This window comes from Delftia sp. DT-2, from assembly GCF_028401915.1.
Taxonomy (GTDB): Bacteria; Pseudomonadota; Gammaproteobacteria; order Burkholderiales; family Burkholderiaceae_C; genus Comamonas; species Comamonas tsuruhatensis.
This window is the reverse complement of sequence record NZ_JAQOTI010000011.1, coordinates 54,771-109,763: the sequence shown is the minus strand read 5'-3', so window position 1 is coordinate 109,763 and position 54,993 is coordinate 54,771. Positions and strand designations below refer to the sequence as shown.

At 66.6% G+C, this 54,993-nt stretch carries 57 protein-coding genes and 2 tRNA genes (2 of these 59 running past the window's edge); 26 read left to right on the top strand and 33 right to left on the bottom strand.

All coding sequences use genetic code 11. The annotated features are described in order from the left end of the window. The 5 genes in view from PO605_RS20630 to PO605_RS20610 are tightly spaced (at most 40 nt apart) and all read right to left on the bottom strand, a layout consistent with a single transcriptional unit that may run on beyond the window. Positions 1–1,350: the 5' portion of a sulfate adenylyltransferase subunit 1 gene (locus tag PO605_RS20630; protein ID WP_047472561.1), read on the bottom strand. Its footprint begins 18 nt before the window's first position; the window shows 1,350 of its 1,368 coding nt (coding positions 1–1,350); it begins with the start codon at positions 1,348–1,350; its stop codon lies off the left edge, out of view. Continuing rightward, positions 1,350–2,282, bottom strand: a complete 933-nt coding sequence (cysD, locus tag PO605_RS20625; protein WP_016448348.1) for a sulfate adenylyltransferase subunit CysD — start codon at positions 2,280–2,282, stop codon at positions 1,350–1,352. The genes PO605_RS20630 and cysD overlap by 1 nt, the downstream gene beginning before the upstream one ends. Positions 2,283–2,322: 40 nt before the next feature. Next, entirely contained in the window at positions 2,323–3,081 is a 759-nt protein-coding gene (locus tag PO605_RS20620) for a phosphoadenylyl-sulfate reductase (RefSeq protein ID WP_047472562.1), read from the bottom strand. A gap of 1 nt (position 3,082) precedes the next feature. After that, complete coding sequence (locus PO605_RS20615; protein WP_016448346.1) at positions 3,083–3,466, bottom strand: DUF934 domain-containing protein; 384 nt, start codon at positions 3,464–3,466, stop codon at positions 3,083–3,085. Positions 3,467–3,494: 28 nt separating this feature from the next. Continuing rightward, positions 3,495–5,327, bottom strand: coding sequence for a nitrite/sulfite reductase (locus PO605_RS20610; protein WP_047472563.1), 1,833 nt, complete (start codon positions 5,325–5,327; stop codon positions 3,495–3,497). A 381-nt stretch (positions 5,328–5,708) separates the two neighbouring features. On the opposite strand from PO605_RS20610, the gene PO605_RS20605 reads away from it, so the two are divergent. Beyond that, the gene (locus PO605_RS20605; protein ID WP_231574446.1) at positions 5,709–6,626 is read left to right on the top strand and encodes a hypothetical protein; all 918 of its coding nucleotides are present in this window, start codon (positions 5,709–5,711) and stop codon (positions 6,624–6,626) included. Here the strand turns inward: PO605_RS20605 and PO605_RS20600 are convergent. From PO605_RS20600 to PO605_RS20565, 8 genes are all read right to left on the bottom strand, one after another. Continuing rightward, positions 6,562–7,395, bottom strand: coding sequence for an ABC transporter ATP-binding protein (locus tag PO605_RS20600; protein WP_047472565.1), 834 nt, complete (start codon positions 7,393–7,395; stop codon positions 6,562–6,564). The genes PO605_RS20605 and PO605_RS20600 overlap by 65 nt on opposite strands. Beyond that, positions 7,388–8,401: a FecCD family ABC transporter permease gene (locus PO605_RS20595; protein ID WP_047472566.1), complete on the bottom strand. Its 1,014-nt coding sequence runs from the start codon at positions 8,399–8,401 to the stop codon at positions 7,388–7,390. The genes PO605_RS20600 and PO605_RS20595 overlap by 8 nt, the downstream gene beginning before the upstream one ends. Beyond that, the gene (locus tag PO605_RS20590; protein WP_047472567.1) at positions 8,401–9,462 is read right to left on the bottom strand and encodes an iron ABC transporter substrate-binding protein; all 1,062 of its coding nucleotides are present in this window, start codon (positions 9,460–9,462) and stop codon (positions 8,401–8,403) included. The genes PO605_RS20595 and PO605_RS20590 overlap by 1 nt, the downstream gene beginning before the upstream one ends. Before the next feature lie 5 nt (positions 9,463–9,467). Further along, the gene (locus PO605_RS20585) at positions 9,468–10,019 is read right to left on the bottom strand and encodes a DUF2478 domain-containing protein (protein WP_016448340.1); all 552 of its coding nucleotides are present in this window, start codon (positions 10,017–10,019) and stop codon (positions 9,468–9,470) included. 132 nt (positions 10,020–10,151) lie between these two features. Next, complete coding sequence (locus PO605_RS20580; protein ID WP_047472568.1) at positions 10,152–12,233, bottom strand: TonB-dependent receptor plug domain-containing protein; 2,082 nt, start codon at positions 12,231–12,233, stop codon at positions 10,152–10,154. Positions 12,234–12,424: 191 nt separating this feature from the next. Next, positions 12,425–14,365, bottom strand: a complete 1,941-nt coding sequence (mnmC, locus tag PO605_RS20575; RefSeq protein WP_047472569.1) for an FAD-dependent 5-carboxymethylaminomethyl-2-thiouridine(34) oxidoreductase MnmC — start codon at positions 14,363–14,365, stop codon at positions 12,425–12,427. Between the two features lie 15 nt (positions 14,366–14,380). Beyond that, on the bottom strand, positions 14,381–15,049 hold the full coding sequence (locus PO605_RS20570; RefSeq protein ID WP_016453307.1) for a trimeric intracellular cation channel family protein: 669 nt from the start codon (positions 15,047–15,049) through the stop codon (positions 14,381–14,383). A 172-nt stretch (positions 15,050–15,221) separates the two neighbouring features. Continuing rightward, positions 15,222–15,494, bottom strand: a complete 273-nt coding sequence (locus PO605_RS20565) for an oxidative damage protection protein (protein WP_012206441.1) — start codon at positions 15,492–15,494, stop codon at positions 15,222–15,224. Positions 15,495–15,638: 144 nt separating this feature from the next. Here PO605_RS20565 and PO605_RS20560 point away from each other — a divergent pair, with 144 nt between their 5' ends. From PO605_RS20560 to PO605_RS20525, 8 genes are all read left to right on the top strand, one after another. Then, on the top strand, positions 15,639–16,661 hold the full coding sequence (locus PO605_RS20560; protein ID WP_272206802.1) for a sulfate ABC transporter substrate-binding protein: 1,023 nt from the start codon (positions 15,639–15,641) through the stop codon (positions 16,659–16,661). A gap of 80 nt (positions 16,662–16,741) precedes the next feature. Beyond that, positions 16,742–16,873 (top strand): hypothetical protein, encoded by a 132-nt coding sequence (locus PO605_RS20555; RefSeq protein WP_272206801.1) that lies wholly within the window; start codon positions 16,742–16,744, stop codon positions 16,871–16,873. A gap of 159 nt (positions 16,874–17,032) precedes the next feature. Beyond that, complete coding sequence (locus PO605_RS20550; protein WP_197065125.1) at positions 17,033–18,034, top strand: sulfonate ABC transporter substrate-binding protein; 1,002 nt, start codon at positions 17,033–17,035, stop codon at positions 18,032–18,034. Between the two features lie 23 nt (positions 18,035–18,057). Continuing rightward, on the top strand, positions 18,058–19,113 hold the full coding sequence (locus PO605_RS20545) for an aliphatic sulfonate ABC transporter substrate-binding protein (RefSeq protein ID WP_047471257.1): 1,056 nt from the start codon (positions 18,058–18,060) through the stop codon (positions 19,111–19,113). Positions 19,114–19,151: 38 nt separating this feature from the next. Then, a complete protein-coding gene (ssuD, locus tag PO605_RS20540; RefSeq protein ID WP_012206437.1) occupies positions 19,152–20,312 on the top strand; it encodes an FMNH2-dependent alkanesulfonate monooxygenase in 1,161 nt (386 codons plus the stop codon). An 11-nt stretch (positions 20,313–20,323) separates the two neighbouring features. Next, a complete protein-coding gene (ssuC, locus tag PO605_RS20535; RefSeq protein ID WP_012206436.1) occupies positions 20,324–21,175 on the top strand; it encodes an aliphatic sulfonate ABC transporter permease SsuC in 852 nt (283 codons plus the stop codon). A 15-nt stretch (positions 21,176–21,190) separates the two neighbouring features. Beyond that, positions 21,191–22,171, top strand: coding sequence for an ATP-binding cassette domain-containing protein (locus PO605_RS20530; protein ID WP_016448333.1), 981 nt, complete (start codon positions 21,191–21,193; stop codon positions 22,169–22,171). Between the two features lie 54 nt (positions 22,172–22,225). After that, positions 22,226–22,441: a TOBE domain-containing protein gene (locus PO605_RS20525; RefSeq protein ID WP_012206434.1), complete on the top strand. Its 216-nt coding sequence runs from the start codon at positions 22,226–22,228 to the stop codon at positions 22,439–22,441. Between the two features lie 54 nt (positions 22,442–22,495). On the opposite strand, the gene PO605_RS20520 is transcribed toward PO605_RS20525, so the two are convergent. The 4 genes from PO605_RS20520 to PO605_RS20505 are packed head-to-tail and all read right to left on the bottom strand — an operon-like array spanning position 22,496 to position 24,831. Then, a complete protein-coding gene (locus tag PO605_RS20520; RefSeq protein ID WP_047473929.1) occupies positions 22,496–22,975 on the bottom strand; it encodes a DUF2269 family protein in 480 nt (159 codons plus the stop codon). Further along, positions 22,972–23,376, bottom strand: a complete 405-nt coding sequence (locus PO605_RS20515; protein ID WP_047473930.1) for a DoxX-like family protein — start codon at positions 23,374–23,376, stop codon at positions 22,972–22,974. Before PO605_RS20515 ends, PO605_RS20520 begins: the two co-directional genes overlap by 4 nt. After that, positions 23,369–24,238, bottom strand: coding sequence for an NAD-dependent epimerase/dehydratase family protein (locus PO605_RS20510; RefSeq protein ID WP_047473931.1), 870 nt, complete (start codon positions 24,236–24,238; stop codon positions 23,369–23,371). Before PO605_RS20510 ends, PO605_RS20515 begins: the two co-directional genes overlap by 8 nt. A gap of 38 nt (positions 24,239–24,276) precedes the next feature. Next, positions 24,277–24,831 carry a GbsR/MarR family transcriptional regulator gene (locus PO605_RS20505; RefSeq protein ID WP_034364559.1) on the bottom strand — a complete coding sequence of 185 codons (555 nt, stop codon included), beginning with the start codon at positions 24,829–24,831 and terminating at the stop codon, positions 24,277–24,279. Positions 24,832–25,018: 187 nt separating this feature from the next. Between PO605_RS20505 and PO605_RS20500 the strand changes: the two genes are divergently transcribed. Both PO605_RS20500 and rlmD read left to right on the top strand, forming a co-directional pair. Beyond that, positions 25,019–25,336 (top strand): hypothetical protein, encoded by a 318-nt coding sequence (locus PO605_RS20500; protein WP_013801667.1) that lies wholly within the window; start codon positions 25,019–25,021, stop codon positions 25,334–25,336. 76 nt (positions 25,337–25,412) lie between these two features. Beyond that, on the top strand, positions 25,413–26,885 hold the full coding sequence (rlmD, locus tag PO605_RS20495) for a 23S rRNA (uracil(1939)-C(5))-methyltransferase RlmD (RefSeq protein ID WP_046240686.1): 1,473 nt from the start codon (positions 25,413–25,415) through the stop codon (positions 26,883–26,885). A gap of 88 nt (positions 26,886–26,973) precedes the next feature. Here the strand turns inward: rlmD and PO605_RS20490 are convergent, their stop codons facing one another. Together PO605_RS20490 and PO605_RS20485 are read right to left on the bottom strand one after the other, a co-directional pair. Next, the gene (locus PO605_RS20490; protein WP_016448327.1) at positions 26,974–27,402 is read right to left on the bottom strand and encodes a hypothetical protein; all 429 of its coding nucleotides are present in this window, start codon (positions 27,400–27,402) and stop codon (positions 26,974–26,976) included. A 68-nt stretch (positions 27,403–27,470) separates the two neighbouring features. Then, positions 27,471–28,163: a Bax inhibitor-1/YccA family protein gene (locus PO605_RS20485; RefSeq protein ID WP_012206426.1), complete on the bottom strand. Its 693-nt coding sequence runs from the start codon at positions 28,161–28,163 to the stop codon at positions 27,471–27,473. Between the two features lie 190 nt (positions 28,164–28,353). On the opposite strand from PO605_RS20485, the gene PO605_RS20480 reads away from it, so the two are divergent. After that, positions 28,354–28,761, top strand: a complete 408-nt coding sequence (locus PO605_RS20480) for a GlcG/HbpS family heme-binding protein (protein ID WP_017405970.1) — start codon at positions 28,354–28,356, stop codon at positions 28,759–28,761. Between the two features lie 265 nt (positions 28,762–29,026). Here the strand turns inward: PO605_RS20480 and PO605_RS20475 are convergent, their stop codons facing one another. The 8 genes from PO605_RS20475 to PO605_RS20440 all read right to left on the bottom strand — a co-directional run bounded on the left by PO605_RS20475 (position 29,027) and on the right by PO605_RS20440 (position 34,499). Next, positions 29,027–29,248 (bottom strand): hemin uptake protein HemP, encoded by a 222-nt coding sequence (locus tag PO605_RS20475; RefSeq protein WP_016448325.1) that lies wholly within the window; start codon positions 29,246–29,248, stop codon positions 29,027–29,029. Between the two features lie 213 nt (positions 29,249–29,461). Then, positions 29,462–29,875: an ExbD/TolR family protein gene (locus PO605_RS20470; protein WP_016448324.1), complete on the bottom strand. Its 414-nt coding sequence runs from the start codon at positions 29,873–29,875 to the stop codon at positions 29,462–29,464. Between the two features lie 3 nt (positions 29,876–29,878). Further along, positions 29,879–30,601, bottom strand: coding sequence for a MotA/TolQ/ExbB proton channel family protein (locus PO605_RS20465; RefSeq protein WP_016448323.1), 723 nt, complete (start codon positions 30,599–30,601; stop codon positions 29,879–29,881). A gap of 15 nt (positions 30,602–30,616) precedes the next feature. Then, positions 30,617–31,321: an energy transducer TonB gene (locus PO605_RS20460; RefSeq protein WP_047473932.1), complete on the bottom strand. Its 705-nt coding sequence runs from the start codon at positions 31,319–31,321 to the stop codon at positions 30,617–30,619. A 101-nt stretch (positions 31,322–31,422) separates the two neighbouring features. Beyond that, the gene (locus PO605_RS20455) at positions 31,423–31,695 is read right to left on the bottom strand and encodes a (2Fe-2S)-binding protein (protein ID WP_016448321.1); all 273 of its coding nucleotides are present in this window, start codon (positions 31,693–31,695) and stop codon (positions 31,423–31,425) included. A gap of 106 nt (positions 31,696–31,801) precedes the next feature. Further along, entirely contained in the window at positions 31,802–32,929 is a 1,128-nt protein-coding gene (locus PO605_RS20450) for an alpha-hydroxy acid oxidase (RefSeq protein ID WP_047473942.1), read from the bottom strand. 102 nt (positions 32,930–33,031) lie between these two features. After that, a complete protein-coding gene (locus PO605_RS20445; protein WP_012206418.1) occupies positions 33,032–33,331 on the bottom strand; it encodes an SWIB/MDM2 domain-containing protein in 300 nt (99 codons plus the stop codon). Between the two features lie 217 nt (positions 33,332–33,548). Next, on the bottom strand, positions 33,549–34,499 hold the full coding sequence (locus PO605_RS20440; protein ID WP_047473933.1) for a DMT family transporter: 951 nt from the start codon (positions 34,497–34,499) through the stop codon (positions 33,549–33,551). Positions 34,500–34,861: 362 nt separating this feature from the next. Here PO605_RS20440 and aceA point away from each other — a divergent pair, with 362 nt between their 5' ends. The 10 genes from aceA (at position 34,862) to PO605_RS20390 (ending at position 44,809) form a co-directional block, all read left to right on the top strand. Next, complete coding sequence (aceA, locus tag PO605_RS20435) at positions 34,862–36,193, top strand: isocitrate lyase (protein ID WP_016448318.1); 1,332 nt, start codon at positions 34,862–34,864, stop codon at positions 36,191–36,193. Between the two features lie 301 nt (positions 36,194–36,494). Next, a complete protein-coding gene (thrS, locus tag PO605_RS20430; RefSeq protein ID WP_016448317.1) occupies positions 36,495–38,426 on the top strand; it encodes a threonine--tRNA ligase in 1,932 nt (643 codons plus the stop codon). A gap of 81 nt (positions 38,427–38,507) precedes the next feature. Further along, positions 38,508–39,128, top strand: coding sequence for a translation initiation factor IF-3 (infC, locus tag PO605_RS20425; protein ID WP_074923479.1), 621 nt, complete (start codon positions 38,508–38,510; stop codon positions 39,126–39,128). A gap of 203 nt (positions 39,129–39,331) precedes the next feature. Then, positions 39,332–39,535 (top strand): 50S ribosomal protein L35, encoded by a 204-nt coding sequence (gene rpmI / locus PO605_RS20420; protein WP_046240115.1) that lies wholly within the window; start codon positions 39,332–39,334, stop codon positions 39,533–39,535. Between the two features lie 26 nt (positions 39,536–39,561). Further along, a complete protein-coding gene (gene rplT, locus PO605_RS20415; RefSeq protein WP_012206412.1) occupies positions 39,562–39,921 on the top strand; it encodes a 50S ribosomal protein L20 in 360 nt (119 codons plus the stop codon). Positions 39,922–40,031: 110 nt separating this feature from the next. Then, a complete protein-coding gene (gene pheS, locus PO605_RS20410; protein ID WP_012206411.1) occupies positions 40,032–41,084 on the top strand; it encodes a phenylalanine--tRNA ligase subunit alpha in 1,053 nt (350 codons plus the stop codon). A 212-nt stretch (positions 41,085–41,296) separates the two neighbouring features. Beyond that, positions 41,297–43,744: a phenylalanine--tRNA ligase subunit beta gene (pheT, locus tag PO605_RS20405; RefSeq protein ID WP_047473934.1), complete on the top strand. Its 2,448-nt coding sequence runs from the start codon at positions 41,297–41,299 to the stop codon at positions 43,742–43,744. Between the two features lie 33 nt (positions 43,745–43,777). Continuing rightward, positions 43,778–44,110 carry an integration host factor subunit alpha gene (locus PO605_RS20400; protein ID WP_016448314.1) on the top strand — a complete coding sequence of 111 codons (333 nt, stop codon included), beginning with the start codon at positions 43,778–43,780 and terminating at the stop codon, positions 44,108–44,110. 181 nt (positions 44,111–44,291) lie between these two features. Next, a complete protein-coding gene (locus tag PO605_RS20395) occupies positions 44,292–44,702 on the top strand; it encodes a MerR family transcriptional regulator (protein ID WP_047473935.1) in 411 nt (136 codons plus the stop codon). A gap of 30 nt (positions 44,703–44,732) precedes the next feature. Beyond that, positions 44,733–44,809, top strand: a tRNA-Pro gene (locus PO605_RS20390). A 110-nt stretch (positions 44,810–44,919) separates the two neighbouring features. Here PO605_RS20390 and PO605_RS20385 read toward each other — a convergent pair. Continuing rightward, a complete protein-coding gene (locus PO605_RS20385) occupies positions 44,920–45,918 on the bottom strand; it encodes a LysR substrate-binding domain-containing protein (protein WP_082001616.1) in 999 nt (332 codons plus the stop codon). Between the two features lie 53 nt (positions 45,919–45,971). Here PO605_RS20385 and ydiJ point away from each other — a divergent pair, with 53 nt between their 5' ends. The 4 genes from ydiJ to PO605_RS20365 all read left to right on the top strand — a co-directional run bounded on the left by ydiJ (position 45,972) and on the right by PO605_RS20365 (position 50,721). Further along, positions 45,972–49,031 (top strand): D-2-hydroxyglutarate dehydrogenase YdiJ, encoded by a 3,060-nt coding sequence (gene ydiJ, locus PO605_RS20380; protein WP_047473936.1) that lies wholly within the window; start codon positions 45,972–45,974, stop codon positions 49,029–49,031. Between the two features lie 108 nt (positions 49,032–49,139). Further along, positions 49,140–49,216 (top strand) — tRNA-Pro (locus tag PO605_RS20375). Positions 49,217–49,417: 201 nt separating this feature from the next. Then, complete coding sequence (locus PO605_RS20370; protein WP_012206405.1) at positions 49,418–49,768, top strand: single-stranded DNA-binding protein; 351 nt, start codon at positions 49,418–49,420, stop codon at positions 49,766–49,768. 134 nt (positions 49,769–49,902) lie between these two features. Beyond that, positions 49,903–50,721 carry a MetQ/NlpA family ABC transporter substrate-binding protein gene (locus PO605_RS20365; RefSeq protein ID WP_016448274.1) on the top strand — a complete coding sequence of 273 codons (819 nt, stop codon included), beginning with the start codon at positions 49,903–49,905 and terminating at the stop codon, positions 50,719–50,721. Positions 50,722–50,909: 188 nt separating this feature from the next. On the opposite strand, the gene PO605_RS20360 is transcribed toward PO605_RS20365, so the two are convergent. The 5 genes from PO605_RS20360 to PO605_RS20340 form a co-directional block, all read right to left on the bottom strand. Further along, a complete protein-coding gene (locus PO605_RS20360) occupies positions 50,910–51,635 on the bottom strand; it encodes a nitroreductase (protein ID WP_047473938.1) in 726 nt (241 codons plus the stop codon). Between the two features lie 4 nt (positions 51,636–51,639). Next, a complete protein-coding gene (locus PO605_RS20355; protein WP_047473939.1) occupies positions 51,640–52,839 on the bottom strand; it encodes a thiolase family protein in 1,200 nt (399 codons plus the stop codon). Continuing rightward, positions 52,836–54,344, bottom strand: a complete 1,509-nt coding sequence (locus PO605_RS20350) for an AMP-binding protein (protein ID WP_047473940.1) — start codon at positions 54,342–54,344, stop codon at positions 52,836–52,838. Before PO605_RS20350 ends, PO605_RS20355 begins: the two co-directional genes overlap by 4 nt. Beyond that, positions 54,337–54,930: a biotin transporter BioY gene (locus PO605_RS20345; RefSeq protein WP_016448270.1), complete on the bottom strand. Its 594-nt coding sequence runs from the start codon at positions 54,928–54,930 to the stop codon at positions 54,337–54,339. Before PO605_RS20345 ends, PO605_RS20350 begins: the two co-directional genes overlap by 8 nt. 61 nt (positions 54,931–54,991) lie before the next feature. Then, positions 54,992–54,993 carry a 2-nt sliver of an energy-coupling factor transporter transmembrane component T family protein gene (locus PO605_RS20340; RefSeq protein WP_017406442.1) on the bottom strand. The gene runs 592 nt beyond the window's last position, so just 2 of its 594 coding nucleotides fall inside the window; the start codon falls outside the window, past its right edge — the gene reads right to left on this strand; the stop codon is cut by the window's right edge — 2 of its three bases fall inside, at positions 54,992–54,993.

The window sequence follows — 54,993 nt, the reverse complement described above, 5'->3', positions numbered from 1 at the left end:
GCCTGCGGTAGCGTGGCTGGCCGTGTCCACGAGGATCAGCGCACCCAGCTGGCGGGCCTGGGCGAAGGGCGCCGCGGGAATGCTTTCCTGTAGCAGCAGCTCCACGCGGCCGATGGCGTTGGGCTCCAGCTGGGTGGCCTCTTCCTGGGCCAGCGTGTGGATGTTCAGGCGGTGCACCACGCGGCGGGCCTTGGCCTTGATCCAGCGGTGGCCGTGCAGCGCCAGGTAGGTGCGGCCGGGGACCAGCGGCTGCTCGTCCATCCAGGCCACGGTGGCGGTCAGCTCGCGCTGGCTGGGCCATGCCGGCTGTGTCCCGGGGGCATCGAAGTCGTCGTCTGCCACTGCTGCCGCAGCCACCGGGGCGGCGACGATCCAGTCGCCGCGCGAGACATCGACCTCGCGGTCCAGCGTGATGCCGGCCGACAGGCCCGCGTCGATGGAGCCGGGAACGCGGGCATGGTCCAGCACCTGGGCAATCACGGCCTGCTGGCCGCTGGGCAGGATCTGCACGGCGTCGCCCACGCGTGCGCGGCCTGCGGCCACGCGGCCCCAGAACACGCGGCGGCCCTGGCTGGTATCGGCCGAGGACGAGAATTTCTCCACCCACTGCACGGGGAAGGCCAGCGCCAGGCCGGTGTCGGTCGGCGTGTTGGGCAACTGCTCCAGCAGTTGCAGCAGGCTGGGACCGTCGTAGCCGGCCCAGCCGGGCTCGGCGTTGACCACATTGAAGCCCTTGAGGGCCGAAACGGGCACGGTGGCCGCGGAGGCGATGCCGGCCTCGGCCGTGAAGCGCTCCAGCGCGCCGCGGATGTGGACGAAGGCCTGTTGCGGGTCTTCGACGGCGTCGAGCTTGTTGACGGCAAACACCAGCGAATGCACGCGCAGCAGGTGGGCCAGCAGGCTGTGGCGGCGCGTCTGCGGCAGCAGGGTGAGCTGCGGGTTCTTCCAGTCGAGCTTGGTGGCATCGACCAGCACCACGGCGGCGTCGGCGCTGCTGGCGGCGGTGACCATGTTGCGCGTGTACTGCTCATGGCCCGGCGCGTCGCCGATGATGAACTTGCGGCTTTCGGTGGCGAAGTAGCGGTAGGCCACGTCGATGGTGATGCCCTGCTCGCGCTCGGCCGACAGGCCGTCGGTCAGCAGCGCCAGGTCGGTCTCGCCGCTCTTGGTGACGCCGGCGAGCTGGTCCTGGAGCACGGCACGCGTGTCCACCAGCAGGCGGCCTATCAGCGTGCTCTTGCCGTCGTCGACGGAGCCGCAGGTGATGAAGCGCAGGGCCGAGGCGTTGGAGGCCTCGGTGGCGGGGGAATCCGCAACGGCTGCGCCGGCGGCAATGCTTGCGGTGGTCATCAGAAATATCCGTCCTTCTTGCGCTTTTCCATGGAGGCTTCGCTGGTCTTGTCGTCCATGCGTGTGGCGCCGCGCTCGCTGACATCGGCGGCCAGGGTTTCGAGCACGATGTCGGCCGCCGTGGCGGCATCGCTTTCCACGGGGCAGGTGCAGGTGATGTCGCCCACGGTGCGAAAGCGCACGTCGCGCACCACGACTTCCTCGCCGTCGCGCGGCGGTGTGAGTTCGGTCACGGGCACCAGCAGGCCGCGGCGTTCCACCACTTCGCGCTTGTGCGTGTAGTAGATGCTGGGCAGGGCGATCTGCTCGCGCTCGATGTATTGCCACACGTCGAGTTCGGTCCAGTTGCTGATGGGGAACACGCGGAAGTGCTCGCCCGGCGCCAGACGCGTGTTGAACAGCGTCCACAGTTCGGGGCGCTGTGCCTTGGGCTGCCATTGGCCGAAGCTGTCGCGGTGGCTGAAGATGCGTTCCTTGGCGCGGGCCTTTTCCTCGTCGCGGCGCGCGCCGCCGATCAGAGCGTCGAAGCGGAATTCATCGATGGCCTCCAGCAGCGTCACCGACTGGTGCACGTTGCGGCTTTCGCCCGGATGGGCCAGGCGCACGGTGCCGCGTGCCATGGAGTCCTCGACGCTGCGCACGATGAGTTCGGCGCCGAGTTCCTTGGCGCGCAGGTCGCGGAAATCGGTCACTTCCGGGAAGTTGTGGCCGGTGTCGATCATCAGCAGCGGGTAGGGGATGCGACCCTTGCCGAAGGCCTTTTCGGCGCAGCGCAGCATGACCAGCGAGTCCTTGCCGCCCGAAAACAGCAGGGCGGGGCGCTCGAAGGCGGCGGCCACTTCGCGCAGCACGAAGATGGTTTCCTCTTCAAGGGCGTCGAGGTGGCGGTTGCTGAGATGGCTCAGCACGGAGGTGTCCACACGGGCGTTCATTTCTTGGTTTCCAATCAAATCGGTGTCAAACGCTGTCGTTTCACTTCTTGGCGTGCAGCCCGCATTCCTTGGCCGCTTCATCCTCCCACCACCAGCGGCCGGCGCGGAAGTCTTCGCCAAGGCTGACGGCGCGCGTGCAGGGTGCGCAGCCGATGCTGGGATAGAACTGGTCGTGCAGCGGGTTGTAGTCCACGCCATGGCTGGCGATGTAGTGCCAGACATCGCCCTGGGTCCAGTCGGTCAGCGGGTTGAACTTGGTCAGGCCCTTGGTCTCGACCTCGCTGCGGTCCACGGCGGGCACGTCGGCGCGGGCATTGGACTGCTCGCGGCGCAAACCCGTGATCCAGGCGCTCTTGCCGGCCAGCGCACGCGCCAGCGGCTCCATCTTGCGCACGCCGCAGCAGGCCTTGCGCAGCTCGATGCTGCGGTACATGGCGTCCTGGCCGTTGTCGCGGATGAAGTGGATCACCGATTCGAGCTGCGGCCGGTAGACCTTGACGCTCAGGCCGGGCAGCGACTGGGTGCGCTCCAGCAGGGCCAGGGTCTCGGTGTGCAGCGCGCCGGTGTCCAGCACGAAGACGGGGATGTCCAGGCCCAGGCGGTGGATGATGTCGGTGATCACCACATCCTCGGCGCCCAGGCTGGAGGCCTGCGTCACGGCCTCGGCGCCCAGCGCCGCTGCCTCGCGCAGCAAGGCCTCGGTGGCGGCCAGCTTGTCGGCAAAGCCGCTGCTGGCACGGCCGTTGACCTCGGTGGCCTTGGCCGATTCCTGTCGCGACAGAAAGCTTTGCGCACCCATGTCAGGCCGCCTTGACGAAGTGGGGCTCGGGATGGACTGCATCACCCTGGTAGAAGCCGTGGAAGCGGTCCAGCTGGCGCTGGGCATCGGAGATGTCCACGCCTTCGCGCAGCACGGCCACGTCGAAGCCGCAGCGCTGCATCTGCACCAACTGGTCGATCAGCACGTCGCCCGTGGCGCGGATTTCGCCCTGGAAGCCCAGGCGCTTGCGCAGCAGGCGGGCCTGGCTGAAGGCGCGGCCGTCGGTGAACTTGGGAAAGTGCAGGTCGATGCGCTGCACGCCGGTCAGGTCCAGCGTGAAGGGGTCGGCGTCATTGGCCGGGGCGATGACAGTCTGCTGGCCTTCGGCCGGGCTTTGGTGCTCGTGGGCGGCGATGATTTTCATGGGGATCTCCTGCGGCTCTCACCTGGGGTCAGGCGGCCGCTTCCTCGGTGTGCTTGGCGGGGTGGCGGGCTGCATTGCCGGCGGCCTTGAACGGTTCGATGCCCACGCGGCGCACGGTGGCGATGAAGGTCTCGAAACGGCCGCCTTCGCTTTGGCGCTGTTCGCGGTAGGTGGCCAGCAGGGCCTCGATCACGCCGGGCACTTCGGCGGCGCTGAACGAGGGGCCGATGATCTTGCCGGGCGTGGCCGGGCCGGACAGGTGGGAGCCGTCGGCGCCGCCCAGCGTGATCTGGTACCACTCCTTGCCGTCCTTGTCCACGCCCAGGATGCCGATGTGGCCGCTGTGGTGGTGGCCGCAGCTGTTGATGCAGCCGCTGATGTGCAGGTCGATCTCGCCCAGGTCCCACAGCTCGTCCAGGTCCTGGTAGCGCTCGGTGATGGCCTCGGCAATGGGCAGGGAGCGTGCATTGGCCAGCGAGCAGAAGTCGCCGCCGGGGCAGGCGATCATGTCGGTCAGCAGGCCGATGTTGGGCTTGGCCAGGCCCAGGGCCTTGGCCGCCTTGTACAGCTGGGGCAGCTGGTCGCGGCGCACCCAGGGCAGCAGCAGGTTCTGCTCGTGGGTGACGCGCATCTCGCCGGCCGAGAACTGATCGGCCAGCGCGGCGGCGGCATCCATCTGGTCGGCCGTGGCGTCGCCGGGCGCGTAGCCCAGGCGCTTGAACGACAGCAGCACGGCGCGCAGTTGCGGGTGGCGGTGCGGGCGCACGTTGCTGATCAGCCAGCGGCCGAAATCCTTGTCTTCCTCGGCGGCCGTGCGCAGCAGGGCCAGGGTCTCGGCCTCGGCATTGGCGGGCGACAGGTCCAGCTCGGGCTCGCGGAAATTGGCGGCCACGCGGTCGTACTCGGCTTGCGTGATGGTGTGGGGACCACCCTCGACCTCGACGATCTGGCGGAACTCCTCATCAACCTGGTCGATGTAGTTCTGGCCCTCGGACTTCACGAGGATCTTGATGCGCGCCTTCCAGGCGTTGTCGCGGCGGCCGTAGCGGTTGTAGACGCGGATCACGGCTTCCAGGTAATTCATCAGCTGGTTCCAGGGCAGGAACTCGCGCAGCACCGGGCTGATGGTGGGCGTGCGGCCCATGCCGCCGCCCACGCGCACCTTGAAGCCCAGCTCGCCAGCCTCGTTCTTGAGCAGCTGCAGGCCCACGTCGTACCAGCCCAGCGCGGCGCGGTCTTCCTCGGCGCCGCTGATGGAGACCTTGAACTTGCGCGGCAGGAAGCTGAACTCGGGATGCAGCGTGCTCCACTGGCGCAGGATTTCGGTGAAGGGGCGGGGGTCGGCGATCTCGTCGATGGCAATGCCGGCCAGCGCGTCGCTGTTGATGTTGCGGATGCAGTTGCCGCTGGTCTGGATGCCGTGCAGGTTCACGCTGGCCAGCAGGTCCATCACGTCGGCGGCCTTGGACAGCGGAATCCAGTTGTACTGCACGTTGGTGCGCGTGGTGAAGTGGCCGTAGCCGAACTTCAGGTCGGAGCCGATGCGGCGGCCGTCGTGCAGGGGAATGTCGCCCAGCTTGGCCTGGGTGGCGCGGGCCTCGGCCAGCAGGGCGGCGTCGGGCTGGTCGTACTCGCGGGCCACGCGGGCCAGCACGCGCAGCTGGGCGCTGGACAGCTCGCCATAGGGAACGGCCACGCGCAGCATGGGAGCGTAGCGCTGCACATACCAGCCGTTTTGCAGGCGCAGGGGCTTGAACTCATCCTCCGAGAGCTTGCCGGCCTGCCAGCGTTCGAGCTGGTCACGGAACTGCTCGGCGCGCAGGCGGATGAACTGTTTGTCGAATTCGGTGTATTGGTACATGGCGCTTCGGATGTGGGGTCTTCGACTGCCGCCAGTGGCGGCGGTGCAGGGGCTCATCGCGTGGCACCGAGGCACTTGCGGGACACGCGCACAGAACCCTGCATGGAGGGGAATGTAAGCAATGGCCTTATAGAAGCAAACGATTGTTTTGTCCTGCAAGTATGTGGATATGGATATAAGTGAATGGCAGCAGACTTTGCGGGGCTGGGCATGCCAAACGCATGAGCGGCCGATATGCTTGCCGGCCAGAGGGAGGATTTCAGAATGCGAAACCGTTGTGCCGCCATCGGGCTGGCCTTGGCATTGGCAACTGCTGCTCAGGCGCAGGCCCAGAAGCCGGCACCGCCGCCGTCTCCGTTGTCAGCAGCGCACACAGCTGACATGCCTGAACCCGACAAATCCGCACAGGAATCAGCCTGGGATGCGTATCTGCATCGCGTGGCGGCGCAGTTGGCCGGTTCCGGCAGCGGGCGCGATCTGGCCTTTGCGGCCATCCTCATCAATCTGTCGCCCCGCGACAAAAGCGCTGTCAGCCAGGCCGAGGGCTGGCGCCAGGACGCGCTGGAGCGGGCAGGGCAGGATGCGCTGGCCTATCAACTGCTGGCCTCCAAGGCCCCTGAGGACGAAGGCGAAGTGCGCTCCGAGGCTGCCCGCCGCTGGCTGGCGCTGGAGCCCAGCAATTTCTCTGCGCTGATGCAGCAGGCGCTGGGACCGCAGGAACTGCTGGTTGCAGCGCGCGAAAGCCGCTACGCGGACCTGCACATTTATGACGGCGTGCGCTGGATGCAGTCCGCTTTGCTGCGCCATCCGCCCACGGCACAGGAGCTGCAGGCGCTGGGTGGCAGTCCGAACTACCGGCTCGAGGAAGGCGCGGTGATCACTGCAATAGGTATCTGGACAGCCTTTCCCTTGACGGGCTACAAGGCGCTGCTGGATGCCTGCAAACCCGAAGCGATGGGCAAAACCCCGGCGCGCGAGGCCGACTGCCTGCATGTAGCCCACCTGCTGACGCAGCGCTCATCGACCGTGCTGGATGAGGGCTTTGGGCTGGCGATTCAACGCCGGCTGGCCAAAACCCCGACCGAGCGCGCCGCGGCCCGGGCCCGGCGCCGCCAGTTGGAGTGGCTGATGCAAGCGTCCGCCCCGCTCGGCATGCAGGACGGAGGAACCCGGTTTGCCCGGCTGCTGGCCGATCCTTCCATCCACAGCGAGCAGCAATTGCTGCAGCGCTTGCTCAAGGATGCAGGCCGGCCCTTGACGCCGCCGCCGTGCTGGAAGTGGCGCCCGCCCAGACCTTAGGGATTGCCGGCAGCCGCGCCGCCACCGCCGCCTCGCTCACCCCATAGAGCGCAGCCAGCGCGGCCGGTGTCGCCACTTGCGCCGCCGCACCGCAGGCCTGCAGGCCACCGCGGCCCAGCAGGGCGATGCGGTCGGCCACCTGCAGCGCATGCTCGGGCTGGTGGGTGGACAACAGCACAGCCATGCCGCGTGCACGCAGCGCGGCAATCTGGTCCAGCACGCGGATCTGGTTGCCGAAGTCCAGGCTGGCCGTGGGCTCGTCCATGACCAGCAGCGCGGGCTCCTGGGCCAGGGCGCGTGCGATCAGCACCAGCTGGCGCTCGCCGCCGCTCAGCTCGGTATAGGGGCGCAGCGCCAGATGGGCGATGCCCAACTGCTCCAGGCAGCCCAGCGCCAGGGCACGGTCGGCACTTGAAGGCCGGGCCAGCGCAGGCAGGCGCGCGGCACGGCCCATGAGCACCATGTCCAGCGCTTCGAAGCCGAAGACGCCGGCCTGCGCCTGGGGCACATAGCCCACGCGCCGCGCAAACTCGGCACGCGGCCAGCTGAGCACGGGCTGGCCCTGCACGCGCACCTCTCCGGCCAGCGGCGCCAGCAGGCCCAGCACGGTGCGGAACAGCGTGGTCTTGCCGCAGCCGTTGGGGCCCAGCAGGCACAGCACCTCGCCTGCGGCAATGGCCAAGTCCAGCCCCTGGCTGACGCGCCGGCGCCCATGGCCCGTGGCCAGGGCCAGCGTCTGCAGCACGGGCGCCGTCGGCATTTCAGTCATTGCGGCCCGTGCGCGACAGCAGGTAGAGGAAGAAAGGCGCGCCGACCAGGGCCGTGAGAATGCCCAGCGGCAGCTCGATGCGTGCCGCACTGCGCGCCAGCGTGTCGGCCGCAACCACGAAGCCAGCGCCCAGCAGCGCCGAGGCCGGCAGCAGGCGCACAAAATTGGGGCCGACCAGCAGGCGCGCCACATGCGGCACCACCAGCCCCACCCAGCCGACGATGCCGGCCAGCGATACGGCGGCCGCCGTGCCCAGCGTGGCACAGGCCACCAGCAGCAGGCGCAGGCGTGCCACGGGCACGCCCAGGGCCAGCGCCTCCTCGTCAGGCAGGCCCAGCAGGTTGATGCGCCAGCGCAGCAGCATCAGGGGCAGCAGGGCGCACAGCATCACGGGTGCCGTGGCACCCAGCTCGGGCAGGGTCACGGCGCTCAGGCCGCCCATGAGCCAGAAGGTGATGGATGGCAGCTGCGTATTGGGGTCGGCCAGCGTCTTGACCAGGGCGATGCCCGCGCCCAGCAGCGCGCCCAGCGCAATGCCGGCCAGCACCAGGACCAGCACCGGGTCATGGCGGCGCACGCTGGTGCTGATGGCCACCACCACGGCCACGGCGGCCAGCCCGCCACCAAAGGCCAGGGCCTGCACGGCCGCCATGGACCAGCCCAGGAAGATGCCCAGCACCGCGCCCAGGCCGGCACCGGCCGAGACGCCCAGGATGTCGGGCGAGACCAGCGGGTTGCGGAACATGCCCTGGTAGGCCGCGCCTGCCGCCGCCAGCGTGGCGCCCACGGCCAGGCCTGCGGCGATGCGTGGCAGGCGGATGTTCCAGAGCACGGTCTCGGCGCTGGCGGACAAGGGCGAGGCAGTGCCCGTGGCGCGCGCCAGCAGCGACTGCCACAGCTGCTGCGGCGCGATGGAGAACTGACCCGCTGCCAGTGCCCACAGCAGCACGGCGGCCAGCAAGGCCAGCGCGAGCACCCACCCCAGGCGGCGGCCTGTGACAGGCATCAACGCGCAGTCTCCATCAGCCTGCCCAGCGCTGCGGGCGACAGGTCGGCGCCGTAGAACAGGCGATAGAAGTCGCGCACCTCGCGTTCCAACGGCGGCAGTCCCTGCAGGGCTGGCGCCTGCGGGTGGAGCTTTTCCAGCAGCCAGCGCACACCGATCAGCCGGTTGACGCCGGGCGGACCATCCAGCCAGCCGAAGGGCCAGACCGGCGCGCAGTGCACGCGGCCCGAGCGCACGGCGGCCACGCCGCGCCACAGCGGGTCCTGGCGCATGCGCTCGGCAAGGCCGGGTTCCTGCGTGACGATGACCTGCGGGTCCCAGGCCAGGATCTGCTCCATGGACACGCGCGTGAGCCCGCCACGCCCTGCATCCGTCGCCACATTGCGCCCGCCCGCATATTCGACGGCTTCCACATTGATGGAGCCCGCCAGCCCTGTCTCCAAGCCGTTGGCGCTGCGCGCGAAATACACGCGCGGGCGCTCGGCCGGTGCCATGCCCTGGGTGGCACGCTGCGCCAGCGCCGCCACGGCATCGGCATGGCGGGCCAGGGTTTCGCCACGTGAGGCCTCGCCCAGCAGGGCGCCGACCTCGCGCAACTGGCGTGCGTGGTCGGCCAGCGAGCCCTGGATCAGCACGCAGGGCAGGCCGGTCTGGCGCGCCAGCCGCTCGGTGGCCGAGATATAGGTGGCATCGGCCGTGCCGGCGTCCAGCACCAGGTTGGGCTGCAGCTTCAGCAGCGACTCCAGCGGCATGGTGCTGCCGCGCCCGGACAGGCGGCCCAGATGCGGCAGCGCCTGCAGTGTGGGCCCCAGATAGGCGCGCGAGACATCGTCCAGCTGCTGGGGCCAGCCCAGCAGCTTGTGCGGTGCCAGCGTGGCCACCAGCACGCCTGCAGGCGGGCCGGCGGCAAACACCCGGCGCAGTTTGGTCGCGTCCGGTATCTGGCCTATGCGCGCGGCAATGGTCGTGGTCTGGGCATGGCCGGGAACAAGAGCCGATGAGGCCAGCGCCGCCATGGCCTGGCCCAGCCAGCGGCGGCGGGTGAACAGAAGATCGGTCATGAAAGTCAGGGGATGGGGCTGGCGCAGCCACGGCGCTCAAGCTGTGCCTGGCACCATTGCTCGATCTGCACCTCATCGGCTGCCAGCTCGGCATGCAGGCTGCCGGTGTACCTGCGCCAGTCTTCAAGATGGCGGGCCGCGACGGCCGTGAGCACAGGCGTGCCGGCCTCGACAAAGGCCGCGAATTCGGCGGCAAAGCCCTGGCCCGAGGCCTCGACGATGCCGAAGCGGTTGATCACCACCAGATCCACGCCATCGTCCAGCGCCTGGCGCAGCACGGCGCTGGCCTGGGCCAGGGCCTGGGGGTTGAGACTGCAGGCGCGCGAGGCGCAGCCCAGGTCCTGGGACAGCTCGAATTGGCGGTCACTGCGCAGGTCGAACAGCTGCATGCGCTTGTTGCCGTTGGCATAGCGGTCCTGGCGATGCACCAGACCGCCCACCCGCCAGCCCGCGCCTTGCAGGCGGCGTGCCACGCGTTCGAGCAGCAGCTCCATTGCATGCTCGTCGTCGGGATGGACCAGGGCGGCCAGGGGCAGGGTGGTGAAGGGCGGGTTCATGGCATGCAGGTTGATGCGTATCAATGGGGCTGTTGTACTCCTGCCCGACCCCGGTGTCGTTGACCATGGGCAGCTTGGCTGGACCCGGAGCGCAGGCAGGCGTGGGCGGGCGCTTCGCGCCAGGTCCGCTCCTCAGAAGCGATAGCCCAGGTTGACATACCAGCTGCGGCCCGGCATGGGCAGGCCGTCATCGAACTGGTACCACTTGTCGCCGATATTGGCCACGCCAAAGTCCACGGTGATGTCGCTGCGCGGCTTGTAGCGTGCACGCAGGTTGGCAATGCCGTAGCCGGGCAGCTTGAGCGTCTGCAGCTGGCCGCTGCCCTCCAGCGGCACGTAGCGGCCCTTCTCGGTCTCGACCTCGGCATTGAATTCCCACTGCGCCAGCGGACGCCACTGAACGCCGACCAGCAGGCGGTGGCGCGGCGTGTGGGTCAGCGTGATGCTGGAGTCGCTGGTGTTGCGGCGGTTCAGGTAGGTGTAGCCGGCGTTCACGTCCCATTGCGCGGACAGTTGCTGGGCCAGGGACAGCTCCATGCCGATGTTGCGCGTGCGCCCCACGTTCTGCGCCTGGTTGCAGGTGGCGCCGCCGCATTCGGCCGAGGCCACGACCACGGTCTGGATCTGGTTGCGCACGCGGCTGTAGAACAGCGCGGCCTGGCCCTGGCCGCCCTGCCAGGGTGAGCCGCTGACGCCCAGCTCCAGGTGGTTGGCCGTCTCGGGCTGCAGGTCGGGGTTGGCCAGGGCCGTGCCCATGCGTGCCGAGTAGCGGTCCTTGATGGTGGGAAAGCGCGTCTTGTGCGAGGCGATGAAATACGCCTCGCTGCCACCGCCCAGCGCATAGCCGAGCTTGGCCACGCCATTGGTGGCGCTGGCCGAGCCCGTGGGCCACTGGTAGACCTCGCGCGCATCGCGCTGGTCGTGGCTGAGCGCCAGGTTCAGGCTCCAGCGTTCGGCCAGGGAGATCGTGTCCTCGACCACCAGGGAGCGCGTCACGTCGCGATAGTGCTTGCTGGGGTCCTTGGCCGAGGCGGCGTCGGTGTGCTCGTCGATCTTGTAGTGCGCGCCCAGGCGCAGCGCATGGCCCTTGAAGCTGTAGTTGGCCCACTCGATGCTGGCGCCCTGGCTCACGTCCTTGTAGCTGCTGGTGGGGTCATGGCGCGTGTAGCTCGCGTCCGTGTACATGTCCAGGCCGTTTTGGTAGGTGTCGTGGTAGATGCGTGTCTTGAGCAGGTTGTCGGCATTGATGCGCGTGGTGCTCAGAAAGTACACGCTGTCCTTGTCCCAATAGGGCCAGCGCCAGTAGCGGATGACGTTCTTGCCCGTGGCGCTGCCGGTATACACGGGGTTGCCCTTCTCGCCTTCCTGGCGCACATAGCCCAGCGCGTATTCGTCCGTGGCATTGGGCGTGAGGCCCAGCTTGAACGACAGCCGCCTGTCCGTGCGGTAGGCGTTGTCGCGGTAGTTGCCCGTGTCGGTGGGCTGCTTCTTGAAGTCCTTGAAGCCCTTGGGCAGCGGAAAACTGTCCGCGTCCAGGTAGGAGGCGCCAAGCTGGTAGTACCAGGAGCCCAGGTTGCCGCCCAGGTTCACGGCGGCCTTGCGTTCGCCGCCTGCGCCTGCGCCGATGCGCGCATCGCCCTCGAACGATTTGACGGGCTTGCGCGTGACCAGGTTGATGGCGCCGCCCAGCGTATTGGGGCCATACATCAGCGAGGCGCCGGCCTTGGCCACGCGGATCTCGGACAGGTCGAACGTGGTGAAGCGGCCGAAGTCCACATAGCCGTCATAGGGCACGTACAGCGGCACGCCGTCCACGAAGACCGGCACCTGGCGCGGATCGAAGCCGCGCAGGTAGATCATTTCCTCGTTGCGATTGTTGCGCGACAGCGTGGCGCCCGGCAGCAGGCGCACGGCGTCGGCCACGGTGTCGGCATTGCGCTGGCGCATCTCGGCGGCGTCCAGTCGCTGTTCATCGCCGGATATGGCCTGTGCCTCAACACGCGCACCGTGCACATCGACCGTGCCCAACTGGAAGGTCTGCGAAGCCGGTGCTGCAGGTGCACCCGATGGGGCCTCGACCTGGGCTTGCGCCTGCGTGCTGGCGGCCAGGCCTGCGAGCAGCAGGGCTTGTGTCAGTGCGGAGCGAAGGCGGAACGAGGGTGAGCAGAGGGTGGGTGAGGATGCGGGAGCGCAGGAGCGGGGCTGGCGGGTCACGGTTTCAGGTTCTTGTGTGGTTGAACGCGGGGAGCGGCTGGTTGTTTCCTTTTGAAAACAGGTTCCGGATTCTAGCGATATGCACTGGAAAACATAACGAGTGACAAAAAACCGTCTGCGGGAAGACTCGGGTTTTCTTTCAGGCCGTTGTGTGAATGCCCGGCCGTTCAGGGGCCGGGCGGTTCAACGGCTCAGCGCCTGCGGCCCAGGCGCTCGCTGGCCAGGGCAGCCGCCAGCCTGGCATCCAGGGGCAGCGGTTCGTCGTGTAGGCGTGCTGCCAGCAGCTCGCCGCACAGCAGCGACAGGGTGAGCCCGCGCGAGCCCATGGCCGTCAGCGCCCACAGGCCGGGAGCCTGATCGGACACCGGTCCGACCACGGGCAGCCGGTCTGGCGAGGCCACGCGCACGGCGCCCCAGGTGGCGCGCGGTGGCGCGTCGAAGAAGCCTTGCAGGCCCTGGTAGGCGCCTGGCAGCAGCTGCGCCAGCTTGGCGCCATTGGCTGCATGGGCCGCGGCCTGGTCTCCGGGGCTGGGCGGCAGCGCGGTCTGGTCGCGCTCGAAGGTCGATCCCATGACCCAGCCTGGCCCGGCTGCATCGCCGGGCAGCGGCATGGCAGGCACCAGGTTGCCATGGCCGTTGACGGGAAAGGGCGGCATGGCCTGTGCGCTGGCCGGGGTGTGCACATCCCAGCTGACCTGGCCGCGAATGGGCTGCAGCGGCCAGGCGGCCTGCGCACCCAGGCTGTGCTCCAGCAGCGCATTGGTTGCGGGGCCCAGGGCGAGAACGACCAGTTCAGCCTCGGCCAGCAGATTGCCCTGTGCATCCAGGGCCTGCCAGACGGGCGCGCCACCGGCTGTGTCGGTGCGTGCAAGACGCGCCACGCAGGCGCGGCCCTGCCAGCGCACGCCTGGCAGCGCCAGTTGCGCCTGCACCAGCCGTGCCGGGCGTACCCAGCCAGCTTGCGCATGCCAGCAGGCAGGGGCGTCGGCGGGCAGACCGGCCGCCGAGAGTTGATCGGCGCTTGCGGGCCGGCTCCAGTGGTCGCCCGGGCCGGGGGATTGCCAGTCGCGCGGCAGCCGCGGGGCGGCCTCCACGCCGCGCTCCAGCACGCCGGTATCGCACCAGTCCGTGCCCGGTTGCAGCAGGCCCTGGCCGGAGAGCATTTGCAGCTGCGCCAGGGTCAGGCGTGCGCCGTCGCGGCTCAGGCGGGACAGCAGGCTGTCATCGGGCGAGACATGGGGGCAGAGCAGGCCCGCGGGCAGGGCCGAGGCGCCCGCTGCAGGCGCCTCGGCAGCATCCAGCACGGTGACCTGCCAGCCACGGCGCGACAGGCTGGCGGCGGCGGCCGCACCGGCGATGCCTGCACCCAGCACCATGCAGCGCCGTGGGGTGATGGGTTCCTGCGGCTGTGCACCCGGCCCGCGCGGCCCGCGCGGTTGCCAGGCCGGGTCGAAGACGGCATGCAGGTTGTGGCGCTTGGGTGGGACGCCATCTACCTTGCGCACCTGAAAGCCGTGCTGTGCCAGGCCATCGCGCACCGTGCGCGCCACGCACCAGGTGGACAGCTGCGTGCCGCGCCGGCAATGGCGCGCCAGCGCGCGCAGGGTATCGGCGCTCCAGAGGTCGGGGTTGAGTTCCGGCGTGAAGCCGTCCAGGTAGATGCTGTCGGCCGTGAGCTGCTGGCGCCGCAGCATGGCCTGGGCATCGCCGATGTACAGCGTCAGCAGCACGCGCCCCTGCTCGAAGGCGAGGCGGTGCACGCCGGGCAGCAGGCCCTGGAACCGGGTGGCCAGCTCCTCGGCCAGCAGGCGCAATCCTGGCTCGCGCGGCATGGCCTGGCGCATGGCGTCGGCGCTGACGGGAAAGGCCTCGGCCGAGACGAAATGCAGCAGCCTCGGGCGCCGGGGATCGGCCTTCCAGGCTTCCCAGGCCACGAGGAAATTCAGCCCGAACCCGAAACCGGTCTCCAGGATGCGCCATTGCGGCGCATCGGCCCAGGCCGCCGGCAGGCCGCAGCCGCCCAGAAAGACGTGGCGGGCCTGGTCCAGGCCGCCGAGTTCGCTGTGGTAGCGGTCGCCGAAGCGCGGGCTGTAGGGCGTGCCATCGGGCAGCCAGTCAATGGGTTCGGACATGGGCAAGGGGCAGAACTACTCCTCCCAGCGCTGCTGGTAGGAGAACACGGGCAGGCGCCACTTGAAGCGGATGGCGGCCAGGCGCAGCGTGAGTCCGCCGGCAAAGCAGACGACGGTGCTGAGGTTGGAGCCCACGTCCAGCGTGCGCAGCCCCAGGAACAGCAGGCACACGGCCAGGGACACGCTGGCGTACAGCTCGCGCCGGAAGACGACCGGCACCTGGTTGCACAGCACGTCGCGCAGAATGCCGCCGCTGATGCCGGTCAGCATGCCCGACATCACCACCACCACGGGCGGGTAGCCCAGCTCCAGCGCCACGTTGCAGCCGATCAGCGAGAAGGCGATCAGCCCCATGGCGTCCAGCAGCAGAAAGACCTGCTTGAGATGGTGCATGTGGCGCGCCACGACGATGGTCAGCAGCCCGGCCGAGATGACCAGGTAGACATATTCAGGGTGCTGCGTCCAGCCGATGGGGTAGTGGCCCAGCACCATGTCGCGGATGGTGCCGCCGCCCAGCGCGGTGACGAAGGCGATCACGGCCACGCCGAAGATGTCCATGTTGCGCCGGCCCGCCGCCAGCGCGCCCGACATGGCTTCGGCCGTGATGGCCACGAGGTAGATCACCAGCATGACGGTGAACTGCGATGCCTGGAACGATTCCAGCAGGGAGACGGATGGAAGCACGGAAAACCTCGGATGAAGACCGGCCCGCGCCGCAGGGTGTGCGGCCACTGCGCCGTCCAGCGCAAGAAGGCGGGCATTGTAGGCGGTCTCTGGGCGGCGGCCGTTTGCGGCACCGCAAATGAAACCGCCCCCGGCGCGGTGCGACGGGGGCGGTGAAAGGGCACGAAGCGGCTCAGGCCGTAGGAGGCACGTAGCCGGCCGCCGCATCGGCGCCGCCGCCGAAGAAGTGGTTTTCCATCTGGCGGGCCAGGTACTGGCGGGCGCGTGCGTCGGCCAGGTTCAGGCGGTTTTCGTTGACCAGCATCGTCTGGTGCTTGAGCCAGTCGGCCCAGGCCTGCTTGCTCACGCCTTCAAAAATGCGCTTGCCCAGCTCGCCGGGGTAGGGCGGGAAATCCAGGCCTTCAGCGTCAACGCCAAGCTTGATGCAGTGAACGGTACGTGCCATGGGGAATTGAGTCCTTGTCTTGCAGAGATTCAGATGTTTTGGGAATAACAAACTGAAATCTTATTGGTTTGAGTTTTAAGAGTTGGCTTTGAGAATGCTTTCCACGGCACCAGACCGTCGTCTCCACTCTCTACCGACACTCCAATGAAAATTCGCCGCCACTTTATCAAGTTTCCTGTCGCCGCCGGCCTGATCGCGGGCTTGACCCTGTCGGCTCTGCCGGCGTTGGCCCAGTCGGTGCAACTGCTCAATGTCTCCTACGATCCGACGCGCGAGCTGTACGTGGAGTACAACCAGGCCTTCGCCAAGCACTGGAAGGCCAAGAGCGGCCAGGACGTGAGCGTCAAGCAGTCGCATGGCGGCTCGGGCAAGCAGGCGCGTTCGATCATCGACGGCATCGACGCCGACGTGGCCACGCTGGCGCTGGCCGGCGACATCGACGCCCTGGTCAAGAACGGCAACCTGCTCAAGGTCGACTGGCAAAAGCGCCTGCCGCACAACTCGGCGCCCTACAGCTCCACCATCGTCTTCCTGGTGAAGAAGGGCAATCCCAAGAACCTCAAGGACTGGGACGACCTGGTCAAGCCTGGCGTGCAGGTGATCACGCCCAACCCCAAGACCAGCGGCGGTGCGCGCTGGAACTACCTGGCCGCCTGGGAATTCGCCAAGCGCAAGTACGGCGGCGACGCACAGGCCAAGGACTTCATCGGCAAGCTGTTCAAGAACGTGCCCGTGCTGGACACCGGCGCGCGCGGCGCCACCATCACCTTCGTGCAGCGCGGCGTGGGCGATGTGCTGCTGGCCTGGGAGAACGAGGCCTTCTTGGCACTCAAGGAGTTCGGTCCCGAGAAGTTCCAGATCGTCGTGCCTTCGCTGTCCATCCTGGCCGAGCCTTCGGTGGCCGTGGTCGACAAGGTCGTGGACAAGAAGGGCACACGCGCCGTGGCCGAGGAGTACCTGAAGTACCTGTACTCCGAGGAAGGCCAGCGCATCGCCGGCCGCAACTACTACCGTCCCACCGATGCCAAGGTCAAGGCCGAATTCGCGGACAAGTTCCCCAAGCTGGAGCTGGTCACCATCGACCAGGCGTTTGGCGGCTGGGCCAAGGCCGACAAGGACCACTTTGCCGACGGCGGCAGCTTCGACCAGATCTACACCAAGAAGTGAGTGCGGCGCGCCGGCCCGGCCGGCGCCCACCCACTGATTCACCCGCTTTCCCAGATCTCTGCCAACTACCACGATCCGCCATGTCCATCTTCCTGACCTCCCGCCACTCTTTGCAGGCCCCGCGCCGCACGGCGCAGGCAGGCGTGGTGGCATCCAGCTCTTTTCTTCGCTTCGAGACCGTGGCCTTCGCCAGCCGGCGATGTAGCACCTGACGACTCCGTGCGGTGCGCCTGCAGGCCTGGCCCTGCAGGCGGCCGCCCCTTGCTCCGCCTTCCCTTTTTTTGTTTTCTGGCTGCATGCCGCGCGCATGCATGGGCAGCGCTTTGCCTGTGCGCCGCGCACCACGCACCACTCTTCCAAGGATGTCCGTCATGGTCTCGTTTGATTCTTTCCCCCGACACACAGCCAACTGGCGCCGACGCCAACTGCTGGGCGCGGGCCTTGCCGCAGCAGCCGCCACGGTGGGCGGCCCGGCCCTGGCCCAGGACAAGGCGGGTGACCGCGTGCTGCGCGTGGGCCACCAAAAGGGCTGGCTGTCCATCCTGAAGAGCCGGGGCACGCTGGAAAAGCGGCTGGCGCCGCTGGGCGTGTCGGTGCGCTGGATCGAGTTCAACGCCGGCCCCGTGCAGCTGGAGGCGCTGAACGTGGGCTCCATCGACTTCGGCGATGTGGGCGAGGCCCCGCCCATCTTTGCGCAGGCCGCAGGCGCACCTTTGGTCTATGCGGGCGCCACCGTGCCGCGCCCCGGGCTGGAGGCGGTGATCGTGCCCAAGGATTCGCCCATCCGCAGCGTGCAGGACCTCAAGGGAAAGCGCGTGGCCTACAACAAGGGCTCGAACGTGCAGTACTTCCTGGTCAAGCTGCTGGAAAAGCATGGCCTGAAGTACGGCGATGTGCAGTCCGTCTTCCTGGCGCCGGCCGATGCGCGCGCCGCCTTCGAGCGGGGCTCCGTCGATGCCTGGCTGATCTGGGACCCCTTCCTGGCTGCCGCGCAAAAGACGCTGGACGCCCGCCTGCTGGCCGATGCCACGGGCGTGGTCAACAACCGCGCCTACTACTTCACCTCGCGCGATTTCGCCACGCGCAATGCCGATGTGCTGCGCATTGCCATCGAAGAGGTCGATGGGATTGACCGTTGGGCCTCGAAGAACCAGACGGCGGCGGCCGCCGAGCTGTCCAGCATCCTGGGCCTGGACAAGTCCATCACCGAGCTGTACCTGAGCCGCGCACGCTTCGGCACCTCGTCCGTGACGCGCGAGATCCTGGCCGAGCAGCAGCAGATCGCCGACACCTTCTTCGAACTCAAGCTCATCCCCCGCAAGCTCAACCTGCTGCATGCCGCGCCGGTGGACCTGATCGCGTCGCGCCCCTGAGCCCACTGCAAGGAGTCCGCACCATGAACGCCATCCCCAAGAAGCCCCGCCTGGACCGCGTGCGCCGCCAGGCCCTGCAACTGCTGGGCACCACCGCCTTCAGCTGGAGCCTGGCCGGCCAGTACGCACGCGCCGAGACGCCGGCCGCCGTGGCCGGACCCGAGCAGTTGCGCATCGGCTACCAGAAGTCGGCCGTCAACCTGGTCATCCTCAAGCAGCAGGGCGTGCTGGAAAAGCGCTTTGCGGGCACCAAGGTCAGCTGGCTGGAGTTTCCGGCCGGCCCCCAACTGCTGGAGGCCCTGGCCGCAGGCAGCCTGGATTTCGGCCTGACCGGCGATTCACCCCCGGTCTTTGCCCAGGCCGCGGGCCGTGACCTGCTGTACGTGGGCGCCGAGCCGCCCAAGCCCGAGAGCTCGGCGATTCTCGTGCCATCGGACTCGCCGCTGCGCGCCCTGGCCGATCTCAAGGGCCGGCGCGTGGCGCTGCAAAAAGGCTCCAGCGCCCATTACCTGCTGGTGCGTGCGCTGGACAAGGCGGGCCTGGCCTGGAACGAGATCCAGCCCGTGTACCTGGCCCCGGCCGATGCGCGCGCCGCCTTCGAGCGCAAGAGCGTGGACGCCTGGGTCATCTGGGACCCGTTCTACGCGGCCACCGAGCTGGCGATTCGCCCGCGCGTGCTGGCCAATAGCGAAGGCCTGTCGGGCAACGCCTCGTTCTACCTGGCCGCGCGCGGCCTGGTGGAGCGCCATCCGCAGGTGCTGCGCGCGCTGTTCGACGAGCTCACGCGCGCCGATCGCCTGGCCCAGAGCGCACGCCAGGAGGCCGTGGCCCTGGTGGCCGGCTTCAGCGGCCTGGATGCGGCGGTGGTCAGCCGCTTCATTGCGCGCCGGCCCAGCTCCCCCGTGGGCCTGCTGGCTGCGCAGACCGTGGTAGACCAGCAGCGCGTGGCCGATGCGTTTTTTCGGCTGGGCCTGATTCCGCGCCAGGTGCAGGTGGCCGACATCGTCTGGCGACCCTCGGCGGCCGAGTACGCGCGGCTGGCCGAGCCGGTGGCGGCGCGGCCTTCTTCCGCCCTTTGATTTCCTTCCTCGATTCCGTCCCCTGACTGGAGCAGCGCATGCAGGTTTTCTGGTTCATTCCCACCCACGGCGACAGCCGCTACCTCGGCACGGCCGAGGGCGCCCGCCCGCTCAGCCACGACTATGTCAAGCAGGTCGCCATCGCGGCCGACAGCCTGGGCTACGAGGGCGTGCTGATTCCCACGGGCCGCTCCTGCGAGGACCCCTGGGTCGTCGCCTCCAGCCTGATTCCGGTCACCAGGCGCCTGAAGTTCCTGGTCGCCGTGCGTCCCGGCCTGCACCAGCCCAGCCTGGCGGCGCGCATGGCGGCCTCGTTCGACCGCCTGTCGGGCGGGCGGCTGCTGATCAACCTGGTCACGGGCGGCGACCGCGCCGAGCTGGAGGGCGACGGCGTCTTCCTCGACCATGCGCAGCGCTACGAGCAATCGGCCGAGTTCATCCGCATCTGGCGCGAGATCCTTGAGCGCAGCCATGAGGGCGGCACGCTCGACTACGAAGGTGAACACCTCTCGGTCAAGGGCGCCAAGCTGCTGTTCCCGCCGCTGCAAAAGCCGTATCCGCCCGTGTACTTCGGCGGTTCGTCCGAAGCCGCGCACGACCTGGCCGCCGAGCAGGTCGATGCCTACCTGACCTGGGGCGAGCCCCCGGCCGAGGTGGCCAAGAAGATTGCCGATGTGCGCGAGAAGGCGGCGCGCCATGGCCGCAGCGTGAAGTTCGGCATCCGCCTGCACGTCATCGTGCGCGAGACCGAGGACGAGGCCTGGGCCGATGCCGATCGCCTGATCAGCCGCCTCAAGGACGAGACCGTGGTCCAGGCCCAGGCCGCCTTCGCGCGCATGGACTCGGAAGGCCAGCGCCGCATGGCCGCCCTGCATGCCGGCGGCAGCCGCCGCACGCGGGCCGAGCTGGAGATCAGCCCCAACCTCTGGGCCGGCGTGGGCCTGGTGCGCGGCGGCGCGGGCACGGCCCTGGTGGGCGATGCGCAGACCGTGGCCGACCGCATCAAGGAGTACGCGGACCTTGGCATAGACACCTTCGTGCTGTCCGGCTATCCGCACCTGGAAGAGGCCTACCGCTTTGCCGAGCTGGTCTTCCCGCTGCTGCCGCTGTCCGTGCGCGACAGGCTGGCTGGCGGCGTGGGCGGGCCGCTGGGCGAGACCGTTGCCAACCTGTACTCGCCGCGCGCGTCGCAAAGCTGAGGGAGTCACGCATGTCCGATGCACGTACCGTTACTGCGCTGCCGGCCTCCTCGGCCCCCCCGGCCGGCGATGCCTGGTCGCCGCTGCTGCGCTTTGCGGCCGGCGTGGGCCGCCGCCTGGTGCCCTGGCTGGTGCCGCTGGCGCTGATCGCCGTCTGGCAGGCCGCCTCGGCGTGGGGCTGGCTGTCCACGCGGGTGCTGCCCGCTCCGCTGGATGTGCTGCGCGCCGCGCAGGCGCTGGCCGAGTCGGGAGAGCTGCTCAAGCATGTGCAGGTGAGCGCGGGCCGCGCGCTGGGTGGCCTGGCCATCGGCGGCGGGCTGGGGCTGGCGCTGGGCCTGCTCACGGGCTCGCTGCGCTGGGCGGAGACGCTGCTGGACTCCACCATCCAGATGGTGCGCAACATCCCCGCGCTGGCGCTGATTCCGCTGGTCATCCTGTGGTTCGGCATCGACGAGAGCGCCAAGCTGTTCCTGATCAGCGTGTCGGTGTTCTTTCCCATCTACCTGAACACCTTCCATGGCATACGCAATGTGGATCCGGCGCTGATCGAGATGGGGCGCAGCTACGGCCTCACGCGCTGGCAGCTGTACCGCGAGGTCATCCTGCCGGGCGCGCTGTCCTCCATCTTGGTGGGCCTGCGTTTTTCGCTGGGCCTGATGTGGGTGATCCTGATCGTGGCCGAGACCATCTCGGCGCAGTCGGGCATCGGCTACCTGACCATGAACGCCCGCGAGTTCCTGCAGACCGACGTGGTGCTGGTCGGCATCCTGCTGTACGCCCTGCTGGGCAAGCTGGCCGACTGGTTTGCGCGTGCGCTGGAGCACTGGTGGCTGCGCTGGCATCCGGGCTACCAGCCCAAGTGACACAAGGAGCACGACATGAGCCGATGGAACCGCATGAAGACCACGCTGGCACAGGCCGTGGAGCTGAACACCACCGCGCCGGCGATGGCCTGGGAGGCCTCGTTCGACGCCGATGGCCTGGACGTCAGCGACCGCCTGGCCCAGAACGACGATGCGCCGCAGTCCGCATCCCCCCAATCCGCACCGCGCCCTGGCGTGCGCCTGCAGGCCGGCGGGCTGACCAAGCGCTACGGTCAGCGCGAGGTGCTGCACGAAGTGCAGCTGCAGGTGGAGCCTGGCGAATTCGTCGCCATCGTGGGCCGCAGCGGCTGCGGCAAGAGCACCTTGCTGCGCCTGGTCGCAGGCCTGGAGCAGGCCACGGCCGGCACCCTGCTGCTGGACGGCGAGCCCGCCCGCGCCGTGCAGGGCGCGCAGGGTGGCACGCGCATCATGTTCCAGGACGCGCGCCTGCTGCCCTGGCGGCGCGTGCTGGCCAATGTGACGCTGGGCCTGCCCGCCTCGGCCCAGGAGCGTGGCCGCGAAGTGCTGGCCCAGGTCGGCCTGGCCGACCGCGAGGGCGAATGGCCGGCGCGCCTGTCCGGCGGCCAGCGCCAGCGCGTGGCCCTGGCGCGCGCCCTGGTGCACCGCCCGCAACTGCTGCTGCTGGACGAGCCGCTGGGCGCGCTCGATGCGCTCACCCGCATAGAGATGCACCGCCTGATCGAAGGCCTGTGGCAGCGCCACGGCTTCACGGCCCTGCTGGTCACGCATGACGTGCAGGAGGCCGTGGCCCTGGCCGACCGCGTGGTGCTGATCGAGGACGGCCGCATTGCGCTGGATGAACGCATCGCCCTGCCACGGCCGCGCGTGCACGGCAGCGTGGCGCTGGCGGCCATTGAGCAACGCATTCTCGACCGCGTGCTGCAAAAGCCCGCCGCCGAGCCCGAATCCAACCCGCTGACCGACACCACGGCCTGGCCCGGCGTACCGGCCCATGGCCTGCGCTGGGCGGTCTGACTTTTCGTTTTCCCCAACCTTCCTTTGATTCCTTTTGATCCCCAGGAGAAAAACATGTCCATTCAAGCCATCAACGTGCGCAACCAGTTCAAGGGCCAGGTGCGCGAAATCATCCGTGGTGACGTTGTCTCCGAAGTCGATGTGCAAACGCCCTGGGGCGTGGTCACCTCGGTGATCACCACGCGCTCGGTGGACGAGCTGGGCCTGGTCGTGGGCTCCGACGTGGTGGCCCTGGTCAAGTCCACCGAAGTGTCCATTGCCAAGCTCTGAGGCCAAGCTCTGAGGCCAAGCTCTGAGGCCAGGCACTGAAGGCACTGCCGATGCTCAACCGCCCCAGAGCATCGGCTTGTTGACCATGAGGTAGTAGGTCACGGCCATGGCGATGAAGGCCGGGTAGCCCAGCGCCTCCCAGCGCCGGGCGTAGACGGCATACAGCGCGGGCAGGGCGGCATGCGCTGCGTGCGCGCCGCGCGCCATGGCGGCCATGCGCACCTGCAGCCAGACCACGGGCAGCCAGCAGGCGCCGGCCAGCAGGTACAGGCCCAGCGACAGTGCCAGCCACGGCGTGGTCAACGGCCAGCCCGCCATGTGGGCCAGGGCAATGCCGCTCACAGGCTGTATGACCACGCAGGGCGTGGTGAACCACCAGTCCGCACGCACCACCAGGCGGCTGACCACGGCCTGCGCAGCGACGCTGCCGCTGCGGTTGGCGAAGAACATGTAGAAGGCCGAGCCCAGGCCGGTGCCGACCAGCAGCACGCTGGACGCGATATGCAGCGTCTTGAGCAACAGGTAGAGATTCATGCGGACTCCTTGGACGTGACGGGCGCCGACATCAGGTGCAGCAGCATGGCTGCGATCGGCAGGTTCTTGAGCAGCGGCCCCAGCGGATGCAGCCACAGCGTGGGCTGCAGCACCGTGGCCAGCACCGTCATTGCAGCCATCAGCAGCAAAGCCGCCAGATAGCTCTCCCGGCCCGGCCGCAGCCACAGCGCCATGCCCACGGCCAGGTCGGCGAGCAGGCCGCTCCAGATCAGGTATGTCTGCCAGCGCGCATCGTGGATGCCGGCATCGGCCAGCACCTGCACGCTCAGGCTGCGGTGCTCGATGGCGCTGACCAGGGCCGTGCCCAGCCAGACGGCGATCAGGCTCAAGTGCATGGTGCGCAGCGGCGCTGGAACGGTGCGAGAGCGGCGCTCATCCATGGCGCAAGGTGGACAGCAGTTGGGAGGGCGCAACGCCGGGCCGGCCCAGCAGGCCTTGCAGGCCAGCCGGATCGGTGACGTTGTCGCTGGCCAGCATGGCCAGTGTCTCTCTGCACCACGGTGAGGCGCTGACCCAGTCGCCAGCGCGTGCGCTGGCGCGGGTGAGCCAGCCGGGCAGGGTGCCCACGCGGGCCGGAGCGCGGCCCATCTGCGCGCGCAGGCTGGCAATCAGTGCGGCTAGCGGCAAGGGCAGGGGGCCACCGATCTCGATCATGCCCACGGGCTCGGGGCGCGTCACCAGGCCGGCCACGGCCTCGGCCAGGTCGCGCACGGCTACCGGCTGCACGCGGGCCTGCAGCACGGGGCGCGGCAGCAGCAGCGCCGGCAGGCGCGCCATGGACAGGAACATCTCGCTGCTGGCGCCGCCAGCGCCGAACACCACGCTGGGGCGGACCACGCAGCCTTGCAGATGTCCGGCTGCCGTGAGTGCCAGCAGATGCTCGTCAGCGGCGCGCTTGGTGGTGGCGTAGCGCGTGGCACTGCCTTCTATGCCCAGGGCAGAGATCTGCACCACGCGCCGCACGCCGGCTGCCGCGCAGGCATCGAACAGGGCGATGGGGGCCTTGGCATGCATGGCATCGATGGGCCGGGAGGCGCTGTCGCGCAGCACGCCCACGGCATTGACCACGGCATCCACGCCCGCCAGGTGCGGCAGCCAGGCGTCGGGCGTGGTGGCCTTGGCGTAGTCGAGCGCAGGCAGTGAATGGCGGCTGCGCGCCACGGGGTCGTGGCCGGCCAGTGCCAGCAGGTTGACGATATGGCGGCCGATGAAGCCGTTGCCGCCGCAGACCAGAATGCGCATGGTGACCTCCAGTTTCTCTTGTGACGGAAATTTCAGGCTCAGCGTCCGCGCTTGACACGGGTGTCAGCGGCCTCGGAGCGCACGAAGCGCTGCACGCTGGCGCCCAGGCGCAGGAGCTTGTCCAGCGTGGAGGGCGACAGCCGCAGCATCTCGTCGGTCCAGATGCCCAGCGACTCCATGAGGCGCAGCGTCTCGTGCACGCGGTCCTGGGTGTCGGGGGATTCGGCATCGAAACCGGGCTCGGCGATCAGTTCGCGCAGCATCTCGGAGGTCGGGTCGAACTCGCGCTGCTTGCGCTCTCGCACGATGGTGCGCAGCAGCTCCCAGACATCGGACGAGGTCTCGAAGTAGTCGCGGCGATCGCCGGGCCTGCGGCTGGTGCGGATCAGCTCCCAGTCCTGCAGTTCCTTGAGGCTGTTGCTCACGTTGGAGCGAGCGGCGCCCAGCGTGCCGGCAATCTCTTCCGCATTGAGCGGGCGGCCATGGAAAAACAGCAGGGCGTGGATCTGGGCGACCGTGCGGTTCACTCCCCAGGAGCTGCCCATGTCGCCCCAATGGTGGATGAAACGGTGTGCGATGGGACTCAGTTGCATGGCTTCAGTGTCTGCAGGTCTGAAATTTCTGTCAAGAGAGAAATTTGAGAAAGCTGAAAAATCAAAACCGGCTGCAGCGCGGAGGCGGCACCTGGCGGGGCGCGGCATGTGCTGCTCCATAATGCTGGGCAGCCTGGCCTGCCACCCAGTACATACACAGGCGGGCCGCCGTTTTGAGGGGAACACCATGACTGCTGTGCAAAACCTGCGTGCCATCACCGTGCTGGCCGCCTGCGCGCTGGCGCAGGCTGCGTCTGCCGCCTGCTATTCCGTCTACACGCCCGAGCAGGAACTGATCTACCGCTCCAACCGCCCGCCGGTGGACCTGACCTTGCCGCTGCACCAGACCGTGGACAAGATCGAGCGCGGCGCCACCATGGTGTTCACGCTGGACGAATTCAACTGCATCACCGAAATCAACCTGCTGGCCGAACGCGAGCAACTGGCCCGGGCGCGCCAGGAGCGCCAGCGGGACCTGGGCCGCAGCAGCACGCCGCGCTCCTGAGGGGCAAAAGCGAGTTCGGGGCTTTTTTGGGGGCGCGCCACCAGGGCAATCGGAGAGCCTGAGACAATCTGGCCCCATGAGTGAACCCCGCGACAACAAGATCCCCGACAACCTGCCCGAAGCCGACGCCGACGCCCCTGCACTGCCCGAAGGCTGGCTGCAGGTGCTGTCCATGGATATGGACGCCCAGGGCGTGGCCCGCAAGAGCGATGGCAAGGTGGTATTCATCGACGGCGCCCTGCCGACCGAGCTGGTCAGCGCCAACACCCATCGCAAGAAAAACAACTGGGAAGCCGCCAGCCTGACGGCCATCCACCGCGAATCCTCCCAGCGCGTGCGCCCCGGCTGCCCCAACTTCGGCTTGCATGCCGGCGCCTGCGGCGGCTGCAAGATGCAGCATTTGCACGTCGCTGCCCAGGTGGCCATCAAGCAGCGCGTGCTGGAGGACAACCTCTGGCATCTGGCCAAGGTCAGGCCCGAGACGCTGCTGCGCCCCATCGAAGGTCCGTCGTGGGGCTACCGCTTCCGCTCGCGCCTGTCGGTGCGCTACGTGGCCAAGAAGGGCAAGGTGCTGGTGGGCTTTCACGAGCGCAAGAGCCGCTACATCGCCGACATGGAAACCTGCAAGGTACTGCCGCCCCATGTGGATGCCATGCTGCTGCCCATGCGCGCGCTGATCGCCTCCATGGATGCGCGCGAAACCTGCCCGCAGATCGAGGTCGCCTGCGGCGACTCCGTCACGGCCCTGGTGCTGCGCCACCTGGAGCCGCTGTCCGAGGACGATCAGGCCCGGCTCCGCGCTTTCGCGGCCGAGCACAACGTGCAGTGGTGGCTTCAACCCAAGGGCCCGGACACCGTGCACCTTATGGAGCAGGGAGGCGCCCAGCTCGATTACGGCCTGCCTGATTTCGGCATCACCATGCCGTTCAAGCCCACGGACTTCACCCAGGTCAATCCGCACATCAACCGCGTGCTGGTCACGCGCGCGCTGCGCTTGCTGGATGTCAAGAAGGATGAGCGCGTGATCGACTGGTTCTGCGGTCTGGGCAACTTCACCCTGCCCCTGGCCACGCAGGCGCGCGAGGTGCTGGGCATCGAGGGCAGCGACACCCTGGTCAAGCGCTCCCATGAAAACTACGCGGCCAACAACGCGCAGCGGGCGGAGGGCGACAAGCTCGCGCCCACGCGCTTTGTGGCGCGCAACCTGTTCGAGATGACGCCCGAGATGCTGTTCGCCGACGGCGTCGCCGGCAAGTGGCTGGTCGATCCGCCGCGCGAGGGAGCGTTTGCGCTGTCCAAGGCCCTGGCCGACATCCACCAGGCGCGCATCGGCGCCGAAGGCGCCGAGCCCCTGCCGGCAGGGCATGAGGACTGGCGCTTTCCAGAGCGCATCGTCTATGTCAGCTGCAATCCCGCCACGCTGGCGCGCGATGCCGGTCTGCTGGTGCACCTGGCCGGCTATCGCTGTGTTTCGGCCGGCGTGGTCAACATGTTCCCGCACACGGCCCATGTGGAGAGCATGGCGGTGTTCGAGCGTCGCGTGGACTGACGGCGGCCCCTCAGGCCCTGCATGAAAAAGCCGTGGCCGCCTGAGGGCGCCACGGCTTTTTTGCGGCCGGATCCGGATGCCTGCCGGATCAGCTGCGATTGCGTCCTGCCGAAGGCTCGGCAGGCACATCTTCCTTGTCGCTGCGGCGGCGGTCACTCTGGCCCAGGACCGAAGGCGTGCCCTCAATCTTGTTGGCGCGCATGTACTCGTCCATATCCTTCCAGCCTGCGAACACCAGGGCCTTGGGCGATTTGGGGTTGAGCGTGTAGCAGTCCTCCAGCCCGCGCAGGGCATGGCGGCAGGCCCCGCCAATGGCCTTGGCCTCGGCCTCCTTGGCGACGGCGCGGGGGTCCGGCCCCAGGCCCGGAATATCATCCAGCTTGCAGCCGGCAAGCAGCGTGGGCAGCAGCAGGATGGCGAAGGTGCGGGGAAGATTAGGCATGGTCATCTTGACGAGATTATCGGCACGACCCGGAAAAAGTTGAGCCCGCCTTGCACGAATGATGATCCCGGACATGCAAAAGGCCTCCCGAAGGAGGCCTTTGGTGTTGCAGCACGCAAGGCGCAGCCTTGGCGCGTGCGGCATCAGTCGCGTTCGCCGCCCATGATGCCCAGCAGGGCCAGCAGGCTCTGGAACACGTTGAACAGGTCCAGGTACAGGGCCAGCGTGGCGCTGATGTAGTTGGTCTCGCCGCCGTCCATGATCTGCTTGAGGTCATAGAGCATGTAGGCGCTGAAGATGCCGATGGCCGCCACCGAGATCGCCATCATGCCGGCCGTGGAGCCGATGAAGACGTTGATGATGGAGCCCACGAACAGCACCAGCACGCCCACGAACAGGAACTTGCCCATGCCCGACAGGTCGCGCTTGATCACCGTGGCCAGCGAGGCCATGACCAGGAACACGCCGGCCGTGCCTGCAAAGGCGGTCATGATCAGCTCGGAGCCGTTCTTGAAGCCCAGGATCATGCCGATCATGCGCGACAGCATCAGGCCCATGAAGAACGTGAAGCCCAGGAGCACGGGAATGCCGGCTGCCGAGTGCTTTGTCTTCTCGATGGCGAACATGAAGCCGAAGGCGCCGCCCAGGAAGACGATGAGCCCCAGACCGCCGCTCAGCGAGCGCGTGATGCCCGTGGCCACGCCCAGCCAAGCGCCCAGCACGGTGGGGAGAAGACTCAGGGCCAGCAGCCAGTAGGTGTTGCGCAATACGCGATTGCGCTCTTGCTGCGAGACACCGTAGCCCGCAGAGCCCAGTGTGGTGACTTGATCATTCATGTGGCCAGTCCTCCGAAGGAGTGTTGTTGCGACTTGCCCATTCTAGGTGGCGGCTCGCGCGCCGCTTGCAATACCCCGAGCCTCTGCCATGGTTTGGTTTCGAATGTTTTGTTCTGCGCATGCATTGTCAGTCCTCATACGATTGCTATGCTTATAGGACATTTGTGATGGAATGGATAACTGCAATCTTATGAAGACCAAGCATGAACTCGAACTGGCCGACGTGAAGGCCATTGCCGCCGCCGCAGAGGCCGAGGCGCTGAAGAACAAGTGGGCCGTGACCATTGCCATCGTCGATGACGGCGGTCACCTGCTGTGGCTGCAGCGCCTCGATGGTGCCGCCGCAGTCTCGGCCCATATCGCTCCGTCCAAGGCCCGTTCGGCTGCCCTGGGCCGCCGCGACACCAAGGGCTATGAAGACATGATCAACAACGGCCGTACGGCCTTCCTGAGCGCCCCCACGGTGGACGGCCTGCTCGAAGGCGGCGTGGCCATCATGAAGGACGGCCAGTGCCTGGGTGCCGTGGGCGTCAGCGGCGTCAAGGCCAATGAGGATGCCCAGGTGGCCAGCGCCGGCATTGCGGCTCTGGGTCTGTAAAAGCCCCTGATGCACCCTGCATGAATCTGCCTTTTGGGCCGATTCATGAGGCAAAGAAAAAGCCCCTGTACTGAGGTACAGGGGCTTTTTCTTTGAAGCGATCCACATTGCAGCGCAGGGAAAAAATGCTTGGCTACGCAAAATCCGAAGATTCTGTTGGCTGGCTAATCGACCTTTGGGACTGGAAGCCCCAAGGTCGCCCCACGATGAAACAAAGAAGCGGTCAGCGGACCCAAACATGACCCGCCGACGGCTGCAATCTTGGTTATTTGGTCAGGATGAGCTTGCCCAGCTTGGTGGCCTGCAGACGATAGGGTGTGCCGTTGTGCACGATGGTCACAGCCTTTTGCCCATTGAGCAGCAAGGTGCTGTCGAGTCCGCTGGCGGCCCCGCTGAGGGCTGCGGATGCTGCGGCCTGCAGCGCTGCAAAGGCCTGGGCTGTGGAGTTGCCGGACAGATGCGAGGTGGCGGCGGAAGTGGCAGACATGCAGGGAATTCCTCAAAAATTGGAAAGTTTTGTGAATGATAACAATTCTCAATTGAAAATCAAGTGAGACTTACTCTCATTGTGGTTTCTGCCCCCCGAACGACCGAACGCCTGATCACCTCGCGAGCTTGTTCCAAGAGCGGGCCGCAATGGAAAACGGCCCCGAAGGGCCGTTGTCGCTGAGCGCCAGGCAACGAATGCCGCTCTCGCGGCCTACTTGACGGGGTCCGTCACAAAGCCGATCTTGCGCACGCCGGCACGCTGGGCGGCGGCCATGGCCTGGGCAACACGCTCGTAGCGCACTTCCTTGTCGCCCTGGATGTGCAGGTCGGGTTGCGGCTCCTTGGCTGCCTCGGCCTTGAGGTTTTCCTCGAACTGCGTATCGCTCACGGCCACGCCATTCCAGTGGTACTGGCCATCAGCGGACACGGCCAGGCGCACGGTGGCGGGCTTGACGTCTTCGGGCTGGTTGGTGGCGCGGGGCAGGTCCACGTTCACCGAATGCTTCATCACCGGCACGGTGATGATGAAGATGATCAGAAGCACCAGCATGACGTCGACCAGCGGCGTCATGTTGATCTCGTTCATCACCTCTTCGCCGTCATCATCCATTGTTCCGAATGCCATGGCTTACGCGCCTTTCTTCAGCGGCAGCACATTGCCGGCTTCCTTGCCGTCGATGGACACACGGGCGCCGGTCACGAAGTAGGCGTGCATGTCGTGGGCAAAGCTGTTGAGTGCGTTGAGGATGGACTTGTTGCCACGCACCACGGCGTTGTAGCCGAGCACGGCCGGAATGGCCACGGCCAGACCCAGGGCCGTCATGATCAGCGCCTCGCCGATGGGGCCTGCCACCTTGTCGATGGAGGACTGGCCCGACAGGCCGATGGCGACCAGTGCGTGGTAGATGCCCCAGACGGTGCCGAACAGGCCGATGAAGGGAGCTGTAGAGCCCACGGAGGCCAGAATGGCCAGGCCCGATTGCAGGCGGGCCGTGAACTCGCTGATGCCGTTGCGCATGCAGCGGGTCACCCAGTCGCTGATGTCAAGCGTGTCGTGCAGGTGGGCGCTGGTCTTGCGGTGGTGGGCAGTGGCTTCGCGGCCTTCGAGCACCAGGTAGCGGAAGGGGTTGGATCGGTCATTGCCGAGCTTTTCCAGGCCGCTGGCCAGGTCGGGGCTGTGCCAGAAGTCCTGGGCGTTGCGGGCGTACTTCTTGAACTTCACGATGTCCAGGGCCTTGATGATCATCACCAGCCAAGAGGCCACCGACATGGCCAGCAGGATGACGGCGACGGCACGGGTGACGAAGTCTCCCTGCGTCCAGACGTGGGCAATGCCGAATTGGGAATCCATGGATACTCCTGAGAATCAATTGAGGGTGAATTTGACCGGGACCGTAACCCACATGGGGGTTGGCGTGCCGTTGCTCTTGCCGGGGACGAACTTCCAGTTCTTGACGCCGTCCACGGCCTGCTGGTCCAGACGGTCGTAGCCGCTGGATTTGCTGACCTCGATCTTCTGAGGCAGGCCTTGCGCATCCACGAAGATGCGCAGCATCACGGTTCCCTGCTCGCCCATGCGCCGGCTGATGGCAGGGTAGTTGGGCGCCGGGTTGTTCAGGTAGGCGGCATTGTTGGATGGCAGCTCGATCTTGGGCGGTGCCGGAGGGGCAGGAGGCGCGGGCGGGGCAGGTGGGGCGGGCGGTGCCGGGGGGGTCGGCGGTGCCTCCACCACGGGCTTGGGCTCGTCTTCCAGCGTGCCTCGCGGCGCCGCAGGTGCCGGCTTGGGATCGGCAATGGCCTTGGGCAGAGGCGGCGCCTTCTTCACGACCGGCTGTGGCTTGGGGGGGGGCGGTGGCGGCGGAGGTGGCTTGGGGGCCTCGGGCTCGGGCGCGGGTGGCGAAATGAATTCCGCGATCACCTGGGCTGGCACGATGACCTCTTCGGGGGCGCGCTGGAGCAGGCCATGCTGCATCGCCCAGAGGGTTGCTGCATGCAAGACCACGACCGAACCCGCGATGGCCACGTTACGGCCAAGGCCCCCGGGGGGGCCAAAACGATCAGACTGGGACATAGAGACAGAAGGAGCTGACAGCGGATAGGTGCCGGGTGCTGTCGCTCGGAAGACGGAGTATCAGCTGCGCAGGATCCACCAGGTGCATGTAACGACGAGGATCAGGCTGCCGACAAGTGCTGAGAGGAGGACCATGCTTTGCTCTCCAGGATATTGTTGGCAAGCTGGACGGTCTGGGCCGCGATCTCGTTGTGTATGGCCGCCACGGGCTGGGTTGCGCAGCATTGCGCCACCACATCCCGGGCACAACTCTCGCACCGGCCGCACTGCATGGCGATACCCAATTCGAATTGGATTTCGTCAAAGCTCATGCCAGCGTGAGCGTGGCGTGCGATCTCACGGTCGGAAACCCGGCGACATACACAGACGATCATGGCTACAGGCAGTAATGGCTGGCTATTGATGAGATGAAAAATTATAAATGAGAATTCATCGCATTTGCAATTCTTGGTTGTCTGTAGGGCTGTATGGCCTTGCGCTTTACTCAGTATCCAGCAGTTCCATAGTGGCCTGCGCGAGGGTTGCACAGCCTGTCAGGGCCATGGCGGCCTCCAGTTCGTCGCGCAGCAGCCTCAGCACGTGGGCCACGCCAGCGGCACCTGCATTGGCCAGACCCCAGATTATCGGGCGGCCTATCAGCACAGCCGTTGCACCGAGAGCGATGGCCTTGAGCACATCGGTGCCTCGCCGTATGCCGCCGTCGGCGAGCACAGGGAGCGCATGGCCCGAGTTGCGCAAGGCCTTGGTGACGCGCGCCAGTGCGGTGGCCGTTGCGGGAACGGTATCCAGCGTGCGTCCCCCGTGGTTGGAAACAATGATGCCTGCCACGCCCGATCTCGCCGCCTGCAGCGCGTCAGCCGGATGCAGCACCCCCTTGAGCAGCACTGGCAGGCGCGTCTGCTGCTGCAGCCAGGCAACGTCATCCCAGGTGGGCGCATGCTGCAGCAGGCCGTCGAACAGTGCGCTCTGGTCCGGTGTGAGCCGGACGGCCGGAGATGGAGCCAGGCCCTGCAGATTGACGGCAGAAATGCCGGCGGGAAGGCTAAAGCGCGCGCGGCGTTCACGGTCCCGTACGCCGCTGGCGGGGGCGTCCACCGTCAGCACCAGCGCTTCGTAGCCTGCCGCCTCGGCCCGTTCGATCAATTGCCTGGTAAAGCCCCGGTCGTGCTGCAGGTACAGCTGGAACCATAGCGGCCCGCGGGTCGGCGTGAGCTGTGCGGCCTTCGCCACAGTCTCCAGCGGCAGGCTGGCCTGGGTGCTGAGCACCATGCCCGCGCCCAGCGCCGCAGCCGCATAGGCTGTTGCAAGCTCTGCGTCGGCATGCGCCATTTGCTGGAAGGCCATGGGGGCGACCAGCAGGGGGCAGGCCAGCTCTCGCCCCAGCAGTTGCAGCCGTGTGTTTCCCCCTGCAAGAGGCCTGAGTACGCGTGGCCACAACGTGAGCGCATCCCAGGCGCTGCGGTTGGCGGCAAGGCTGTGTTCATCGGCCGCGCCGCCCGAGAAGTAGGCCCAGGCGTTGTCGTCCAACCGCTGCCGCGCCTGGATCTCGTGGTCGGCCAGATTGATGATGCCGTCGGGAACGGCTTGCAGTGCGGGCACTTGGCTCATGGCATTGGAGGGTGGGCGATGGCGCATCGCCGGTGGCAGACATCCGGAAAAAAGAAAAGCCGGCCCATGGGCCGGCTTTCATCCGTGGGGCAGGCCCGGGGATTACTTGACGTGCTTGCCGATCAGGCCAGCCATCTCGAACATCGAGACTTGGGGCTTGCCGAACACTTCCTTGAGCTTGGCATCAGCGTTGATCATGCGCTTGTTGGCAGCGTCTTGCAGCTTGTTGGCCTTGATGTAGACCCACAGCTTGCTGATGATCTCGGTGCGGGGCAGGGGGGTGGAACCCACCACGGCAGCCAGAGCGGGGCTGGGGGTGAGGGGTTTCATGAAGGCGGCGTTGGGAGTGCGCTTCTTTGCGGGAGCTGCCGGAGCAGCCGTTGCCTTCTTTGCAGTTGCCATGTTGCTTGTTCCTAGTATGGAGTGGATTCTTTACCAGCGAAAAACCGTCGCTATCCACTGGCAGGCTGATGCTAATGGGAAAAAAACGGTCTTCCAAGCTCACCCGTCAAATTTTTGCCTCGATTTGTTGCTGTGGCGCTGTTTTTTGAAGAGTTTTTGCATTCCTGCTCCCTTTCGGGGGGCCGCCATGGCTGGAGGGCCGTCGGAGTCAGCGCTTTCAGAGGGGGCGGGCCTCGCTTGTGGAAGAAGGTTCCGAAGAGAGTTTTCGGGCGGGCCAGGTAGCCACAAAAATGCCCAGCAGGGCGATCGCGAAGGCCAGCGCCTGCATGGATGTGACCCGTTCGCCCAGCACGCACATGCCGACCAAGGCGGCGCTGATCGGCAGCAAAACCGTGAAAGTGCCCGCCTGCGAGGCTGGCACGCTGCGCAGGCCCGTCATCCACAGCCATACGGTCCACACGCAGGCAGCCAGGGCGTAGAACAGCAGCAGTCCCCAGATGCTCCATTGCACGCTGCCGAAGTCGAAGTGCCAGGCCAGATACAGCCCGAAGGGAGTTGACAGCGCAAATCCCCAGAGGTTGACGATGGATGTGATGCGTTTGGGCCCCAGGGATGTGGTCAGGCGCTTGCCGATCACGGCGTAAAACGCCTCGCAAAGCACGGCGCCGACGAGCAGCATCTGCCCCAGCCATGCCTGCGACGAGGTCGAAGAGACTGCCGCGGTGCCCGCGTCGGGGCGCGACAGTGCATACAAGCCTATGCCGGTCACAGCCAGTGCAATGGCCAGCCAGGTGCGCGCGGCCACGCACTCGCGCAGGAACAGCCAGCTCATCAAGGCCACGGCGGCCGGAATGGCGGCCATGGTCACGCCTGCCGTGACGGCGCTGGTCAGGCTGACGCCGGTAACCATGCAGATGGTGAAAAGGAAGTTGCCGAACAACGATTCCAGGAACAGCAGTCCTTGTGTGCGGCGCGGCAAGGGAGCCTCGTCAGCCGGCTTGCGCAGCCATCGCAGCATGGCGATGGCTCCTATGCCAAAGCGCAGCCAGGCCAGCAACAGCACCGGAAAAATGGCGGCCAAGGGCTTGGATAGGGCGACATAGCTGCCGACCAGGGACATGCTCAGCGCCAGGCAGGCATAGGCAGATCTGCGATGGGAGGTGTTCACGGCTTGTGGAGTTTGGGGCGGCGGTAGCGCTGCCTGAACGCGCGATGGTACCTGCGGGCACGGCAGGCACCCGTGACATACCTGTGTCGCGAATGCTTGCCATGCTGTGGCAATTTTTCACTGCATGGAATCTTCTTTTTGCATTGTGAAAAAATGAATTGCTGCGTTGCGCCATTTTTTCTCAATACGAGAAATGCAATTTCACATTGGAAAATATGAAAATAAGCTGTTGATTTTTATGAAGAAAAATTTAGTCTTGTATAAGACACAAGATGTTGATCGGGTCTTCTATAAGACTTAAATTTGATCCCAAGGCCGACGCAAGAAAGCCGCTTGTTTCAACAACCTCCCAGGAGAGCAACATGCCCCAATCCCTGACCCAGCAACTGAGCCGCGAACAACAGATTTCCGCCCTTGAGAAAGACTGGGCGCAGAACCCCCGTTGGAAGGGTGTCAAGCGTGGCTACAGCGCCGCTGACGTGGTGCGTCTTCGCGGCAGCCTGCAGCCTGAATACACTCTGGCCCAGCGCGGCGCGGAACTGCTCTGGGACAGGATCAACGGCGGTGCCAAGAAAGGCTACGTGAATGCCTTTGGCGCCATCTCTGCGGGCCAGGCCATGCAGCAGGCCAAGGCCGGCCTGGAAGCGGTGTACCTGTCGGGCTGGCAGGTGGCTGCCGACGGCAACACCAGCGAAACCATGTACCCCGACCAGTCGCTGTACGCCTATGACTCGGTGCCCACCATGGTGCGCCGCATCAACAACACCTTCAAGCGCGCCGACGAAATCCAGTGGAGCCGTGGCATCAACCCCGGCGACAAGGAGTTCATCGACTACTTCCTGCCCATCGTGGCGGATGCCGAAGCCGGCTTCGGCGGCGTGCTCAACGCGTTCGAGCTGATGAAGAACATGATTGCCGCTGGCGCGGCAGGCGTGCACTTCGAGGACCAGCTGGCCGCCGTGAAGAAGTGCGGCCACATGGGTGGCAAGGTGCTGGTGCCTACCCAGGAAGCCGTCGAGAAGCTGATCTCCGCGCGCTTTGCCGCCGACGTGATGGGCGTGCCCACCATCGTGCTGGCCCGTACCGATGCTGAAGCCGCCAACCTGATCACCTCCGACCATGACGCCAACGACAAGCCGTTCCTGACCGGCGAGCGCACGCAGGAAGGCTTCTACCGGGTCAGGAACGGCATGGAGCAATCCATCAGCCGCGGCGTGGCCTACGCACCCTATGCAGACCTGGTGTGGTGCGAAACCGGCGTGCCTGACATCGGCTTTGCCCGCGAGTTCGCCCAGGCCGTGCATGGTGCCTGCCCAGGCAAGCTGCTGAGCTACAACTGCTCGCCCTCGTTCAACTGGAAGAAGAACCTCAACGACAGCCAGATTGCCTCCTTCCAGGAAGAGCTGTCTGCGTTGGGCTACAAGTTCCAGTTCATCACGCTGGCCGGCATCCACATCAACTGGTTCAACACCTTCAAGTTTGCCCACGCCTACGCCAACGGCGAAGGCATGAAGCACTACGTGAACATGGTGCAGGAGCCCGAATTCGCAGCCCGCGAACAAGGCTACACCTTCGTGTCGCACCAGCAGGAAGTGGGTGCAGGCTACTTCGACGACGTGACCACGGTGATCCAGGGTGGCTCGTCCAGCGTCAAGGCACTGACCGGCTCCACGGAAGAGGAGCAATTCCACTGAAGCGCGGCTTCGGTGAGTGCAACTTCAGGTAGATAGGGGTGAGAAAGCGTCCGGGGCCTTGTGCTTCGGGCGCTTTTTCTTTGCTGGGGTTAAAATGCAAGGAGTTTTCAACTGACAAGGGCGAGAAAGGCATCATGGTTATGACACCGCGAACTACATCGGAGATGTACACCGGCCGCTAGCGGCTGGCGGTTCGCGCCTGCACGAGATTCACTCGACCCCAACAAAGCGCGGACCCGGCTCCGCGCTTTTTTGCTTTTGGGGGATGGCGCACCCCCTGAGAAATATTTTTAGGAATCCCATGATCCACATTACGCTTCCCGATGGTTCGCAACGCGAGTATCCCGGTCCGGTCACCGTGGCCGAAGTGGCTGCATCGATAGGCACGGGCCTTGCCAAGGCTGCACTGGCTGGCAAGGTTGGCACGGGCGACGACGCCAAGGTGGTGGACACCAGCTTTGTGATCGACAAGGACATGCCCCTGTCCATCGTGACGGCCAAGGATGCAGATGGCCTGGACGTGATCCGTCATTCGACGGCCCACTTGCTGGCCTATGCCGTCAAGGATCTGTTTCCTGACGCCCAGGTCACCATCGGCCCCGTCATCGAGAACGGCTTCTACTACGACTTCTCGTACAAGCGTCCTTTCACGCCCGAGGATCTGGTCGCCATCGAAAAACGCATGGCCGAGCTGGCTGCCAAGGACGAGCCCGTGGTGCGCCGCGTGCTGCCGCGCGACGAGGCCGTGGCCTACTTCAAGGGCATGGGCGAGAACTACAAGGCCGAGATCATCGCCAGCATCCCCTCGAACGAGGATGTGAGCCTGTACCGCGAAGGCGGTTTCGAGGATCTGTGCCGCGGCCCGCACGTGCCGAGCACCGGCAAGCTCAAGTTCTTCAAGCTGATGAAGGTGGCTGGCGCCTACTGGCGCGGTGACCATCGCAACGAGATGCTGCAGCGCGTGTACGGCACGGCCTGGGCTACCAAGGACGACCTGCAGCAGTACCTGCACATGCTGGAGGAGGCCGAAAAGCGCGACCACCGCAAGCTGGGCCGTGAACTGGATCTGTTCCACATCGACGAGCATTCGCCAGGCACCGTGTTCTGGCATCCGAAGGGTTGGGCTTTGTGGCAAGAGGTCGAGCAGTACATGCGCCGCGTGTACCGCGACAACGGCTACCAGGAGGTCAAGGGTCCGCAGATCCTGGACAAGACCCTGTGGGAGAAGACCGGCCACTGGGACAAGTACCGCGAGAACATGTTCACGACCGAGTCGGAAAAGCGCGACTACGCGCTCAAGCCGATGAACTGCCCCGGCCACATCCTGATCTTCAAGCAGGGCATCAAGAGCTACCGCGACCTGCCGCTGCGCTACGGCGAATTCGGCCAGTGCCACCGCAACGAGCCCACGGGCGGCCTGCACGGCATCATGCGCGTGCGCGGCTTCACGCAGGATGACGGCCACGTCTTCTGCACCGAAGACCAGATCCAGCCCGAAGTGCTGGCCTTCACCACGCTGCTGCAAAAGGTCTACGCGGACTTCGGTTTCAGCGACATCATCTACAAGGTTGCCACGCGCCCCGAGGCGCGCATCGGCTCCGATGAAAGCTGGGACAAGGCGGAGGCCGCGCTGATCAACAGCCTGGAGGCTTCGGGCTGCGAGTACGTGATCTCGCCCGGCGATGGCGCGTTCTACGGTCCCAAGATCGAGTACACGCTCAAGGACGCCATCGGTCGCCAGTGGCAGTGCGGCACCATCCAGGTCGACTTCTCCATGCCCGAGCGCCTGGATGCGGAATACGTGGGTGAAGACGGCGATCGCCATCGCCCCGTGATGCTGCACCGTGCCATCGTCGGCAGCCTGGAGCGTTTCATCGGCATCCTCATCGAGCAGCATGCCGGTGCCATGCCGACATGGCTGGCTCCTGTGCAGGCGGCCGTGCTCAATATCACTGACGCGCAGGCGGACTATGTGCGGGAAGTCGCGCAAAAGCTGCAAAAAGCATTTCCGAATCAAGGCCTTAGGGTGGCGACAGATCTGCGCAACGAAAAGATTACGTATAAAATACGGGAGCATTCGTTGCAAAAGCTGCCTTACATCCTTGTTGCAGGCGACAAGGAGAAGGCCGCTGGTGCAGTGGCAGTGCGCGCACGGGGCAACAAGGACCTCGGAGTGATGTCGGTCGACGCGTTCATTGAACTCGTGGCCAAGGACATCGCGGCGAAGGCCTGACGGAGCATCTCCACAGGCGTTAGCCGTTTGGCGTGTACTGCACACAAGCGGCTACGCTGTTGTAGCAACTTAAATCCAAGGGTGAGAACCATAGCTACTGAATTTCGTGATCGGCGCCACCGTGAAGAGCGCAAGCATCGTCTCAACCGTGAAATCATGGCGCCTGAAGTGCGTCTGTCCGGCCCGGAGAACGAGCCGCTGGGCATCGTGCCTCTGCAGGAAGCGCTGCGCATGGCGGGCGAGTTGGACGTGGACCTGGTGGAAATCGCCGCCACGGCCACTCCGCCTGTCTGCCGGTTGATGGACTATGGCAAGTTCAAGTACCTTGAACAGAAGAAGGCTGCCGAAGCCAAGGCCAAGCAGACCGTCATTGAAATCAAGGAAGTGAAATTCCGCCCTGGTACCGACGACGGCGACTACAACATCAAGCTGCGCAACATCCGCCGATTCCTGGCCGATGGTGACAAGTGCAAGATCACGCTGCGTTTCCGCGGCCGTGAAATCACGCACCAGCAGATCGGTCTGGACCTGCTGAACCGTCTGCGTGACGATCTGGCGGACTCCATCCAGGTGGAGCAGTTCCCCAAGCTCGAAGGCCGCCAGATGGTGATGATGATCGCCCCTGCGCGCAAGAAGCCCACCACCGGTGGCAAACCGCAAGCAGAGGTTTCTGCTGCACCTGCGGTGGCTGATAAGGCATAATCGCGGTTTCGCCCTTCGCTGAGGGGCGACAGAATTTGCAGGCCTTGCGCGAGTCGATTGCGCGGGGCGTGCGATGCAAGGGACATGGTATCCATGTCCCTTGTTCTTGCCGGCCTCCGGGCTGGCACAGAAGTGTCTCGGGGCCAGCAAGTGCGCGCAGTGTTGCGAGCCGCCTCACGAGCACAAACAACAGGAGCATTCAAATGCCCAAAATGAAGACCAAGAGCAGCGCGAAGAAGCGTTTTCGCGTTCGTCCCGGTGGCACCGTCAAGCGCGGTCAAGCCTTCAAGCGTCACATCTTGACCAAGAAGACCACCAAGAACAAGCGTCACCTGCGTGGTGCAGTGGCTGTGCATGAGACCAACATGGGCTCGATCGCACAGATGCTGCCGATGGCTGGCCTGTAATTCACTGACGAACAAGGAGAAAACACATGCCTCGCGTCAAACGTGGTGTAACGGCCCGCGCCCGTCACAAAAAAGTTCTGGCCCTTTCCAAGGGTTTCCGCGGCCGCCGCGGCAATGTCTTCCGCATCGCCAAGCAGGCGGTGATGAAGGCTGGGCAATATGCCTACCGTGACCGCCGTGCCAAGAAGCGCGTGTTCCGCCGTCTGTGGATCGCCCGTATCAACGCCGCTGCACGTGAACTGGGCCTGACCTACAGCCAGTTCGCCAACGGCCTGAAGAAGGCAGCCATCGAGATCGACCGCAAGATGCTGGCCGATATCGCGGTGCACGACAAGGCTGCTTTCAGCAGCATCGTTGATCAAGTCAAGGCCAAGCTGGCTGCTTGAGATAACGGTCTGTGGCCATCCTCGTGATGGCTTGCAGCGCAAACAGCAAGGGCTAGGGCTTGAAAAGGCTGCTAGCCCTTGTTTCTTTTCACAGTCGATAAAGAGTCGATATGAACGAGTTGGATTCTCTGGTCGAAAGCGCGCAGCAATTGTTCGCGCAGGCACAAACCCCCGCTGATCTGGAAAACGCCAAGGCGCAGTTTCTGGGCAAGTCGGGCAAGGTGACCGAGCTCATGAAGGGCATGGCGCAGCTTTCCGTCGAAGAGAAGAAGTCGCGCGGAGCCGCCATCAACGTGGCCAAGCAAGGCATCGAGGCCGCCCTGACCGCGCGCCGCAAGGCCCTGGCCGATGCCGAACTGCAGGCCCACCTGAAGGCCGAGGTGCTGGATGTGACCTTGCCGGGCCGTCGCCGTGGCCAGGGCGGCCTGCACCCCGTGTCGCTGACTCTGGAGCGCATCGAGGGCATCTTCGGCTCCATGGGCTTCGATGTGGCCGAGGGCCCCGAGATCGAGTCCGACTGGTTCAACTTCACGGCGCTGAACACGCCCGAAGACCATCCCGCCCGTTCCATGCACGACACCTTCTACGTGGAAGGCGGCACGGAACAGGCCCCCAATCTGCTGCGCACGCACACCAGCCCCATGCAGGTGCGCCATGCCGTGCAGCACGTCAAGAAATACCGTGAGCGGCTGGACGCCGGCCAGGGCATGCCCGAGATCCGCGTGATCGCGCCGGGCCGCACCTACCGCGTGGACAGCGATGCCACGCACTCGCCCATGTTCCACCAGTGCGAAGGCCTGTGGATCGGCGAGAACGTCAGCTTCAAGGATCTGAAGGTGGTCTTCACCGACTTCTGCAAGACCTTCTTCGAGAGCGACGACCTGGTGTTGCGCTTCCGTCCCAGCTTCTTCCCCTTCACCGAGCCCAGCGCCGAGATCGATATCCAGTTCCAGAGCGGCCCGCTGGCCGGCCGCTGGCTGGAGGTGGCCGGATCCGGCCAGGTGCACCCCAACGTGGTGCGCAACATGGGGCTGGATCCTGAGAAGTACATCGGCTTTGCCTTTGGCATGGGTCCTGACCGCCTGACCATGCTGCGCTATGGCGTCAACGATCTGCGTCTGTTTTTTGACGGCGATATCCGCTTCCTGTCGCAATTCCGTTAGAAATGGACCGCCCCCTGAGGCGCTGCGCGCCATCCCCCTGGGAGGGGGACGACGCCCTCGCCGCGAGGCTGCTCTTGCTCGGCGTCTCCGGCCTGAACCACGCCAGTCGCATGGTCAGGCTGTTCGGGGGCTTGGAATGAGAGTCGTCAATACGTTCATGGGGTCCGCCAGCGCCGTGGCGCGCGGACCGAACCAACGCCAAAGAGTCTGATATGCAATTTCCCGAATCCTGGCTGCGCGAGTTCTGCAATCCGCCGCTGACCACCCAAGAACTGGCCGACACCCTGACCATGGCCGGCCTGGAGGTGGAGGAGCTGGAGCCCGTGGCACCGCCGTTCACCAAGATCGTCGTCGGCGAGATCAAGGCTGCCGAGCAGCATCCCAATGCCGATCGCCTGCGCGTGTGCCAGGTCGATGTGGGCGGGCCCGAACTGCTGACCATCGTCTGCGGCGCGCCCAACGCGCGCGTGGGCATCCGCGTGCCTTGCGCCACGGTGGGCGCCGAGCTGCCACCCGGTGAAGACGGCAAGCCCTTCCTCATCAAGATCGGCAAGCTGCGCGGCGTGGAGAGCTTCGGCATGCTGTGCTCGGCGCGCGAACTCAAGCTGTCCGAGGACCATGGCGGCCTGATGGAGCTGCCGCTGGACGCGCCCCTGGGCCAGAACATCCGCGAATACCTGAACCTGGATGACACCCTGTTCACGCTCAAGCTCACGCCCAACCTGGCGCATTGCCTGAGCGTCTATGGTGTGGCGCGCGAAGTGGCTGCGCTGACCGGTGCGCCGCTCAAGCCCCAGTCGTTCACGCCTGCTGCGGTGGGTGTGCAGGACAGGCTGGCCGTGAAGATCGAGGCGCCCGACCTGTGCGGCCGCTTCTCGGGCCGCGTGGTACGCAACGTCAACACCCAGGCGAAGACGCCGCAGTGGATGGTCGATCGCCTGGCGCGCTGCGGCCAGCGCAGCGTGGCGCCGCTGGTGGACATCTCCAACTATGTGATGTTCGAGCTGGGCCGCCCCTCCCACATCTTTGACCTGGACAAGATCCACGGCGGCCTGCAGGTGCGCTGGGGCAAGGAAGGCGAGCAGCTCAAGCTGCTCAACGGCAATACCGTCACCGTGGATGGCCAGGTGGGCGTGATCGCCGATGAGCGCGAAGTCGAATCGCTGGCCGGCATCATGGGCGGCGACGCCACGGCCGTGTCCGACGACACGCGCCACATCTACATCGAGGCCGCATTCTGGTGGCCCAAGTCGATTGCCGGCCGTTCGCGCCGCTACAACTTCTCCACCGATGCGGGCCACCGCTTCGAGCGGGGTGTTGATCCCGAGCTGACCGTCGAGCACATCGAGCGCATCACGGAACTGGTGCTGCAGATCTGCGGCACGCCCGAGACCGTCTGCGGCCCCGTCGACGACCAGAAGTCCAATATGCCCCAGCCCAAGCCCGTCACGCTGCGCGTGGCGCGTGCGGCCAAGGTCATCGGCATGCCGCTCACGCAGCAGCAATGCCACGATGCGCTGGCCGGCCTGGGCCTGCCGGTGGAGCAGGGCGATGGCGTGCTCACCGTCACGCCGCCCAGCTTCCGCTTCGACATCAACATCGAGGAAGACCTGATCGAGGAAGTGGCGCGCATGGTGGGTTACGAGAACCTGCCCACGACCAAGCCGCTGGCGCCCATTGCGCCCAAGCTGCGCGCCGAAAACCGCCGCAGCCAGTTCGCCGTGCGCCGCGCGCTGGCCGATCTGGGTTACCAGGAAACCATCAACTTCAGCTTTGTGGAAGCCGCGTGGGAGAAGGATCTGGCTGGCAACGCCAATCCCATCCAGCTGCTCAACCCCATCGCAAGCCAGCTCAGCGTGATGCGCTCCAGCCTCATCGGCTCGCTCATGCAGGTGCTCAAGTTCAATGCCGACCGCAAGGCCGAGCGCGTGCGCGTGTTCGAGCTGGGCCGTGTCTTCCTCAAGGATGACAGCGTTGTTGACAGCGACACCACGGTCAAGGGCTTCTACCAGCCCATGCGCGTGGCGGGCCTGGCCTGGGGAGCTGCCGAGCAGCTGCAATGGGCTCGTGGCGAGACCAAGGTCGACTTCTACGACGTCAAGGGCGATGTCGAGGCGCTGCTGGCGCCGCGCAAGCCTGTGTTCGAGCCGGCCGAGCATCCGGCCATGCACCCGGGCCGCTGCGCACGCGTGCTGCTCGATGGCCAGTCCATCGGCTTCATAGGCGAGCTGCATCCCCAGTGGCGCCAGCAATGGGATCTGGCCCAGGCGCCCGTGCTGTTCGAGCTGGAGCTCGATGCCGTGCTGGCGCGCGAGGTGCCGGTGTTCAAGCCCGTGGCCAAGCACCAGGCCGTGGAGCGCGACATTGCCGTGGTCGTGAACGAAAAGACCACGCATGCCCAGCTCATGCAGGCGGTGGAGGCTGCCCAGACCGGCGGCCTGCTGCGCTCTGCCGTGCTGTTCGATGTGTTCCGTCCCAAGGCGCTCAAGGCCGGCGAGACAGCGGCTCCGGGCGCGCTGGCGCAGGACGAAAAGAGCCTGGCCGTGCGCCTGACGCTGGGCCATGACGACAGCTCGCTGACGGATGTGCAGATCGAGCAGGCCGTGCAGGCCGTGCTCGAGCAGCTGCAGCAGCGTCTGGGTGCGCGCCTGCGCGCATGATGGAGGGTGCATGCCGTGAAAGGAGATCCTGTGATGGAACTGGCGGTGGAAAGTCTTGATTCGCCTGCGCTGACCAAGGCGCAGCTGGCGGATCTGCTGTTCGACGAGATCGGCCTGAACAAGCGCGAATCCAAGGAAATGGTGGATGCGTTCTTCGAGCTGGTCTCGCAAAGCCTGGTGTCGGGCGAGGATGTGAAGCTGTCGGGCTTCGGCAACTTCCAGATCCGCACCAAGGCGCCGCGTCCGGGGCGCAATCCGCGCACGGGCGAGGCCATTCCGATCGAGGCGCGCCGCGTCGTGACCTTCCATGCGAGCAGCAAGCTCAAGGAGCAGATCCAGGAAGGCACATCGGGCTCCCAGGCCTGAGGAAAGCCTGCCCGGGCCTGCATGGCCAGCTGTCGCCAGCCTGTCTGCCTCGCGGTGGATGGGCTGTTTTTACGACAGGGTGCTGGCCTGCAGGCGAGCTGTGCAGTAGGCTCGGCCTTCTTCCCGGATCGGCGTCCGCGCGCCAGCGGCATTGCACATCCTGACTTCATCCACATTTGCCATGGCTTCACTTCTGCCCCAGATTCCCGCCAAGCGCTACTTCACCATCGGTGAGGTCGCGGATCTGTGCGACGTCAAGCCGCATGTGCTGCGCTACTGGGAGCAGGAGTTCACGCAGCTGCGCCCCATGAAGCGGCGCGGCAACCGCCGCTACTACCAGCACCACGAAGTGCTGATGATCCGGCGCATCCGCGAGCTGCTGTACGAACAGGGCTTCACCATCAACGGCGCGCGCAACCGCCTGCGTGAGGCCTCGGGGTCTGCCGTGGTTCCCGCGCTGCAGGCCGGTGTCGTGGTGTCGGCGCCGGCTGCCGCGCCGCTGCTCGGTGGCGATGCCGCGGTCAGCGTTCCGCTGGAGCCGGAGGCCGTGCGCGAGGAGCTTTTGCAGATTCGTGCGCTGCTTTCTATTTGAGAGCAAAAAGCTGTATATAATTGAATTCTTCGGCGTGTAGCGCAGCCTGGTAGCGCACTTGCATGGGGTGCAAGGGGTCGCGAGTTCGAATCCCGCCACGCCGACCATAAATGAATACGGACCACAGCTTCTGGCTGTGGTCCGTTTTTCTTTGTGCCATCGTCAGCCGCTACCAACCGCTACCAACCGCTGAAGGGGAGCGGCCGTTGCGCGGGAATCAACCCTGGGCGCAGGTCTCAAGCAGCCATTGCCGGAAGGCTGCCAGCGCCGGCAGTGTCGCGTTCCTCTCGGGATAGACCAGGTAGTAGCTGCGCTGGCTGGGGATGGCGTCTCCCACCACGTGCAGCTCACCGCGCGCTATCTCCTCTTCCACCAGCACCCGTGGCACCAGGCCCACGCCCATGCCTGCCAGCACGGCCTGTATCAGGTGCGAGGTCAGTTCGAAGCTCGGTCCTATCCGCATCTGCCGGTGATCGAGCCGATAGTGCGTGAACCACTCGCTCCAGGCCTGCCGGTTGCTGGCCACCGTGAGCAGCACCTGCTGGCCCGCCCAATCCGGCGAGGCTGCTGCCTGCCCGGCCTGCTGCAGCGCCTGCGGGCTGGTCACCGCCACCAGAAACTCGTGGTACAGGCGATGCGCGGTCAGCCCGGGCCAGTCTCCCGTGCCCACGGTGATGGCGGCGTCTATCTCTGCGCTGTCGAAGTCGATGTCGCCTATGCGGGAATGGATGTGCATGGTCACCCCGGGCTGCGCCTGGTAGAAGCCATGCAGGTGCGGCAGCAGCCATTTGGAGCCGAAGGTGGGCAGGGTGGCCAGGTTGAGCGTGCCACCGCCGGACTGGCGTGACATGGCCTGCAGGGTGGCGCTGCGTATGCGGCCCAGCGCGGCGCCCAGGTCGATGAAGTAGCGGCGCCCCACATCAGTCAGGCGCACCGTGCGGCCCTCGCGGCGGAACAGGCTGATGCCCAACTGCGCCTCCAGTGTCTGCACCTGCCGGCTGATGGCGCTCTGGCTGAGCGACAGCTCCTCGGCCGCTCGCGCATAGCTTTCGTGGCGCGCGGCCGCCTCGAAGACCAGCAGCAGGGACATGGAGGGCGTCAGGCGTCGGTAATTCATGAGTTTTATGCAGTGTTCGCAGCCGCAATTTTCGTTTGTTCCAGAGGAAGAGTGTAGAGATACTTGCGGCCATGGTCGGCCTGAAATCGTGTATTGCATGCATGGGTTTCCTGGGCTGATCGCCAGCAACAAATCTCCCCACCTTGCCTTCCATGTCGATTGCCCCACTGCCCCACGCCAGCGCCCCCGTGCCTGCCCAATACCTTGAGTTTCTTGAAGCGTTGAAGGCCGCCGGCTTCGAGGGCGACGTGGACACGGACCATGCCAGCCGCACCGTGCTGGCCACGGACAACTCCATCTACCAGCGCATGCCGCAGGCGGCCATCTACCCGCGTCACGCCGAGGATGTGGCCAGGGCGGCGCAGGTGCTGGCGCGGCCTGAGTTCCGCGATGTGGTGCTGACACCGCGCGGCGGCGGCACGGGCACGAACGGGCAGTCGCTCACGCATGGCGTGACCATGGACTTGTCGCGGCACATGAATGGCATCCTTGAAATCAATGCCGAGCAGCGCTGGGTGCGCGTGCAGGCAGGCGTGGTCAAGGACCAGCTCAACGCCGCGCTCAAGCCATACGGACTGTTCTTTGCGCCCGAGCTGTCCACCTCCAACCGCGCCACCATCGGCGGCATGATCAACACCGATGCCAGCGGGCAGGGCAGCTGCACCTATGGCAAGACGCGCGACCACGTGCTGGCGCTGGACTTCGTGCTGCTGGGCGGCGAGCGCCTGCACAGCGCGCCGCTGGATGCCGAGGCGCTGGAGCGCATGTGCGCCGATTCGGGCCGCATCGGCAAGGTGCACCGCACGGCGCGGCGCATCAGCGAGGACCAGGCGGAGTTGATCGAGGCCAGATTCCCCAAGCTCAACCGCTGCCTCACCGGCTATGACCTGGCCCATCTGCGCGACGGCGACGGGCGCTTCAACCTCAACAGCGTGCTGTGCGGCGCCGAAGGCTCACTGGGATTCGTGGTGGAGGCGCGGCTCAACGTGCTGCCCATTCCCCGCTATTCGGTGCTGGTCAATGTGCGCTACGCGGGCTTCATGGACGCGCTGCGCGATGCGCGCGCGCTGATGGCACACCGGCCGCTGTCCATCGAGACGGTGGATTCCAAAGTGCTGCTGCTGGCCATGAAGGATTTCGTCTGGAGCAGCGTGGCCGAGTACTTCCCGCAGGACGGCCAGCGCCCCACGCTGGGCATCAACCTGGTGGAATTCAGCGGCGACGATCCGCAGGAGGTCGATGGCCGCGTGCAGGCCTTCCTCGTCCACCTGGGCGCGGATACCTCCGTGGAGCGGCTGGGCCATACGCTGGCGGCGGGCAATGCAGCGGTCCACCGCGTCTATGCCATGCGCAAGCGCGCCGTGGGCCTGCTGGGCAACGTGGCGGGCGAGGCGCGGCCCCAGCCCTTTGTCGAAGACACGGCCGTGCCGCCCGAGAACCTGCCCGAGTTCATTGCCGAGTTCCGCGCGCTGCTGGACAGCCACGGCCTGCAGTACGGCATGTTCGGCCACGTCGATGCCGGCGTGCTGCATGTGCGCCCCATCCTGGACATGAAGAACCCCGTGGACGCCGCCCTCGTGCGCCCCATCTCCGACGCGGTGGCCGAACTCACGCAGCGCCATGGCGGCCTGCTGTGGGGCGAGCACGGAAAGGGCCTGCGCTCCGAATATGTGCCGGCCTTCTTCGGCGAGCTGTATCCCTCGCTGCAGCAGCTCAAGGCCGCCTTCGACCCGCACAACCAGCTCAACCCCGGCAAGATCGCCACGCCGCCGGCCAGCAAGACCTTGCTGCTCAAGGTGGATGGCGTCACCACGCGCGGCGAGCTGGATCGGCAGATCGACGAGCGCGTATGGCAAAGCTATGGCGCGGCCATGCACTGCAACGGCAATGGCGCCTGCTACAACTTCGACCCGGACGACGCCATGTGCCCGTCCTGGAAGGCCACGCGCCAGCGCGTGCATTCGCCCAAGGGCCGGGCCTCGCTGATGCGCGAATGGCTGCGCCTGCAGGGGCAGGCAGGCGTGAACGTGCTGGAGGTCGCGCAGCGGCCCCAGCCCTTTCTGTCCAGCCTGGCCGCGCGCTGGCGCAACAGCCGCGCGGCGCGCCGCGGCGAGGCCGATTTCTCGCACGAGGTCTATGACGCCATGGCCGGCTGCCTGGCCTGCAAGTCCTGCGCCGGGCAGTGTCCCGTCAAGGTCAACGTGCCCGAATTCCGCTCGCGCTTTCTGGAGCTGTACCACCGCCGCTACCTGCGGCCCGTGCGCGACTACCTGATCGGCTCGCTGGAGTTCACCATGCCGTGGCTGGCGCGCATGCCCGCGCTCTACAACGGGGTGATGGGCTCGCCATGGATGCGCGATGTGCTCAGCCGGCGCATCGGCATGGTCGACGGTCCGCTGCTGAGCCGGCTGGACCTGGCAGCCACCTTGCGGCAATGGAAGGTGCGCGCGGCCGATGCGCAGGCGCTGGCCGCGCTTTCGCCCGAGCAGCGCGCGCGCAGCGTGGTCATCGTGCAGGACAGCTTCACCCGCTACTTCGAGACCGGCCAGCTGCAGGTGCTGATCGAGCTGGCCGCGCGCCTGGGGTTCCAGGTCTGGCTGGCGCCGCTGCTGCCCAATGGCAAGCCGCTGCATGTGCAGGGATTCATGGGCGCCTTTGCCAAGGCGGCCATCCGCAATGCCGCGCAGCTGGCGCAACTGGCTCAGTCCGGTGTGGCGCTGGTGGGGCTGGACCCGGCCATGACGCTGGCCTATCGGCAGGAATACCTCAAGGTGCCGGGCATGGGCGAGGTGCCCAAGGTGGCGCTGCCCCAGGAATGGCTGCAGCAGGTGCTGCCCGAGGCGCGCACGAACGAGGGCAGTGCAGGCACTGCGTACCGCCTGCTGCCCCATTGCACCGAAAAGACCAACGCGCCCGACAGCGGCAAGCAGTGGGCACAGCTCTTCGAGCGACGGGGCCTGCGCCTGAGCGTGGAGGCCACGGGCTGCTGCGGCATGTCGGGCACCTACGGGCATGAGTCGCGCAACCTCGAAACCTCCAAGACCATCTATGCCCAGTCATGGGCCCGGCAGATCGAAGGCAAGCAGGAGCTGGGCGAGCCGCTGGCCACCGGTTACTCCTGCCGCAGCCAGGTCAAGCGCCTGTCCGAACGCCAGGTGCGCCATCCGCTGGAGGCCTTGCTGGACCATGTGCGCGCCACGCATCAGGGGTGAGAAGATGCGGGGGGCTGAACGTCGCCATTTCAGGAATTTGCAGACATTTTTGAAAAATCTCTGCGTTTTCCCTGAAGGCCCGTTTTTAGTCCCTATAATTCAATGCTTCGGCGTGTAGCGCAGCCTGGTAGCGCACTTGCATGGGGTGCAAGGGGTCGCGAGTTCGAATCCCGCCACGCCGACCACAACGCAAAGCTCCTGACGGAAACGTCAGGAGCTTTTTGCTTTGTACGTTTGATTTTGCGCGCGATTGTGCCTTGCGGCGAAGGGCGGGTGCAGTTCCGCCAGGCGGCTCCCTCGCGGATGGCGAGGGCAGCCAGCGCAGAAAACTCCATGCACCGTGAAGATGCGCCGCCAGGTCTGGATGCGTAAGACCTGCACCTACAATGGCGTCTTTTGTAACTGACGATTTCTTCCTGGTCTCGCACATGATGGATGGACTGATTACCGGCAGACTCACCGGTACGCCCGAACACCGCAGCGACCGCAATCGGCGCCCCTTCATGGTGGCCCGCGTGCGTTCCGAGGCATCCGATGGCACTTCCATCCCGGTCAACGTGGTTGCATTCGACGCCCAGGCCTGCGAGGTGCTGCGCAATCTGATCGAAGGCGATGCCGTGGCGCTGCGTGGCAGCTTCACGCCCAAGGTCTGGATAGACCGCCAGGAGCAACCCCACCCCGTACTGGATGTCGTGGCCCACCAGGTCATGGCAACGCCCGAGTTCCAGGACCGCTGACGCCCGCGCTGCGGCGCCGGTTGTGAGCTACTGAAAAAACTGTCTAGCCGCAGTGTGCCGGTACGGTCGCCGTGCGCTGTGTTGGCGCTACAGTGTGCGCCTGTGTTTTTGACAGGTTACAAGGAACCGCATCCATGCCCACCAAGCGCCATTTCCTCCGCCGCACGCTCACGGCCGCCGCGATTGCCAGCACCGCCGCCATGACCCTGCTGGCCATGCCCGCGCAGGCGCAGGACAAGCCCATCAAGGTCGGCGTCACGGCCGGCCCGCACGCCCAGATCATGGAGCAGGTCAAGAAGGTCGCCGAGAAGAACGGCCTGAAGATCCAGATCGTTGAATTCGGCGACTACGTGCAGCCCAATGCCGCGCTGTCTGCCGGTGACCTGGATGCCAACAGCTACCAGCACCGCCCCTACCTCGACGCCCAGGTGCGCGACCGCGGCTACAAGATCGGCTGGGTGGCCGACACGGTGAATTTCCCCATCGGCATCTATTCCAAGAAGATCAAGCAGCTGGCCGACCTGCCCCAGGGCGCCAAGTTCGGCATCCCCAACGACCCCACCAACGGTGGCCGCGTGCTGCTGCTGCTGCAGGCCCAGGGCCTGATCAAGCTCAAGGAAAGCGCGGGCCTGAAGGCCACGCCGCTGGACGTGGTCTCCAACCCCAAGAAGCTGCGCTTCGTGGAGCTGGACGCAGCCCAGCTGCCACGCTCGCTGGATGACCTGGACGCCTCGGCCATCAACACCAACTTCGCGATCTCGGCAGGCCTGAACCCCAAGACCGATGCCATTGCGCAGGAAGCCGCCAAGAACCCCTATGTGAACATCCTGGTCGCGCGCGATGCCGACAAGGGCAAGCCCTGGGTGGCGCAGCTGATCAAGGCCTACCACTCCGATGAAGTGCGCCAGTTCATTGATGTGCAGTTCAAGGGGTCGGTGATTCCTGCGTTCTGAAGAACGCACCCCCTGAGGCGCTGACGCGCCTTCCCCCTCTCTACCCGCTTCGCGGGGGAGGGGGACGACACCCTCGGTGCGGGGCTGCCCTTCCTCGGTGTCCCCGGGTTGGGCCTTGGTGGTGCCATCGCCATGACCCGTACTAGTGGGCGCGAGCTCGCAAAGCTGCCGATTTCGGCAGCTTTTTTTCATTCCCCCAGCACTTTGAAGTATTCGGTCAGCGGTGCGCGGGTGGTCTGGGTACGGTTAACGGGGGCGGCCTCGTCGGGCCAGCCCAGGGCCAGGCCGCAGACGATGTGCTCGCCGGGCGGCAGGTCGAGTACGCGGCGCACGGTGTCGGGGTAGGAGGCCAGGGCGCCGATGGCGCAGCTGCCAAGGCCCTGGGCGGCTGCGGCCATTTGCAGGCCGTACAGGGTCATGCCCAGGTCCATGTAACCGCCTGCGCCGAAGCGGGCATCAATGCTCACGACCAGGGCCACGGGCGCGTCGAAGAAGCGGTAGTTGCGGCCGAACTGCGCGTCGCGCCCGGCACGGTCCTCGCGGGCCACGCCCAGGGCGCTGTACAGGGCCTGGGCCGATGCCACCTGGCGCTTGCGCAGCGCCATGGGCATGGGGCGGGGGAAGTAGCCGTAGTCCTCGCGCTCAGGTGCTCCGCCTTGCCAGTCGGCCAGCAGCGCCTGTGTGAGTGCGCCGCGCAGGCTGCCGCGCACCTGGATGAACTGGCCGGGCTGCAGGTTGCCGCCGCTGGGCGCCCGGCGGGCCGATTGCAGCAAATGGTGCAGCAGCGCGTCCGGCACGGGATCGGGCCGGTAGGCGCGCACGGAGCGGCGCGCGTGCACCAGGGCCTCATGCGCATCGCCAAAGGGAAGGGTGTCGGACGGTGGGTTGGCGGACATGGGAAATGCGGAGTCCATGGATTCAAAGCGCCTGCACCAGGCAGGCCGCGCCTATGCCGCCAGCCCCTGCAATGGCGGCCAGGCCCAGGGCCGGTCTGTGGGCTGCTGGCGTGCGGTGCAGGTCTGAGAGCATGCGCACCAGCGCAACCGCGCCCGATGCGCCTATGGGATGGCCGCGCGCCAGGCCACCGCCGCCGGTGTTGAGCTGCTGCAGCGGCAGGCCCAGGGTTTCGGCAAAGGCCAGGGCCTGCACGGCGAAGGCATCGTGCAGCTCCACAGCCTGGAGCTCTGCCGCAGTCAGGCCAGGCAGCTGCAGCGCTGCGGCTGCACGCTCCAGCACCTGCTGGGCCGCCAGTGCGGCGGCGACCAGCGGTGTTTCGGGCGCATGGCCCAGCGAGGCACTGGCCACCCAGCGGGCGCGTGGCTGCAGGCCCAGGCGTGCACAGGCCTGCGGCGTGGCCAGCAGCACCAGGGCAGCGCCATCGGCCTTGGGCGAGATGGTGGGCGTGCTCAGCGCATGGCGCTGGCGCGCCTGGGCATCAAAGGCGCTGCCCGCTTCGGCCACCACGGGCATGCGGGCAACGCGGGCCGGATTCAGGGCGCGCGGATAGGCGTCGTGGTCCAGCCCCGCCATGGGCACGATCTCTTGGGCCAACCGGTCGCGGTGCGCGAGCGCCTGCGCGTGGCTCTGGATGGCATGGGCCTCCTGAACGGCGCGGGTGATGCCGTGGGCCAGCGCGTGGTCGGCGGCCGATTGCAGCAGGTCCGGGTCACGTGCGGGATCGGGGGCGAAGGCGGGGCGGTCATAGGTGACGGGCAGCTCGCCTGCATGGCGCGGGCGCGTCTGGCGGATGGGGGCGCGGCTCCAGGCCTCGGCACCACCGGCCACCACGATATCGGCCTGGCCCGACATCAGCAGGCCTGCGGCCAGGGCCACGCTGTCCAGGCCCGAGCAGCACTGGGTATCCACGCTGTGGGCCGCGCAGCGCTCCGGCAGGCCCGCAGCCAGGGCCAGCATGCGGGCCGGGTTGCCGCCTGCGCCCAGGGCGTTGCCTAAGACCACGGCATCCACGGCCCGGGCAGGCAGGCCGGCCCGGGCCAGCAGGGCCTGGAGCACGGGCGCGCCCAGCTCGTGCGCAGCAAATTCGCGCAATGCACCGCCCACGGGGGCGACAGGGCTGCGCGCCCAGGCCAGGATGACGGGGGCGTCTTGCAGGTTCATGGCAGGGGCAGCAGCGCGGGTTCGCCGGGCAGTGCCCGGCCAGCGTCTGTGGCGGTGGCAGTGGCGGCCAGTGCGCGCGCCAGCCGGCCGTGGTCGGTCTTGCCGCTGGCGGTCTGCGGCCAGTCGGTGCAGCTCCACCATTGGCGCGGCAGCTTGTAGCTTTCCAGCCGGTCGCGCAGCCAGGCCGCCAGCGCCTGTGCGGAGCCTGCGGGCGCGGCGCCGTGCCATTGCACGACGGCGTGCACCTGCATGCCGCGCAGCGCGTCGGGCAGGCCTTGGATGGAGACCTGGGCCACGCCCGGGTGCGCGGCCAGCAGGGTCTCGACTTCCTCGGGGAACAGGTTCTTGCCCTGGGTGACGAGCATGCGGCTCTGGCGCCCGGCCAGGCACAGCTGGCCGCCGGCATCGATATGGCCCATGTCGCGCACGGACAGCCATTCGCCGTCGCGCAGCGCGGCCGTGCCATCGCGCGCCTCGCCCACATAGTCCATGAACAGCATGGGGCTGCGCATGTAGATCAGGCCGTCCTCGCCCGGCTGCAGGGGCTGGTCGCCGGGCTGCTGCGTGGCGGGGCGGATCTGCAACTGCACATTGCTGAAGGGCCGGCCCACGGCCTGGGGCGGGGCCTGTTCGTCGGCCTCCATCCAGGCGATGAAGCTGGCCTCCGAGGCGCCGTAGAACTCGATGATGCGTGCGCGCGGAAACAGCGCGCGCAGGGCTGGGGTCTGGGCGCGCATCCAGCGCGCGCCGCTGATCATGATCAGTTCCACCTCGGGGATGGGCGCCAGCGCGCGGTGTGCGGCCCATTGCAGCATCAGCAGCAGCTGGCTGGGCACGGCGACCAGGCAGGGGGCTTCGCCGCGCGCCAGGCTGGTCAGGCAGCGCGCCGCCGAGAACCGCTCCTGCACCACGGCGCCTTCGCCGCACCACAGGCCCTGCATCACGCCGAACAGGAACAGCGAATGCGAGATGCGCCCGGGCGCCATGGTGCGCTGCGCGGCCACGGGGCCGAAGTCCTGCAGGCAGACGCGAAAGCTCTCTGTCCACGAACGGTGGTGGCGCATGAAGCCCTTGGGCAGCCCGGTGCTGCCCGAGGTGAAGCCGGTGTAGAAGGCGCCGGTGGCCGTGGCCTCGGCCAGAGCGCTGGGCGCCGTGGGCAGCCAGCCCTCGATGCGGCTGCGCACGGCCTCGGGCCAATCAGGATCGGCCACGGCGGCGCAGCGGCCGCTGTGCAGGATGGCGAGGAATTCGACGATGGCATCCACGGTGCTGGCGCTGCCGCCCGTGTCCACCAGCAGCATCTCTGGCGCCTGGCCGGCCACCAGCGCGGCCGAGCGCTGCAGCACGGCGGCATGCAGCGCGGCAAAGCTCCATTGGCCGGCCTCGCTTTGCAGCGCCATCGCATCGGGGCGCTGCCGCGCCCAATGCTCCAGCGGGCCATGGACCAGGGTCCATGGGTGCTGCAGCGGCGCGGCCAGCGGATGACGCGCGGATGGCTCAGCCATGCTGGCGGCCTCCGAACGGCCAGTCCGGCATGCCGCGCGCCACCGTGTGCACCACCAGGGCGCACAGCACGCACTTGACCAGATCGCCGGGCACGAACAGCAAGGTGGCCATGAAGGCCTGCGACAGGCTGAGCTTGGCCATCAGCATCAGCCCCAGCACGCCGAAGGCATGCAGGGCCACCAGCCCGCCCAGCGCCGAGGCCGCAAAGGCGCTGAGCGCCGCGCGCCGGGGCGAGCCCTGGGGCAGCGCACGCATGACCAGGCCGGCAATGCAGGCCGCCAGCGGGTAGCCCAGCAGGTAGCCGGCCGAGGGCGCCATGAAGACGGCAATGCCGCCGCGCCCGCCCGACAGCAGCGGCAGGCCCACGGCCACGGCCGCAAGGAACAGCAGCATGGACTGCATGCCGCGCCAGGGGCCGAGCATCACGCCGGCCAGCATCACGCCCAGCGACTGGATGGTGATGGGCACGCCCAGCGGCAGGTCGATCTTGGGAATCAGGCCCATGACGGCCATCAGTGCCGCGAACAGCGAGACCTGGGCCATGGAGCGCGCCGAGGCGCGTGAGACGGTGGAGGGAGCGGTCATGGAGAGTTCTCGCTGTCGGTCAGGAAGGGCAGTTCAGCAGGGCAAATCGGCAGGGCAGGCCTC

Coding starts and splice junctions, on each gene's coding strand:
- PO605_RS20515 (WP_047473930.1), bottom strand. CDS start 23,376: ATGGATGAGCGCCGCTCTCGCACCGTTCCAGCGCCGCTGCGCACCATG.
- PO605_RS20360 (WP_047473938.1), bottom strand. CDS start 51,635: ATGGACTCCGCATTTCCCATGTCCGCCAACCCACCGTCCGACACCCTT.
- pheT (WP_047473934.1), top strand. CDS start 41,297: ATGCAATTTCCCGAATCCTGGCTGCGCGAGTTCTGCAATCCGCCGCTG.
- aceA (WP_016448318.1), top strand. CDS start 34,862: ATGCCCCAATCCCTGACCCAGCAACTGAGCCGCGAACAACAGATTTCC.
- PO605_RS20585 (WP_016448340.1), bottom strand. CDS start 10,019: ATGAACCCGCCCTTCACCACCCTGCCCCTGGCCGCCCTGGTCCATCCC.
- PO605_RS20605 (WP_231574446.1), top strand. CDS start 5,709: ATGCCTGAACCCGACAAATCCGCACAGGAATCAGCCTGGGATGCGTAT.
- PO605_RS20365 (WP_016448274.1), top strand. CDS start 49,903: ATGCCCACCAAGCGCCATTTCCTCCGCCGCACGCTCACGGCCGCCGCG.
- PO605_RS20550 (WP_197065125.1), top strand. CDS start 17,033: ATGGTCTCGTTTGATTCTTTCCCCCGACACACAGCCAACTGGCGCCGA.
- PO605_RS20525 (WP_012206434.1), top strand. CDS start 22,226: ATGTCCATTCAAGCCATCAACGTGCGCAACCAGTTCAAGGGCCAGGTG.
- ssuD (WP_012206437.1), top strand. CDS start 19,152: ATGCAGGTTTTCTGGTTCATTCCCACCCACGGCGACAGCCGCTACCTC.
- PO605_RS20600 (WP_047472565.1), bottom strand. CDS start 7,395: ATGACTGAAATGCCGACGGCGCCCGTGCTGCAGACGCTGGCCCTGGCC.
- PO605_RS20615 (WP_016448346.1), bottom strand. CDS start 3,466: ATGAAAATCATCGCCGCCCACGAGCACCAAAGCCCGGCCGAAGGCCAG.
- rpmI (WP_046240115.1), top strand. CDS start 39,332: ATGCCCAAAATGAAGACCAAGAGCAGCGCGAAGAAGCGTTTTCGCGTT.
- PO605_RS20620 (WP_047472562.1), bottom strand. CDS start 3,081: ATGGGTGCGCAAAGCTTTCTGTCGCGACAGGAATCGGCCAAGGCCACC.
- PO605_RS20545 (WP_047471257.1), top strand. CDS start 18,058: ATGAACGCCATCCCCAAGAAGCCCCGCCTGGACCGCGTGCGCCGCCAG.
- PO605_RS20450 (WP_047473942.1), bottom strand. CDS start 32,929: ATGAGCCAAGTGCCCGCACTGCAAGCCGTTCCCGACGGCATCATCAAT.
- PO605_RS20355 (WP_047473939.1), bottom strand. CDS start 52,839: ATGAACCTGCAAGACGCCCCCGTCATCCTGGCCTGGGCGCGCAGCCCT.
- PO605_RS20505 (WP_034364559.1), bottom strand. CDS start 24,831: ATGCAACTGAGTCCCATCGCACACCGTTTCATCCACCATTGGGGCGAC.
- PO605_RS20560 (WP_272206802.1), top strand. CDS start 15,639: ATGAAAATTCGCCGCCACTTTATCAAGTTTCCTGTCGCCGCCGGCCTG.
- PO605_RS20490 (WP_016448327.1), bottom strand. CDS start 27,402: ATGTCCGGGATCATCATTCGTGCAAGGCGGGCTCAACTTTTTCCGGGT.
- cysD (WP_016448348.1), bottom strand. CDS start 2,282: ATGAACGCCCGTGTGGACACCTCCGTGCTGAGCCATCTCAGCAACCGC.
- PO605_RS20480 (WP_017405970.1), top strand. CDS start 28,354: ATGAAGACCAAGCATGAACTCGAACTGGCCGACGTGAAGGCCATTGCC.
- PO605_RS20520 (WP_047473929.1), bottom strand. CDS start 22,975: ATGAATCTCTACCTGTTGCTCAAGACGCTGCATATCGCGTCCAGCGTG.
- pheS (WP_012206411.1), top strand. CDS start 40,032: ATGAACGAGTTGGATTCTCTGGTCGAAAGCGCGCAGCAATTGTTCGCG.
- PO605_RS20345 (WP_016448270.1), bottom strand. CDS start 54,930: ATGACCGCTCCCTCCACCGTCTCACGCGCCTCGGCGCGCTCCATGGCC.
- PO605_RS20395 (WP_047473935.1), top strand. CDS start 44,292: ATGGCTTCACTTCTGCCCCAGATTCCCGCCAAGCGCTACTTCACCATC.
- PO605_RS20470 (WP_016448324.1), bottom strand. CDS start 29,875: ATGGCATTCGGAACAATGGATGATGACGGCGAAGAGGTGATGAACGAG.
- PO605_RS20475 (WP_016448325.1), bottom strand. CDS start 29,248: ATGTCTGCCACTTCCGCCGCCACCTCGCATCTGTCCGGCAACTCCACA.
- rplT (WP_012206412.1), top strand. CDS start 39,562: ATGCCTCGCGTCAAACGTGGTGTAACGGCCCGCGCCCGTCACAAAAAA.
- PO605_RS20485 (WP_012206426.1), bottom strand. CDS start 28,163: ATGAATGATCAAGTCACCACACTGGGCTCTGCGGGCTACGGTGTCTCG.
- ydiJ (WP_047473936.1), top strand. CDS start 45,972: ATGTCGATTGCCCCACTGCCCCACGCCAGCGCCCCCGTGCCTGCCCAA.
- rlmD (WP_046240686.1), top strand. CDS start 25,413: ATGAGTGAACCCCGCGACAACAAGATCCCCGACAACCTGCCCGAAGCC.
- PO605_RS20595 (WP_047472566.1), bottom strand. CDS start 8,401: ATGCCTGTCACAGGCCGCCGCCTGGGGTGGGTGCTCGCGCTGGCCTTG.
- PO605_RS20510 (WP_047473931.1), bottom strand. CDS start 24,238: ATGCGCATTCTGGTCTGCGGCGGCAACGGCTTCATCGGCCGCCATATC.
- PO605_RS20500 (WP_013801667.1), top strand. CDS start 25,019: ATGACTGCTGTGCAAAACCTGCGTGCCATCACCGTGCTGGCCGCCTGC.
- PO605_RS20610 (WP_047472563.1), bottom strand. CDS start 5,327: ATGTACCAATACACCGAATTCGACAAACAGTTCATCCGCCTGCGCGCC.
- PO605_RS20590 (WP_047472567.1), bottom strand. CDS start 9,462: ATGACCGATCTTCTGTTCACCCGCCGCCGCTGGCTGGGCCAGGCCATG.
- PO605_RS20445 (WP_012206418.1), bottom strand. CDS start 33,331: ATGGCAACTGCAAAGAAGGCAACGGCTGCTCCGGCAGCTCCCGCAAAG.
- PO605_RS20385 (WP_082001616.1), bottom strand. CDS start 45,918: ATGCAATACACGATTTCAGGCCGACCATGGCCGCAAGTATCTCTACAC.
- thrS (WP_016448317.1), top strand. CDS start 36,495: ATGATCCACATTACGCTTCCCGATGGTTCGCAACGCGAGTATCCCGGT.
- PO605_RS20460 (WP_047473932.1), bottom strand. CDS start 31,321: ATGTCCCAGTCTGATCGTTTTGGCCCCCCCGGGGGCCTTGGCCGTAAC.
- PO605_RS20465 (WP_016448323.1), bottom strand. CDS start 30,601: ATGGATTCCCAATTCGGCATTGCCCACGTCTGGACGCAGGGAGACTTC.
- PO605_RS20555 (WP_272206801.1), top strand. CDS start 16,742: ATGTCCATCTTCCTGACCTCCCGCCACTCTTTGCAGGCCCCGCGCCGC.
- PO605_RS20530 (WP_016448333.1), top strand. CDS start 21,191: ATGAGCCGATGGAACCGCATGAAGACCACGCTGGCACAGGCCGTGGAG.
- PO605_RS20400 (WP_016448314.1), top strand. CDS start 43,778: ATGGAACTGGCGGTGGAAAGTCTTGATTCGCCTGCGCTGACCAAGGCG.
- PO605_RS20455 (WP_016448321.1), bottom strand. CDS start 31,695: ATGATCGTCTGTGTATGTCGCCGGGTTTCCGACCGTGAGATCGCACGC.
- ssuC (WP_012206436.1), top strand. CDS start 20,324: ATGTCCGATGCACGTACCGTTACTGCGCTGCCGGCCTCCTCGGCCCCC.
- mnmC (WP_047472569.1), bottom strand. CDS start 14,365: ATGTCCGAACCCATTGACTGGCTGCCCGATGGCACGCCCTACAGCCCG.
- PO605_RS20565 (WP_012206441.1), bottom strand. CDS start 15,494: ATGGCACGTACCGTTCACTGCATCAAGCTTGGCGTTGACGCTGAAGGC.
- PO605_RS20350 (WP_047473940.1), bottom strand. CDS start 54,344: ATGGCTGAGCCATCCGCGCGTCATCCGCTGGCCGCGCCGCTGCAGCAC.
- PO605_RS20370 (WP_012206405.1), top strand. CDS start 49,418: ATGGCGTCTTTTGTAACTGACGATTTCTTCCTGGTCTCGCACATGATG.